Source organism: Paractinoplanes aksuensis, from assembly GCF_024137025.1.
GTDB classification, from domain to species: domain Bacteria; phylum Actinomycetota; class Actinomycetes; order Mycobacteriales; family Micromonosporaceae; genus Actinoplanes; species Actinoplanes aksuensis.
Genome location: NZ_JAMYJR010000011.1, coordinates 1 through 57,671 on the forward strand (window position 1 = coordinate 1; position 57,671 = coordinate 57,671).

Genomic DNA, 57,671 nt, shown 5'->3' on the forward strand with positions numbered 1-57,671 from the left:
TAAGGCTTCGCGTTGTGGGTGGCGGCTGTGGCGTGACGGTCCGTTTCGTTTCGCGAAGCCGCGCTCATCGGCCCGCGTTCATCCGTCCGCGTCCGCGTCCGCCTTCGCCGTATCGCCGCACGCGGCCACACCGTGAGGAGACGATCCGTTTCGTATCGCAACCACCCGCACCTTCGGCGGCGTCTATGGCGAGACGATTCGTCTCGTCTTGTAAATGCCCGCCCGTCTGGGCGCCGTTATGGCGAGACGATCCGTTTCGTCACGCACACGCCGCGCATTGAAGCTCCGGCTCCGCAGAGACGATCCGTTTCGTTTCGCAGAGCGCTGCATCGAGGGCGGGGTCTATGGCGAAACGATCCGTCTCGTCTTGTGAGCGTTGGCCACTGTGCGTGCGGCTTTCACGAGACGAGACGGATCGTTTCGGTTGGCTTACTTGTCGGTGGCGGGTGCCTTTGCGGGGGCGGTCGCGGGCTCGGGGCGGCGGCCCGAGCGGGCGTAGGCCAGCATGGCGACGATCAGGGCGAGCACGCCGGCCACCAGGCCGGCGATGCCGAACGCGTTCGAGCCGCCTTCGTCGTCGCCGACAGCGGACTCGGCAGCGGCAGTAGCGGTGGGAGCCGCAGCGGGGGTGTCGGCGCCCTCGGCGGCCGCGGCGCCGATCTTCAGGACCGGGGCCGGCGACTCGGGCTCGGTGCCGTCGGTGGTCGGCTCGTCGATCCAGCGCACGACGTTGCCGTCGGAGTAGGTCTGCAGCGCCTTGAAGATCATGTCGCCGGACGCGGGGAGCGGGCCCATCGAGACGTCGAACTCCTGGAACTGGCCCGGCTTGACCTCGTTGCCGGCCTTGGCCGTCCAGGTGATCTTCGAGACGGCCTCGGTGATCTGCGCGCCGTGCGCCTCGAGCGGCTTGTCGAGCTTCGAGACCGTGGTGGCCACGTCCCAGCCGTTGACCGGCTTCACCGACACCGACGCGACCGGCTTGTCGGCCGGCAGGTTGACCTCGACCTTGGTCGTCGATTCGCTGTCGGACTCGTTGGGCACCCGGAAGGTGACCTTGGCGTATCCGCCGGCGGCCGCGGTGTCGGGGTTCACCGTGACGTGAGCGGCGGCCGGCGTGGCCAGGGCCAGGGTGAGGCCGGCGACAGCCGCGCCCACCAGTGCCGAGCGCTTGATCAGGGACATCCTTGTCGAACCTTCCGCAGGGGGACTAGCCCAAAGAGCTGGGCATTCGTAGTTGGTCGTTCCCCACCGCAGATTAGTTCCCGGCAATATCCAGAAAGTTTGGCCTGTCGCACATCGGCCCCAGCGGCGCCAGCGGCCCCAGCGGTGTCAGCCCCGGCAACCGGCGCCGGGTTGACCCGCAGCGCGCCCGAGCCGGTTTTGTGGACCTGGTCGGGCCGACGTGCCAGTTCACCGGAGTGCGGGCAGCCGTACGTCGACCCGCAGCCCGGGCCCGGCGTCGCCCAGCCCGACCGTGCCGCCGTGCCTGCGCACGAGTTCCCGGACGATGGCCAGCCCCAGCCCGGACCCGCCCGCGTCCCGCGCCCGCGCGTCGTCGAGCCGGGTGAACCGGTCGAACACGCGCTCGCGGTCGGCCGCCGGAATGCCCGGCCCGTCGTCGGTCACGGTGATCAGCCGATGCGTCCCGTTGGCCGTGACGGCCACCTGCACCTGCGACTTCGCATGCCGTACGGCGTTGTCGAGCAGGTTCGCGACCACCCGGCCCAGCGCGTCCGGCTCGCCGGTGACCTCCATCGGCGCCGACGGCCGCACATAGGTGACCGTCGGGTAGCGGTCGGCCACGTCGCCGACCAGCGTGCCGAGGTCGACCGAGCGGAACGGGGCCGAGATGGCCCGTCCGCCGCCGTCGTCCGCGCGGGCCAGCAGCAACAGGTCGTCGACGAGCCGGCTGAGCCGGTCGACGTCGGTGAGCAGGTCGTTCGACAACGCTTGCCAGTCGTTGTCCGGCAGGCGTTGGGCCACTTCCAATTCCGTACGCATATTGGTCAGTGGACTGCGCAGCTCGTGCGCCGCGTCGGCGACGAAGGCCCGCTGCCGCACCCGGGCCGACTCGAGCCGGTGCAGCATGCCGTTCAGGGTGACCGCCAGGCGATGGATCTCGTCGCGGGACTCCGGCACGGGCAGGCGGCCCTCGCGCGTACCCCCGGTGATCTCTTCGGCCCCGGCCCGCAGCGCGTCGACCGGATGCAGCACGGCCCCCAGCACCCGCCACAGCACGACCGCCAGCAGCGTGATGAGCAGCGGGAACGTCACCAGCAGGGCCAGCCGCAGGATGTGCACACCCTGGCTCAGGTCGTTGGTCGAGCGCGCGACCAGCACCCGCACCGGGTCGGTGGGCGGCCCCGCGGTCACCATGACCACCCGCGCGCCCCCGCCGACCAGCCCGATCCGGCTGCCCGGGATGTCGCGCACCTGGCCGTCGCCGAGGTCGCGCAGCTCGTCCGCGTAGAGCATGGGCGTCAGCCGGTCGGCCCCCGGCGACAGGGCCAGCACGCGGCCTTGAGCGTCGATGACCTGCACCTGCATGGCCGGGTTGGCCTCGATGCGCTCGCTCAGCGACTTCTGGTCGACCAGCTTGGCCACGCCCCGCGCGGTCTCGAGCGCCTCGGTGTTGACCGCGCGCAGGAGGGCGAAGTTGAGCACCCCGACCAGCAGGACGCCGCCCAGGGCGAGCCCCGCGGTCAGCCCGAGCACCGAGACCAGGACGAGCCGGGCCCGCAGACTGATCTCGCTCGGGCGCTTCACGGCATCGTGGCCAGGCGGTAGCCCGCGCCGCGGACAGTCTCCAGCCGTTCCCGGCCGATCTTGCGGCGCACGTAGCCCACGTACACCTCGACGGCGTTGGGCGCGGTCTCGTCGGCCGCGTCCCACACGTGGTCGAGCAGTTCGATCTTGCTGACCACCTGGCCCGGACGCCGCAGCAGGTATTCGAGCAGGGCGAACTCACGGGCCGTGAGTGCGACCTCCTGACCGGCCACGGTGACGCGACGCTCCGCCGGATCGAGCTCGATTTCGCCGTGGCTGAGCACCGTCGGGCGCTCGTGCACGCCGCGGCGGAGCAACGCCCGCAAGCGGGCCAGCAGAACCACGTACGAGAAAGGCTTGGTCAGATAGTCGTCGGCCCCGCAATCGAGGCCGTCGGCCTGGTCGTACTCGCCGTCCTTGGCCGACAACATCAGCACGGGCACCCAGTTCTGCTCGGCCCGCAACTGTCGCACGACGCGATAGCCGCTCAACCTCGGCAGCATCACGTCCAGGATCATGGCGTCGTAACCGCCGTGCCGGGCCATCTCGAGCCCGTCCTGGCCGTCGCCCGACACGTCGACCGCGAAACCCTCGGCCTGCAACCCACGCTGAAGCGCCGCCGCCAGGCGCGCCTCGTCCTCTACTACCAGCAACCGCACTCCTCTACCTTGGCATGTGCGGGGCCACCCCTAGGGGCTCCTCTCAGCCCGGTCACAGCGGCGTTGACGCACTCTTGTGGCAGATCAACGGGAGGTGGACATCGTGTCCGTGTTCAGGTCAAGGCCGGCGCTCCGCTGGCTCGTGCCGTCGGCTGCGGCAGTGGTCGTCATCGGCGGTGGCGCCGCGGCGGGGACGATCGTGGCCAGCGCCGACCCGTCGCTGCCCGAGCGCAGCGCGGCTCAACTGCTCGTCGACCTGCAGAACGCCAAGGTCGACGGGCTCTCCGGCACCATCGTGCAGAGTGCCGATCTGGGTCTGCCCAAGATCCAGGGGATCACCGACGGGGCGTCGGCCGACGCCGGTCTGCTCAGCCTCGTGGCGGGCAGCAACACCGCGCGGGTCTGGTACGCCGGCGAGGACAAGGCGCGGCTCGCCCTGGTCGGCACCTCGGGCGAGACCGACGTCATCCGCAACGGCTCGGACGTGTGGCTCTGGCAGAGCAAGGGCAACACGGCGACGCACCTGAAGGTGCCGGCCGAGGCGGGCAAGAAGCCGCAGGCGCTGCCGACCGGCGTGCCGACGACGCCGCAGGACGCGGCCGACGCGGCGCTGGCGGCGATCGACGACAGCACCAAGGTCACCACGACCGGCGCGGCCAAGGTGGCCGACCGGGACGCCTATGAGCTGGTGCTCAGCCCCAAGGCGACGCAGTCGCTGATCGGGCAGGTGCGCCTGGCCATCGACGCCGAGAAGCACATTCCGCTGCGGGTCGACGTGTATGCCAAGAACGCGACCAGCCCCGCCGTCCGGGTGGCGTTCACGCAGGTCAGCTTTGAGACGCCGGACGCGCAGCAGTTCGCCTTCAACCCGCCGCCCGGGGCGAAGGTGACCGAGTCGAACGTCGGCCAGCTCGAGAAGGACGCCGAGAAGGCGGCCAAGGAGCACGAGAAGGCGCTGCCGCCGGCGGCCCGCGCGGGTAAGCCCGGCGCGGCCGGGGGCGACATGAAGGTGGTCGGGGAGGGCTGGGCGTCGATCCTGACCGCCAAGCTGCCCGCCACCGACGCGTCTTCGAGTGAGGCTCAGGGCGTGCTGGGCATGCTGCCGGAGGCGAGCGGCACCTGGGGCAAGGGCCGGCTGTTCAGCGGATCGCTCTTCAGCGTGCTGCTGACGGACGACGGCCGGGTCTTCGCCGGTGCGGTCGCTCCGGAGTCGCTCTACGAGGCGGCCGGCAAGAAGTGAGGTAGTCACCCCATAGTTCTAGAACTCTCGTCGGCGTTATGCAACACTGCCGAGGAGAGTTCTAGAACTTTTGGAGGCGGCTGCAATGTCCACCCTGATTGATGAGCCGGCCGCCGGTCGCTTCGGCGATTTCGGCGGCCGGTTCGTTCCCGAGTCCCTGGTCCCCGCGTGCGGCGCCCTGGCCGCGGCCTTCCGCGAGGCTTGGGCCGATCCGCTGTTCCGGGCCGAGCTCGACGATCTGCTCGCCGTCTACGCCGGTCGCCCCACTCCGCTCACGCCCGCCCGCCGCCTCTCCGCCGAGCTCGGCATCGAGTTGCTGTTGAAGCGCGAAGACCTGGCCCACACAGGCAGCCACAAAATCAACAACGTGCTCGGCCAAGGCCTGCTGGCGCGCCGCATGGGCAAGCGCCGCATCATCGCCGAGACGGGCGCCGGCCAGCACGGGGTCGCCGCGGCCACCGCGGCCGCGCTGCTCGGCCTCGAGGCCACCGTCTACATGGGTGAGCGCGACATCGAGCGGCAGCAGCTAAACGTTCTGCGCATGACCACGCTGGGCGCGCGCGTCGTCCCGGTCGCCACCGGCAGCCGCACGTTGAAGGACGCGACGAACGAGGCCATGCGAGCCTGGGTGGCCGACGTCGACGAGGCCCACTTCCTGCTCGGCTCCGTCGGCGGCCCCCACCCCTACCCGTGGCTGGTCCGCGAGCTGCAACGCGTGATCGGCGACGAGGCCCGCCGTCAGGTCACCCAGGTGCCCGACGCGGTGGTGGCCTGCGTCGGGGGCGGCTCCAACGCGGCCGGCACGTTCGCCGGTTTCGCCGACACCTCGGCCCGCCTGATCGGCGTCGAGGCCGCCGGCGGGGCCGCGATGTCGGCCGGTGCGCCGGGTGTGGTGCACGGCGCCCGCTCGATGGTCCTGCAAGATGCCGAGGGTCAGGTCGCCGAGGCCGAGTCGATCGCCGCCGGCCTCGATTACCCCGGCATCGGCCCGGAACACGCCCACCTGGGCGCCATCGGCCGTGCCGAGTACCACTCGGTGAAAGACGACGAGGTGATCCTCGCCGTCCAGCGCCTGGCCCGCGCCGAGGGCATCATCTGCGCCCTCGAGTCGGCCCACGCGGTCGCCTGGGTCCTCCGCGAGGCGGGCACCCCGCTGCTGCCCACCGGCTCCCGCGTGGTCCTCACCCTTTCCGGCCGAGGCGACAAAGACATGGTCACCCTGGGGGCAGTCGCATGACCCGCCCCCAGCCGGCCGGCCGCAGCCTCCTGGGCCCGGCCCACCCCGCCCACCACCGCCTGCAGGCCCAGCTCGAAGCGCCAGCTTGCCCCGAGCGTCCGCATGACGAGCCGGGCGCAGTCGCCGTCCAGGCAACATCCGGCTCTCGCGGTGGCCGCGCGGTGGGCGGATTCCAAGGCCGGTCGGCCGAGCCCGAGTTCGACGGCGGCCCAGCGGTAGGCCAGCTGTACGGCCGACCGGCGGCGCAAGCCGACGCGCGCCCTGTTCCCGAGCCACAAGACACCCGCGCGCAACGGCAGCCCGCCGTTCTCGGCGACGACGAACCCAACGCATCGCAGAGCCGACGGCGCCTGGCCGTCTCTGACGGGCGCGGGGAATCGGTGCCGGACGGTTGTGAAGAGCCGGCACCTGATGACGCAGCCGACGGTCGGCCCGCCAGCGCTCCGGCCGAGGGCGGTGGCCGGCGAGCGCGCAAGCTGCTCGTGCCCTATCTGACCGCGGGCGTGACCGAGAACTGGCTCGAATATCTGTTCGCGATGCAAGACGCCGGGGCGGACGCGATCGAGGTCGGGTTCCCGTTCTCCGACCCGATGCTCGACGGGGTCACCGTGCAGCGGAGTTCCGACCAGGCGCTCGCGCGCGGCGTCACGGTGGCGTCGATCCTGCGCGAGCTGCACGACGTGCGCGACCGGGTGCGCGTGCCGCTGATCGCCTTCATCTACTCGAACCTGGTGTTCCGCCCGGGCCCGGCCGCTTTCTGCCGCCAACTGGCCGACACCGGCTTCAGCGGGCTGATCGTGCCCGACCTGCCGCTCGATGAGGCGGGTGGGGTCGAGGCAGCCGCGGCGGCCGCCGGAATCGAGCTCACCCTGCTCGTCGCCCCGGTCACCCCCGACGACCGGCTGGCCGAGATCGTCGCCCGCAGCCGCGGCTACATCTACGCGATCAGCCACATGGGCACCACGGGCGAGCGTGCCTCCCTCGCCTCGTCGGCCGCCACCGTCGCCGCCCGCATCAAAGCAGCCCAGGCGGTTCAGTTTCCGCAGTTCGCAGAAGCATCGCAGCCGGCGACGACGCGGGCCGGCCAGACAAGCCAGGTGGCGCAGGCAGGCCAGGTGGTGCAGGCAGGCCAGGTGGTGCAGGCAGGCCAGGTGGTGCAGGCAGGCCAGGTGGTGCAGGCAGGGCAGGCGGTGCAGATGGTGCCGGCGTCCGAGGCGGTGCAGGCAGGCGAGGCCATCGACCTTGCAGGAGCAGTGCAGGGTTCGGCAGGGCAGATGGCGCGGGCAGAAGTGGCGGGGCGAGCGGCGCGGGCGGGGGAAGATCGGTCCGCCCTCGACCCCCATGGGCTCACCTTCGGGCGGGCTGGTGGTTGGGTGCCGGTGTTGGTGGGGTTCGGGATCTCGGGGGTGGAACAAGTCGCCGCGGCGGGGCGTGCGGGGGATGGTGTTGTGGTGGGGTCGGCTCTGATGCGTAGGGTGCTGGAGGGGGCCACGCCGCTGGAGCTGGGTGCAGAGGTGGCGGTGTTGCGTGGCGCCCTTGATGCCCTGGACGAGGAGGCTTCCGCTGACCGCACCGCGTACGCCGAAGTATCGGGTGATCGCCGATGACCTGAGCAGCAAGATCCGGGGCGGGGAGCTGTCGCCGGGGGTGGCTCTGCCGCCGCAGAAAGAGTTGAGCGCGCGTTACGGCGTCACGCTGGCTACGTTGCGGCAGGCGCTTCAGCAGCTCGAGGACGATGGGCTGCTCTCGCAGCAGCCGGGCCGTGGCACGTTCGTGGCTGAGCCGCGGGCGGCCTATCGGCTCGACTCGCTGCGAGGCTTTGCCGAAGACCTGCGGGCTCAGGGGCACCTGGTCACGACCCAGATTCTTGGGCAGACCGTGGCCCAGCCGCCGGCGTGGGCGGCGGCGCACTTCGGGGATGCCGATCCTGCCGTCCGGCTGGAACGTCTGCGGCTGCTGGCCGGGCACCCGGCCGTGCATCAGGTGTCGTGGATCCATGGGTTGGAACTGGCCGAGACTGACCTCAGCGGGGTCTCGCTCTATGCCGCGCTGGCGGAGCACGGCATTGCCGTTCACCGCGCGGGCGAGGCGTTGCGGCCGGGCGTTCTCGATCAGGCCAGCGCCACCCTGCTGCGGCAGCCGCTGGGCACGCCCGCTTTCCACTCCGAGCGGGTCACCTACGGGCTCGACGATCGGGTGCTCGTGGCGGATCGCGCCACAATTCTCGGCTCCATGATGGAGATCCGGACCGAGCGTGAGGTCAGTGGGCTCTCCATGCAGTGGGTCCAGCTGGGCTGACCCGTCAGCTGGCGTAGCGTTTTTCGGCTCTTGCTCGGGCCTTGGCTGCCTCTTCCTCGCGGTTTTTGGGGGCGGCTGTGGTGACCAGTTCTTCGAGCAGGGTGGCGGTGGCGGCGGCGATCGTGGCCACGGCCTGGTCGAAGGCGGCCTGGTTGGCCTGGGACGGGCGGGTGCTGCCGGCGACCTTGCGCACGTATTGCAGAGCGGCGGCGTGGATCTCGTCGCCCGTGGCGGGGGGCTCGAAGTTGTGCAGCTGGTGGATGTTGCGGCACACGGCGGACGACCTCCGGGGGAGCTGGGGCGGGACTTCTGCCAAGCTACGTCACGGGTGCGACGAAATACGATGGGTTCATGGCGCACTGGTACGAGTCGTCGATCGATCGGCAGCTTCGTGAGGCGGCTGAGCGCGGCGAGTTCGACAATCTGCCCGGGAAGGGCAAACCGCTCCGCGGGCACGGCGGGGAGTACGAGGACGACTGGTGGGTGAAGGACTGGCTGGAGCGCGAGGGCGCTACCGCCGGGGTCATTCCGCCCACCCTGGCCCTGCGGCGGGAGACCGAGGACCTCGACGACAAGGTCGATCGTCTGCGGTCCGAGCTTGAGGTGCGCGACTACGTCGCCGCCCTCAACGAGCGCATCGGCAAAGCCAACATCGGTCTGATGGACGGGCCGCCCGTGATCCTCCCGCCCCTCGACGCCGACCAGGTGGTCGCCGCCTGGCAGGAACGCCGCCCGGCCTGCTGAGCGGCGAAGCGGTGTGACGGTTGCCACCGGGGGGAGCGGGGCGGATTCCAGGTTGCTTTCAGATAACGGTGTTATCGACTTGGGGGTGATGGGGAGAGCTGCTCGCTTGGGCGGGCTGTTGGTGCTGGTGGGGGCCCTGGTCGGGTTGTCGGCGATTCCGGTCGGGGCGGTGCTGCGGTCCGGTGCGCAGTGGAGCCGGCGGCAGCGGGCCGACCTCCCCGCGCAGCTGTTGGAGCCGCCTGCCGCGCAGCTCACCCGGGTTTATGCGAACGACGGGCGGACGCTGATCACCACGTTCTACGACGAGGATCGGCATGACGTCACGCTGGGGCAGATCGCGCCGGTGATGCAGCAGGCCATCGTCGCTGCCGAGGACACTCGGTTTTTCGAGCACGGCGGTGTCGACCTCAAGGGTGTGGCCCGCGCGCTGGCCTCCGACGCGCGCAGCGGGCACGCGGGGCAGGGCGCCTCGACGATCACCATGCAGCTGGTGCGCAACGTGCTCAAGGAAGACCCGGCCGAGCGGGCCGCCGCGACCGCGGACACCCCGGGGCGCAAGCTGCGCGAGATCGAGTACGCCGTGGAGCTCGAGCACCGCCTGACCAAGCAGCAGATCCTGCAGAACTACCTGAACATTGTGTACTTCGGCGACGGCGCCTACGGGGTCGAGGCCGCCGCCCGCCGGATCTTCGGGGTCACCCCGGCCCGGCTCGACCTGGCCCAGGCCGCCCTGATCGCCGGAATCGTCCAGTCGCCCGACGCCGACAACCCGGTCAGCGGCGACAAGACCGCGGCCGAGGTGCGTCAGGGCTACGTGCTCGACGCGATGCTCAAGGCCGGCACGATCACCCGGGCCCAGCACGACCGGGCCGCGGCCGAGAAGCTCACGTACTCGGGCGCCACCCAGCCCAACGGTTGTGTCGACGCCTCGGGGCAGGCCGACGCCTGGGGGTTCTTCTGCGACTATTTCGAGCGCTGGTGGGACGGCCAGGCCCAGTTCGGCGCCACGAAGGCAGCGCGCGAGGATGCGCTGCGCCGGGGCGGCTACAACGTCGTCACCACGCTCGACCCTGACGTGCAGAAGGTCGCGGCCAAGCAGTCCCGCCGCGTCTACGGGCTCGGCAACAAGAAGACCCTGCCCATCGCCGTCGTGCAGCCGGGCACCGGCCAGGTGCTGGCGCTCGCCGTCAACCGCGTCTACGGCACGGCTGAGAAGACCGGCGCGGGTGAGAAGGACGGCACGGGTAAGAAGAGCACCGTGAATCCCCTGGTCAGCGGGGGTAGCGGGATCAACGGCTATCCGTCCGGCTCGACCTTCAAGATGTTCACCATGCTGGCCGCGCTGGAGGCCGGTATGCCGCTGAGCACGGACTACGACGCGCCCGCGAAGCTGGTCACCGAGTGGCCCGACAACGGCCCGGGCAACTGCGACGGCCGGTACTGCCCGGGCAACGACAACCCGGCCTGGATGGACGGCCACCGCACGATGTGGGACGCGTTCGGCCGGTCGGTGAACACGTACTTCGTTCACCTCGAGGAGCAGGTCGGCCCGGCCGCCGTGGTCGCGATGGCGCGGCGGCTCGGCATCAGCTTCAGTTCGCCGTCCGACGCTGAGCTGGCCGCGAGCCCGGACAGTTGGGGCTCGTTCACCCTCGGCGTGGTCGACACCACCCCGCTCGAGCTGGCCTCGGCCTACGCGACGGTGGCGGCCGACGGCATTTACTGCGCGCCGCTGCCCGTGGCCGAGATCGACGGCCGTAAGGTCACCGCGAGCTGCCGGCAGGTGCTCGACCCGCGGATTGCGCGGGCCGCCACCGATGCGGCCCGCTGCCCGGTGGGTCAGCAGAGTGCGTACGGGAAATGCGACGGTGGCACCGCCGAGCAGGTCGCGGGCATGTTCGGCGGGCTCGACGTGGCCGGCAAGACGGGCAGCACCGAGGACAACCGCACCGAGACGTTCGTCGGCTTCACGCCCACGATGGCCGCGGCCGGCATCGCCAACGACCCGGTGGACCCGTCCGACGGGGTGGGCCGCGGGGTCGAGTCGCGCGTGGTCACCGCCGTCGCGCGAACCCTGCGTGCCGCGGTCGGCAATGCGACGTACGCCGGGTTCACCCCGCCGAGCGCCGCCCAGGCGTACGGCGGCTGATTTTGGCCGGAAGCTCAGCGGGAATGCGTTACCTGCCGAACTGAACCCTGTGACCGCCGCCCGCGAGCAGCGACGACTGACCGCCCTGCACGAGTACGAGCTGCTCGACATGCCGGCCGGGGACGAGCTGGAAGCCGTGGTGCGGGTGGCCGCCCAGGTGGCCGGCGTGCCGTTCGGAACGCTCAACCTGATCGACGAGAACCGGCAGTGCCAGCTCACCACCACCGGTTTCGCGGGCAGCGACTCGGCCCGCTCCGACTCGATGTGCGCCGTGCGGTTCGAGACCGGTCAGGTCACGTATCTGCCCGACGCCAGCCTCGACCTGGCCTACGCGTTCAACCCGTGGGTGACCGGTCTGCTGGGCAAGGTGCGGTTCTATTTCTCGGCGCCGCTGGTCACGCCCCAGGGCTACGCGCTGGGCTCGCTCTGCGTGTTCGACGAGAAGCGCCATGAGCTCACCGACCAGCAGATCGATCGGCTGCGCGACCTGGCCCAGGTGTTGCTGGGCCTGTTCGAGTGCCGGCGCCAGGCCCGGCTCAACGCCGAGCTGGCGGCCGAGGTGCGCCAGCAGCACGACGAACTGGAACGGGCGCACGCCGAGCGGGCCGCCACCATCGTCGAGCTGCGCCGGTCCAACCACGAGCTGGAGCAGTTCGCGGGCGTGGTCAGCCACGACCTGGCCGCCCCGCTGACCGTGGTCCACGGCTACCTGGAACTGCTGGAGGAGGGCGTACGGGGAAAGGACGAGCAGTCGGAGCAGTGGATCGGCTCGGCCGTGCGCGCCGTCGGCCGGATGCACCGCCTGATCACGTCGTTGCTGAGTTACGCCCGGGCCGGCCACGCGCCGTTGCGGGCCGAGCGCACCGACCTGGGTGAGATCACCGAACAGGCGCTCACCGACCTGCGGGCCCACCTCGACGGTGCGACCGTGGCCGTCTCCCCGGAGCTGCCCGAGGTCGAGGCCGACCCCACCCTGCTCCGTCAGCTGCTGCAGAACCTGCTGGGCAACGCGCTCAAGTACCGCCGGCCCAACCGGCCGTGCCGGGTCGAGGTCAGCGCCACCCCCGACGGCGACCAGTGGCGGGTCGCCGTGGCCGACAACGGGGTCGGCATCCCCCCGGCCCAGCGCGAGCGCGTCTTCGAGATGTTCGCCCAGGTCGACCCGGCCTCGGGCCAGGGCTACGGGGTGGGCCTGTCGACCTGCGAGCGGATCGTCGACCGGCACGGCGGGCGGATCGCCGCCACCGAGACGCCGGGCGGCGGCACCACTGTCGTCTTCACCCTGCCGGCGCGGAAGTTGTTGCCGAGCCGGCCGTCATGAGGACGTTCACGAAGCTCAAGTACCGCGTCGCGGGCGGCTTCACCGTGCTCCTGCTGCTCTTCCTGACCCTGATCGTGGCCCACTTCGCCGTCACCGAGCGCCAGCGGGTCCGGCAGGAGGGCGTCACCCAGCGCATCGACGTCGCCCGGGACACCAACCGGGCCGTGCTGCAGTACATGACCGACGCCGAGACCGGCATCCGCGGCTTCCAGCTGACCGGCGGGACCACGTTTCTCGAGCCATATATCAGCGGCCGGGCCGGCGCGTTCAGCGCGCTGCAACGGCTGGACGAGGATCCGCTCGACGAGGAGACGGCCCGGCTGGTGCAGCTGGAACGACTGGCCGCCGAGGACTGGCTCTACGGCTACGCGATCCCGATCGTCAACGCCGGGGTGGCCGACGCCGACGACGCCCGGGCGGCCCGCGGCAAGGACCTGTTCGACCGGCTGCGTACGGCTAATGCCGACGTCTTCGCCGCGGTCGAGAGCTACGAGCAGAGCGCCGGCGCCGACGCCCGCGGCAGCTCCCAGCTGGCCGCCCTGTTCTTCGCCGGCCTGGCCACCCTGGTCGTGCTGGCCGGTCTCGGCTTGGCCATGCTGCACCAGCGGCACCTGCTCGTGCCGCTCGAACACATCCGGCTCACGCTGCGCCGGCTGGTCGAGGGCGACCTGTCGGCCCGGGTAGTCCCGTCCGGCCCGGGTGAGCTGCGCGCGGTGGCCGGCACGGTCAACGAGCTGGCGGCCGGGACCGAGCGGCTGATCGGCGCCGACCGGGCCCGGGCCGCCCGCAGCGAACTGCGCCAGGCCGTCACCCACGAACTGCAGGAACCGGGGGAGGCGGCCGACACCGGGCGGCGGATCGCCGAGCTGATCGGCACCACGCTGGCCGCCGCGACCGTGCACAGCCGGATCACCATCCAGGCCGGCCTGCCGGTCGTGGTGGACTGGCCGGCCGGGGCGGCGCCGCTCGACGAATCGGTGATCGAGCAGGCCCGGTCGTGCGCGCCCGGCGGCTCGCTACGCCCGGCCGGACTGCCGGGTGGGATCGTCGTCCCGCTCAGCGGGGACGCGGGCTGCCCGCCCGGCCTGATCTGCGTGGTGCGGCCCGACCGTCCGGAGTGGCGCGAGGAGGACCGTCGTCTGCTCATCGGGCTGGCCCGCGAGATCGACCACGCGGCCCACCAGGAAAGACTGCGGCTGCGGCAGGCGCGGCTGATCAACGAGCTGCGGGTGCTCGACGAGCAGAAGAACGTGTTCGTCGCGACCGTCACGCACGAGCTGCGCACGCCGCTGACCAGCATCCTCGGCTACAGCGAGATGCTGGCCGAGGACGAGGAGCACCGCCAGGGCCTGTCCCCGGCCCAGGCCCGGGGCGTGGGGGCGATCCTGCGCAACGCGCACCGGCTCGAGGCCACCGTGGCCGACCTGCTGCTGCTCGACCGGTCGGTCGAACGCGGCGGGGCGTCGGTGCCGGTCGACCTGGCCCGGCTGGTCCGCGAGGTGCACGCCACGCTGGGCGTGGCGGCGCGAGCCAAGGGGCTGGACTGCACGCTGGCCACCGAGCCGGCCTGGGTCCGGGGCGACGCCGTCCAGCTGGAACGGGCCGTGCGCAATCTGCTCGACAACGCGGTCAAGTTCACCGCGCCCGGTGGGCATCTGGACTGCCGCCTCGACTGCACCGACGAACGGGCCGTGGTCACGGTCACCGACACCGGCATCGGCATTCCGGCCGACGACGTGCCCGGGTTGTTCACGCCCTTCCACCGGGCGGCCAACGCGATGGATCAGGCCGTGCAGGGCAACGGGCTGGGCCTGGCCATCGTCCGCAACATCGTCAGCGACCACGGCGGCACGGTCACCGCGCTGTCCGAATTGGGCCGGGGCAGCACGTTCACGATGTCGCTGCCGCTCATTCTGAACCGTCTCGCAGAGCCGTCCAGATCCGGTCGCGGGTGAACGGCAGATCGGTCAGGCGGACGCCGGTCGCGTCACGCACCGCGTTGGCCAGGGCCGGCGCCACCGGGTTGAACGGGCTCTCGCTCATCGATTTGGCGCCCAGCGGCCCGATCGCGTCGGTGGTCTCGGCGAACAACACCTCGGTCAAAGGCACATCGGCGTACGTCGGCAGGTGGTACTGCCGCAGGCCGGTCGTCGTGACCCGCCCGTCGGCGCCGATGTCGACGTGTTCGGCCAGAGTCGCGCCCAGCGCCTGAGCCACCCCGCCCTCGATCTGCCCCCGGCACTGCAACGGGTTCATCACCGTGCCCGCGTCGGCGCTGTGCACGCTGCGCAGGATCCGCAGCTCACCGGTGTCGGGGTCGACCGCGACCCGGAACCAGTGCGCGTTGAACGCCACCGACCGCGGGCTGCCGGCCCAGTGCCCGTGCGCGCTCAACGGTTCCCCGGCGCGGGCGGCGCCCGACCCGATCATCGTGTGCAGGGCGCGCGCGGCGTCCAGCACCGCCCGGCCCGCCACGACCACGCCGGTCGACGCGAACGCGCCCGTGTCGTGCCGCACGACGTCGGTGTCGGACTGCCGTACGGTGATCCGGTCGGGCGTTGTGCCCAGCGCGTCCGCGGCGATCTGGGCGTGCACGGTCGTGCTGCCGTTGCCGAACTCGGCCGTGCCGACCGCGATCTCGAACCGCCCGTCGGGCAACAGCGTCGCCGTCGCGTCGGCGTGGTGCCCGCCCGGCGGCCCGGCCGCGATCATCGTGATCGCCATGCCCTCGCCCACCCGCCATCCCGCCGGCGCTTCCTCGGCGGGCTCCTTGGCGGCCGTACGCAAATGATCGAGGCACTGATCCAGGCCGTAGGAGGCGATGCTCAGGTCGTCGACGTGGTCGCCCGGCGCGGTCAGATCGTCCCCCGGGCGTACGGCATTGAGAGAACGCAGCTCGACCGGGTCGACGCCGAGCCGGCGGGCCAGCTCGTCCAGCGCCGACTCGACCGCGAACGACACCTGCCCCAGCCCGTAGCCGCGGAACGCCCCCGACGGCACGGTGTTCGTGTAGACGCACCACGCGTCGGTCCGCATGTTCGCGCAGCGGTACAGCGCCACCGACTCGTGGCACGAGTGATACATGACCGCGGGCCCGTGATTCCCGTACGCCCCGGTGTCCGACACGACCCGCAACGCGAGCGCGGTCAGCGTCCCGTCGGCCCGCGCCCCCACCTTGACGGTGACGGTGAACGGGTGCCGGGCGGTGGCCGACGTGAACTGCTCGGCCCGCGTGTACTCGTGCTTGACCGGCCGCCCGAGCCGCAGCACGGCCAGCGCCACCAGATCCTCGACCAGCATCTCCTGCTTGCCGCCGAAGCCCCCGCCGACCCGCGCGGCGATCACCCGCACCTTGTCTTCCGGGAGGTCGAACAGGACGGCCAGCGCGCGCCGGGTCAGGAACGGGGTCTGCGTGCTGGTGCGGACGACCAGGCGGCCGTCGTCGTCGAGCCAGCCCACCGCGCCGTGCGTCTCGAGGCTGGCGTGCTGCACCCGCGGCGTCCGGAACGTCTCTTCGTACACCTTGTCGGCCTGGGCGAATCCGGCCTCGACGTCCCCGAGTTCGGCGTGCCGTTCCGCGACGATGTTGCCGGGCGAGAGTTGGTGCAGCTGGGGCGCGCCCTCGGCCATCGCCTCGGCCGGGGAGAGGACGGCCGGCAGCACCTCGTATTCGACGGCGAGCGCGCGGCAGCCCTCCTCGGCCGCGGCCTCGCTGGTGGCGATCACCGCGGCGACCCGCTGCCCGGCGAAGCGGACGACGTCGTCGAGCACCCGGGTGTCGGCCGGGTCCTCGGTCGCGTGCTCGTGCCGGGCGGTCGAGAACAACGTGGTGGGCGCGTCGGCGTGGGTCAGCACCAGCTCGACGCCGGGCACGGCCAGCGCGGCCTCGGTGCGGACGGCGGTGATGCGCGCGTGGGCGTGCGGCGAGCGCAGCACCTTGAGGTGCAGCACGCCCGGGACGTCCAGGTCGAACGTGTAGCGGGCCCGGCCGGTGACCACGTCGGGGCCGGCCGGGGCGCCCAGGCTCGCGCCGACCGCGGCGCCGGGGGCGGGCTCGGTCACGGTGACCCGGCCCGCCAGGGCGTCGGCGACCGCGCGGTAGCCGGTGCACCGGCACAGGTTGCCCTTCAGGGACCGGGGGAGGTCACCGCGCTGGTCGTCGGTGAGCGCGGCCGTTGTCATGATCATTCCGGCCGTACAGAAACCGCATTGGAAGCCCTGGGCGTCGAGGAACGCCTGTTGGACCGGGTGCAGGTCGTCGCCGGCCAGGCCCTCGATGGTGGTGATGCTGCGGGCGGCCGCGCGGAAGGCGGGGTAGACGCAAGAATGCACCGGGACGCCGTCGACGTGCACGGTGCAGGCGCCGCAGTCGCCGGTGTCGCAGCCCTTCTTGACCCCGAAGCAGCCCTCTTCGCGCAGGTAGGTGCGCAGACATTGGCCGGGCCGGGGTGCGCGGTCGTGCCGGGCGCCGTTGATGATCATGAGGTCAGCTCCGTCCGCACCTGCTCCGCGTAGAGCCGGGTCAGGTGCCGCCGCCAGGCCGGGAGCCCGTGCACGTCGTCGACGTAGGCGTCGTCCGGGATCCGCTCGGCCAGCGCCACCGAGACCAGCTCGGCCCCCGGCCACTCGGGGAAGACCAGCACGTACGGGCGCTTCGTGGCCGCGGTGACGGTGATCATCAGGCCGCCCTCGGCCGTCACCCGCCCGATCACCAGCACGCCCGAGCGGCCGTGGGCGTGCAAAGAGCCTTGCCGGTACGCCGTGCGGGAGCGCAACGACTCGGCCGGGAGCGCCATCGACCGCAGCAGCTCGCCCTCGCGCAGCACGGTCGTGCCCTCGCCGGTCACGAACTCGGCCACCGGCACTGTGCGTTCGCCCTCGGGCCCCTGCAGCAGCACCGTGCCGTCGAGCGCGGCCCCCAGCGCGATCATCGGCCCGGCCGGCAGCGCCGCGCACAGGTTGCCGCCCACGGTGGCCACGTTCCAGATCTTGAAGGAGGCCAGAAAGGCGTGGCAGCACCGCTCGGCGATGTCGTAGCCGCCGGCCGCCAGCTCGGCGATCGTGCAGGTGGCGGCGACCTCGAGACCGTCCTCGCTCAGCGTCAGGGCGGGCCAGCCGGACGCGGTCAGGTCGAGCAGCCGGGTCACATGCGGGCGGGGCTCGCCGAAGAGGGCCGTGCCGCCGCCGAGCCACGCGTCGCCCGGCCGCCACTGGCCCACCTGAGCTGGGCTGATCACTTCGGCCACGGTGTTCAGGTCCACGGTCGTACGCTACGCGCGTCCTGTTTCGGTTACCTGACGATCAATGTCGTTGCTGCGACAGTTGCCGCCCACAGCACGAACAGCGCGGCCGGTCGCCGGGGCGCGTCGATCCAGGGCGGGGGCGGCAGCGGGCTGATCTCCAGGGCCCGGATGCGGGTGTCGCGCAGGGCGGCCACCAGCTGGTCGGCCGTGCGCTGGTGGGAACGCGACGGCCACGGCGCCGGCACCGGCACGGTCAGCACGGCCTCGCCCGCGGTCAGCACCACGGTGCCCTCGTCGTCGTGGACGATCGCGCTGTCGGTGGCCCACGGCTGGCGGGTGCGTTCGCGGAAGCCGACCGAGGCCACCCCGCCCACGTGCCAGCGCAGCCGGGGGCGCAGCTGGGTCCGCCAGGCGTACTCGAAACCGGCCGCGCCGGCCACGGCGGCGACCACGATGACCGCCGTCCGGGGCAGCCCGGCCAACCGGACCACCTCGGCCAGGGCCAGGGCCGCGCCCAGCCCGATGGCGGTCGTGGCCGTCCACGCCCGGCGCGGGGAGATGCGGTGCTCGCGAGGCTGGAAGGCGTTGGCGTCGCGGTCGGCCGGGCGCAGCGAGTCCGGGTCGACCAGCTGCTCCTCGTCGTCCTCGATCTCGCGGGGCAGCCCCTCGACCACGTCGTACGGCACCTCGATGACCGGGCCGACCGGGCCCACGGGCACGTGCAGCCGCTCGCCGACCTCGAGCACGCACCACGCGCCCGGACGCGGGTCGCCGTAGAGCACCGCGGCCTCGGTGTGGATGTCGTCCTCGTCGTGCACCGGTTCCGGCTCGGCCACGTCGAAGGCGAACTCGCGGGCCGTGCGGCCGTCCGCCGACGGGATCAGCACGTGCACGTAGCCCTCCTGCTCGACGGCCCGCACCGAATGCACCGGCTGGGGCTCGTTGAACAGGCGGCGCAGCGTGGCCTGGGCCCGGACGGCCCGGGTCAGCAGCGCGCAGCCCAGCCCGAAGGCGGCGATCGTGACGGCCAGCCAGGGCACGGCGGCGTCGTCGACCGCGACCCAGGCCACCCCGGCCGCGGACAGCACCAGCAGCGCGAAGCCGCCGGCCTCGGCCGGGGCGGCGACGTGGGGCAACGCGTACGGGGGCGGCGGGCGCCGGTGCGGGACGGGCAGCGGAGCCGGGGGAGTGTCGAGCCGGGCCACCAGCACGGCCACCGCCGCATAGGCCCAGACGGCGAGAACCGTGGGGAAACCGGTGGCGAGCGGGGTCCAGAGCACCGCGCCCAGGACGGCGGCCCAGGCCGTCGCGCCCCGCTGGGCGTACACCGTGAGGGCCGGGGTGAGCAGGACGCCCAGCCCGACCCAGCGCGCGGCCGGGGCCGGGTCGGACGGGCCGCCGAACAGCCCGAAGACCAGCAGAAAGGTCACCAGGCCGGCGGCCGGCACCGTCGATTCCACGCGTAACAGGGGACGCATGACTTCATGGTCATCGACGGTGCCGGGCCGTGGGGCGGGTTACGGGAAGCTGACCAGCGGAGCCATGTTGCGCGCACCGTTCACGGTCGGTCCGGTGCTGTTGATGATGTTGACGATCGTGCCGGTGCCGCCGAGCGAGACCGACACCATGTCGCGGAACCGCACGCCCGACTTGACCGGCACCTCGAACGCCCGCTGCGCGACCACCGACGGGTTGACGTTGAAGAAGCAGTAGCTGCCCAGCCCCCACGCCTCGTGCGTGTCGACCGAGTCGGCCACCTTGTACGCGGCCCAGCCCCGGGTCGAGCCGTTCATCCAGGCCGCCTGGTTCGGCGGGTCGTACGGCATCTCGTTCTGATAGAAGTACGTCCGCCCGCCGTTGCCGTTCCAGATCGTCTGGTACTGCTGATAGTGCTCGACGAACAGGCCGTACATCGTCACGTTGTCGCCGTTGACGATCAGGCCGTTGCGGCCCGGGTTCTGGGTCCAGCCCCACGTGCCGTTGTTGCCGTGGTCGGCCCGCCAGATCCAGGCGTGGTCGCCGATCACGTTGTCGCTGTTGACCTCGACGCTGACCGTGGCCTTGCCGGCGATCGAGCCGCCGACCCGCACGAAGACGTCGCTGAGCACGGTCGGGTTGGCCGCATGGTTGGCCGACGACCCGGCCGGGCCGACCTGGAGCAGCACGTTCGAGTTGGTGGTGCCGGCGTCGAAGAGCACCCCGGCCAGGCGTACGCCGTCCACGTCGGCGATGTTCATCGCGTTCACGCCGCCGGTCGGCACGAAGGTGGCCAGGCCCAGACCCAGGATCACGGTATTGGCCCGGGTCACGTTGAGCGGCGCGTTGAGGTTGTAGACGCCGGGGGTGACCAGCAGGTTCTTACCGGACGAGAGGGCGGCGTTGATCGTCGCGGCGGTGTCACCGGCCTTGACGACGTAGAACGTGCTGATCGACAGCGAACTGCCCGCCGGGTTGCCGTTGGCCCAGGTCGTGCCGCTCGTGTTGCTGCGCAGGGCGGGCACGAAGACCTGGTAGGCGCCGGCCGAGTCGACGTACAGGTAGGGCTTCTCGGCCACCAGCGGCGTCTGCCCGATCGTGGTGAACGGCGGGTTGGGGAAGCTCTGGGCCGGGGCGCCGGGCGAGCCGACGAAGACCTGGTTCCAGTTCGAGCCGTTCCAGCTGCCCATCTGCGAGTTGCGGGTGAGGAACTGCTGCTGGCTGCCGGACTGGATCTGGCCGTCGATCTTGGAGTCGGCGATGAAACCACCGGACGACCAACCGCCGTCGGACAGAGCCAGGTTCCCGCGTACGTGCATCCGGCGGTACGGCGCGGCCTGCGACACCGCCCAGCGGTCGAGCCCGTCCGGCGGCGTCACGCTGAGCCCCTCGGCCGAGCGCCAGAAGTTCTGCGTGGCGTTCTGCGACCCGTCGTGCCACCAGTCGGCCTCGACGTGCACGTGCCCGTTGATGTTGACCTGGTCCGGGTTGAGACCGAGCCCGGCGACCTGGGTGAAGAAGCCGACGTTGACGTCGTTGCTGTAGCTGCCCGGCTTGAACAGCAGGGCGTACCGCTGCGTACCGAACTGGTTCTCGACCTGCTGGTTGAAGACCTGGTTGAGCCGGTTCTGGATGGTCGAGGCCGACATCGACGGGTCGAAGATCGACACGTTGGGGCCGAGGTCGGGGTTGTTGGGGTTGGGCGGAACCGTGGTCGGGGGTGGAGTGCTGCCGCCGCTCATCGTCCACTTCTGGTTGGCGCCGCCGCCGCACGTCCACAGCTGCAGCTTGGCCCCGTCGGCCAGGTTGTTGTTGGTGATGTCGAGGCACTTGCCGGCCTTGACGTTGATCAGGTCGCGGGCCGCGTTCAGGGTCCACTGCTGGCTGGTCAGGCCGTTGAAGCAGTCCCACATGTGCACGACCGCGCCGTCGTTGGTGGCGCCGTTGGCCACGTCGAGGCACTTGCCGAGGCCGCGCAGCGAGCCGTCGTCGCCCAGCGTCCAGGTCTGGTTGGCGCCGGGGGAGCAGGTCCACATCTGGGGCTGATTGCCGTTGGCCGTGCTGCCGTTGGTCACGTCCAGGCATTTGCCGTTGGCCGCACTGGTGATCGTTCCGGTCGTCGCCGCCTGGGCCGCGGTCACGCCGACGATCCCCAGCGTCGCGGTGGCCAGGCCGATGACGACGGTAGCCAGGATTCTTCGCTTCATATGTCCTCGCCTCAGGCCGGGTTGTTCGCGTGGGTGAGCGTCTCCCAGGCCACGAACAGGTTGTTCGTGCCCTGCGGGCGGCGCGTCTCGGTGTACGTGCGGCTGTTGCTCATGGCGATGCCGAGCCGGTTGGCCAGCGCGTTGTACGCCACCTCGGTCACCGGGCCGAGCCCCTTGACCACGGACCCGCCGCAGATGTTGCCGGGCACGGCCGTGCCGTTCTCGAACTTGGTGTGGAAGCCCAGCCCGTGCCGCATCCGCTCGGAGAGCGACGGCCACAGGTCGACGCCCTGGATGCGGGTGGTCTCGGCGACGTGGCTGATGGCGCTGAGGCCGTAGCCGGTGTGCACGAAGTCGCGGCAGGTCTCCTGGGACAGGCCGTCGACGAATGTGCTCTGCCCCTGCCAGTAGCTGATCAGCTCGGCCCGGGTGTCGACGCTGCCGACCGGCGGGTACTTCGGCTGGCTGCCGTCGGCCGCGATGTAGACGTACGCCGCCGCGCGGGCCTGGAAGCGGGTGATGGCCCGGTCGTAACTGGTCTTGTCGTCGAGGTGGACGGCGATGCCGACGGCCGCCTCCATCATCGACAGCTCCCAGTTGCCGTTGCTGCTGCTGCCCGCGATGACGACCGGCAGATAGACGTTGCGCAGCATGGTGGCGAACCGGGCCTGGTTGGGCCAGTTGCCGTACGCGTGCTTGATGATCTCGGCCGCGCGGGGCCACACCGAGCCGGCCCAGCCGGTCTGCAGCGGCGCGTTGCTGTTGGTGTGCGACCGGATCGTGGCCGACCACGCGTCCATCAGCGCGATCGACTTCTGGGCGTAGGCCGTGTTACCCGTGAAATACCAGATCAGAGCGTCCGTGTACGCCGCGATGGCGTCCTCCCGCTCGTCCGTGCACCCGTTGTTGGGGTTGGAGTACGAGCCGCATTCGACAGTGGCTCGCGGCGCCGGCGTGCGTGACAGGGACGCGTACCGGCTGGCCAGCATCTGGTTGTAGGCGGCCGTCCACGGCTGCGCCTGCTGCTGCACCTTGGTCTTGACGAAGTCGAGCTGGGCCCGGCTGACCAGGACGCCGGGGTGGGTGAACGTGACGGGGGCCGCGTCCGCGGTGGCCAGGCGAACGCCGAAAGTGGCGGTCGCCGCGGCTAATGCCGTGAACGCGGCCAGGAGTGCGCGTCGGCGCATGGGGATCTCCCGGGGTGGGGTGGGGAACCGGAAAGGTAGTTAACAGATCCCACCCCGGGAGGCGTGCGGTCAAGGAGATATCGACCGACTTAACTTTCTCTTAAGGTTTTTCTTCACGCCTTACTTGAAGTAGTGACCCTGGGCAAGATCATCGATCAGGGTCGGTCCGGACGGGTTCCAGCCCAGCCGTTCGCGGGTGAGAGTGTTCGAGGCCGGGCTGTCGGCGGCGAACATCGGGCCGATCCAGCCGAGCTCCTCCGGCGCGGCCGGGGCGGCGGGTACGCCGAGGCCATACCCGATGGCCTCGGCGATCGCGCGGCCGGTCACCGCCTCCTCGGCCACGGCGTGCAGGATCGTGGGCGCGGCGGTGGCCTGCTCGACGGCCAGCCGGAACAGGGCGGCCGCGTCGTCGCGGTGCACGGCCGTCCAGCGGTTGGCGCCATCGCCGACGTAGCCGGTCGAGCCGCGCTCGCGGGCGACCCGGATCAACTCGGGGACGAAACCGCCGTCGCCCTCGCCGTGCACGGTCGGGGCCAGGCGGACGGAGATCGGCTTCACGTCGCGCTCGGCCAGGGCGAGCAGCGCGGCCGCGTTCTGCTGGCGCGGGTGGGCGGTGGCCGGGTCCGGGATGTCGCGCTCGGTGGCGACCTGGCCCGGGGTCAGCCCGAGCGTGCCCGAGGCGATCGCGAACGGCCGCCCGGTGCCGGCCAGCGTCTCGCCGATCGCGTCGATGGCGGCCCGGTCCTTGCGCAGCGACTCGGCGAAGTTGCCGAAGTCGTGCACGAAGGCCAGGTGGATGACGGCGTCGGTGGTGCGGGCGCCCTGTTGCAGGACGGCGAGCGTGTCGAGGTCACCCCGCAGCACCTGGGCGCCGGTCTCGGCGACGCGCTGGGCCGAGGCGTCGGAGCGGGCCAAGCCGGTGACCTCATGGCCGTGCTTGAGCAGTTCGGGGACGACGGCCGAGCCGATCCAGCCCGAGGCGCCGGTGACGAATACGCGCATGGCAGTTCCTTCTCTCATGTCAGTGACTGTCGTCAGCCTAGCTCGCCATGTCAGTCGCTGTCATCGCTCCGTGAGGTGTGATGTCAGGAACTGCCGTCGGATATCGTTCGGGGCATGGGTCGCTGGGAGCCGAACGCACAGTCCCGCCTGCGTCAGGCGGCGATGGACCTGTACGCCGAGCGCGGCTTCGACCAGACGACGGTGGCCGAGATCGCGGAGCGGGCCGGGCTGACCGAGCGAACCTTCTTCCGCCACTTCGCCGACAAGCGCGAGGTCCTGTTCGCCGGCTCCGAACGTCTCCAGGCCCTCCTCCTCAAGTCGGTGGCCGAGTCACCGCTGCTGTCCGAGGCCGCTGCGGGACCGGCCGCTCTCGCTGCGGTGGCGGCGGCGTTCGAGGTGGCCGCGGCCGACTACTTCCCGCCGGTCGAGTACTCGCGGCAGCGGCAGCGGGTGATCGACGCCAACCCCCCGTTGCAGGAACGCGAGGTGGCCAAGATGGACCGCATCTCGGCCGCGCTGGCCGGCATTCTGCGCGAGCGTGGCGTCGGTGACCTGGCCGCCGCGCTGGCCGCCGAAGCCGGAACGGGCGCCTTCAAGGTGGCGTTCACCCGCTGGGTGGCCGATCCCGCCGACGGCTCTCTGCTCGGTCATGTGCGAGAGGCCATCGCCGAGTTGCGCACACTCCTCCCGGCTACTGCCTAGCTGGCCGCGCCGCGCGAAAGCTGAAACTTCCTCGGGATTTCCGGTACATTGCCGGGCCATGGACGCAGACGTCATCGTTGTCGGGGCCGGACTGGCCGGGCTCGCCGCCGCCCACGAGCTCACCCGGGCCGGCAAGCAGGTGATCCTGGTCGACCAGGAGAACGAGGCCAACCTGGGCGGGCAGGCGTTCTGGTCCTTCGGCGGCCTGTTCCTGGTCGACACGCCCGAGCAGCGGCGCATGCGCGTCGCCGACTCGTTCGACCTGGCCTGGAACGACTGGCAGGGCAGCGCCGGCTTCGACCGCCTCGACGACCAGGACTCCTGGGGGTCGCGCTGGGCCCGGGCCTACGTCGAGTTCGCCGCGGGCGAGAAGCGGGCCTGGCTGTCCTCGCTGGGCATGTCGTGGCTGCCCACCGTGGGCTGGGCCGAACGCGGCAGCCTGCGCGCCGACGGGCACGGCAACACGGTGCCGCGTTTCCACGTCACCTGGGGCACCGGCACCGGGGTGGTCGCGCCGTTCGTCCGGTCGATCCAGGACGCCGGGGCCCGGGGACTGGTGACGTTCCGCTACCGCCACCGTGTGGATGAGCTCGTGGTCGAGAACGGCACGGTCACCGGCGTACGCGGGAAGGTGCTGGCGCCTTCGGCCGGTGCACGGGGTGAGCCGTCCAGCCGCGAGACCGTCGGGGAATTCACGTTGACGGCGCAGGCGGTGGTCGTGAGCTCCGGCGGCATCGGGGGCAACCACGATCTCGTACGAAAATTTTGGCCTGAGAATTTGGGCCGTCCCCCGCAGCGCATGATCACCGGCGTCCCCGAGTACGTCGACGGCCGCCTGCTGCAGATCTCGGCCGACGCCGGCGCGCGCCTGGTCAACCGCGACCGCATGTGGCACTACACCGAGGGCATCCAGAACTGGAACCCGATCTGGCCCGCCCACGGCATCCGCATCCTGCCCGCCCCCTCGTCGATGTGGTTCGACGCGCTGGGCCGGCGGCTGCCCGCGCCGTGCTTCCCCGGCTACGACACGATGAGCACGCTGCGCCACCTGCGCACGACGCCGGACATCGCGCAGTACGACCACTCCTGGTTCATCCTCACCCAGAAGATCATCGAGAAGGAGTTCGCGCTCTCCGGCTCCGAGCAGAACCCCGACATCACGGCCGGCGACAAGCGGGCCTTCCTGCGCGAACGCATCCTGGGCAAGGGCGCGCCGGCGCCCGTCGAGGCGTTCAAGCGCAAGGGCGCCGACTTCGTGGTCGCGTCGACGCTGGACGACCTGGTCGCCGGCATGAACAAGCTGACCGAGGAACCGCTGCTGGACGCGGCCCGCCTGCGCACCCAGATCGAGTCCCGGGACCGCCAGATCGGCCACCCGTACGCCAAGGACGCCCAGATCCAGGGCATCCACAACTCCCGGCGCTACCTGGGCGACCGCATCGGCCGCACGGCTGCGCCGCACCGCCTGCTCGACCCGGCGGCGGGCCCGCTGATCGGCATCAAGCTGCACATCCTGACCCGCAAAACCCTGGGCGGCATCCAGACCGATTTGGAATCACGCGCCCTGTCGTCCGACGGCACCCCCATCCCCGGCCTGTACGCGGCGGGCGAGGTAGCCGGATTCGGCGGCGGCGGCGTCCACGGCTACAACGCCCTGGAAGGCACCTTCCTCGGCGGCTGCCTCTTCAGCGGCCGCGCCGCCGGCCGCCACCTGGCCAAAACCCTCTGACAACCCCGCCCGCTTCGGCGCCGCCTGCCGCCACCTGGCCAGAGTCTTTGACCGCCAACCCACATCCGCGGCAGCGGCCGGTGCTGGCTGTCTTGTGAGCGTCCGTCCAACCGTTGACCCCGCCCCGTGACCGTGCATCACGGTCTGCCCGGCTGCCTGCGAGTGCTCGCCCGAGCCCTTTGGCCAGCCAACCCATGACCATGCCCGCCCCATGCTGCGTCGCGAGCGCTCGAAGCCGCCTGGCCGGCCACCCGCGCCCGTGGCCTCCTCAGTCGGGTCGGTGCTCTGTCTGCAGCGCTCGTGTGCATCGGTGAGTGCTCGCTCTACCGGAGTTCGCACTCCGGAGCCTGGGGCGGGGTCAGGGGAGGGACCAGCGCTGGCCGGCGGAGCCGGTGCAGGACGCGACGGTGACGCCGGTGCCGGAGCGGCGGCCGGCCGACGGGTCGGTCAGGCACGTGTTGGTGGCGGCGTTGATCAGGCGCTGGTTGGACACGCGCCACTGGGCCGGGGTGCGGCCGTCGCAGCTGACGATCTCGACGCGGTTGTCGCCGACGGCCAGCGCGCATTTGCCCTGTACGCGCAGCGTGCCGTCGGTGGCCAGGGTCCAGCTCTGGGCGATCGAGTTGTTGCAGTCGTAGACCTGCACGTGGTTGCCGTCGACGGCGATCGCGCCGTTCAGGTCGAGGCACAGGCCGTTCTGACCGCGGATCACGCCGGTGCGGTCGCTGGCCGGAGGAACCGGCGCGACACCCTGCGGCGCCTTGGGCGGGGCGGTGGTCTGGCCGCCGCCGGTCGGGGACGGGGTCAGCGAGATCGGCTGACCGGCCGACGGGCTGCTGGTGGGCGCGCTCGTGGCGCTGGTGGCGGACGTCGAGGTCGTGCCGCTGGGCGTGGTCGTGGCTCCGGTCGCGTTGCCGGCCGGGGCGCCGGTGCCGGGGCGACCGCCCGTGGGGCTCGACCCGCCGGGCGCGGGGGAGGTGGCGGCGCTCGTCGAGGCCGGGGCTGTCGCCGCGGGCAGCGGGCCGCCGGGCAGACCGGTCGTCACCGAGGGCCGGACGTCATCGCGCAGCGCCGCGAAACCGGCGGCCGCGGCGCCGAGCACGACCACCGCGGCCGTGCCGGCCAGGACGAGCACCCGCCGGCGGTGGCTGCCGCGGGCCGGGCTCGTAGCCACGGCGGCGTGCTTGCGGCGGAACGGCAGGTGCAGGATCGCCGTGGCGGTGTTGTCGGCGGCCGGCTGATCAGTCGGTGTCTCCGCCGGCCAGGTCTGGGGCGAGTCGTCGTCGGGCGCGCCGGAATCGCGCAGCACGAACGGCCGGACCAGCAGGGGATCCCGCTCGTCGCCGTGTTCGCCGTTCGCCGTCACGCTTCACCCGCCGCCATCGAGCTGCCAAGAGACGATCGGCGGTCCAAGCTACCCGCGGAGATCACGATCTGCCGCCCCCTGAACATCCGACTTTCCGCCCGTTGCGGCCGATCGGGTAGGGAACGACCAGCTTCAGTCGGCTTGGCGACAGCAACCTTCATGCTCCAAAACGGAGAACCGAATTGATCTCGCGTGAACCTACCTTCTTGATCATCCAGGCGCGACCCAGCCGCCGGCGACCATCGAGGTATCCCCATGCCGTTCCCCTCCCCACCACCCGGCGACGGTCCACCCCCAGACCCCACCCGGACGCCGCCTTCCTCCCCGCCACCCGGCGATGGTCCGTCCCCTGAGCTCGCCCGGACACCGTCCCCTCCGCGTCCCGGCGTCAGCGCCGGATCGCCGACCGCCCGGATGCGGCTCGCCCCGACGTCACTGCCCAATGCCGGATCACGCCCGAAGGCGGCTCGTATCCGCCTGCTCGCGGCCGGAGCCACCGGCTTGATGCTGGCGGGGGCGCTCGTCGTGCCCAGCCCCGCCGCCGCCGTGTCGCCGACGGACAAAACGACCGCCGGAACCGCCATCGGCGCCGCCACCACCAGCATTGACGCCGCCGGAACCGCCGACGCCGCCGCCGCCGGGGCGTATGCGCGCACCAGCTGGGTCGAGCGCCGCCGCGTCGACTCGGTCGCGACGCCCAAGTTGCGCTGGTACTCGTGCTACTCGTGGGCGCAGTGCGCGACCGCCCAGGTGCCCCTCGACTACGACCGCCCGAACGGCGCCAAGACCACGCTCGCCCTGCTGCGGGTGAAGGCGCGTGACCAGAAGAACAAGATCGGCAGCCTGTTCCTGAACCCGGGCGGCCCCGGCGGTTCCGGTGTGGCCATCGCGCTCGCCGCCCCCTACTTCCTGAGCGATCCGCTGCTCGAGCGCTTCGACATCGTGGGCATGGACCCGCGCGGCGTCGGCTTCAGCGACCCCGTCGCGTGCTTCACCGACGCCGGCCGCCAGCAGCCCGTGCTATCCAAGATCAACACCGGTTTCCCGTACGGGAAGAAGGAAGAAAAGGCCTTCATCAAGGCCTCGGCCGCGCAGGGCAGGGCGTGTTCGACCACCGGCCGCATGCTGGCCGGCTCGATGTCGACCGCCGAGGTCGCCCGCGACATGGACGTCATACGCCGCGCCGTCGGCGACCGGAAGCTCTCGTACCTGGGCTTCAGCTACGGCACCGCGCTCGGCCAGTACTACGCCAACATGTTCCCCGACCGCTTCCGCGCGATCGCCGTCGACGGCGTGATCAACCCGGTGGCCTGGGTCGGCGCGAAGAGCAACGCCGTCCAGGACGACCGCCTGCGCTCGGCCGACGGCGCCTGGCGCGCCCTGCACGAGATCCTCGACCGCTGCAACACCGCCGGCGCCACCAAGTGCGAGTTCTCGGGCCAGGCGATCCGCCGCTTCCGCGTGCTCACCGACCGCCTCAAGGCCAAGCCCCTGTCGGTCGACGGCCAGAAGATCACCTACTCGATGTTCGTCAGCATGGTGCTCAGCGCCCTCTACGACGTCCACGCCGGCGCCGAGGTGACCGCGCTGGCCGCCGCCGTGTGGCGCCTGACCACCCCCGGCGCTTCGCGAGGCGAGTCGGTCGCGGCCCAGGCGACGGTGACCCGTTTCGCGAGCCGCGCGTTCCCGTACGACAACTCGTTCGACGCCTACACCGCCGTCATGTGCACCGACGGCCGCCACCCCGCCAACAGCGCCGCCTGGGTCAAGGCCGGCGCGAAGGCCGACAAACGAGCCCCGTACTTCGGCCGGGCCTGGGCCTGGTCGAGCGTCAGCTGCGCCCGCAACACCTGGACCGTCCGCGACGAGGACGCCTACACCGGCCCGTTCAACCGCAAGACCAAGAACCCGGTCCTGTTCGTAGGCAACTACTGGGACCCCGCCACGAACTACGCCGACGCGGTCTCCTCGTCCAAGCTCCTGCCGAACAGCCGCCTGCTCTCCAGCACCAACTGGGGCCACACCGCGTACGGAACCTCCCCCTGCGTAACCACGGCGATGGACCGCTACCTGCTCTCCCGCACCCTCCCCACCAAGGGCACAACGTGCGTAGGAACAGCCCAACCCTTCCGAACCGTCCTGAGCGACGACCCCGACGAACTGGCCAAGGACACGTTCGACCTGAACACAGCCACCCTCGTCGAGATCGCCGCCCACGGCCTCCCCGCCGAGAACACCCCGAAGCACCTGCCACCCGTCCGCTGACCCCAGCCCCGCTCACCGCCCACGCGGTGAGCGGGGCCCCACGCCCCCACCCTTGCCGGCGGCAGAGCAGAACCAGGTTGCCCGAGCGGCTTTGTCGCCGCCGGCCCCAGGGGTGACGTGGTGGGCGTCAGGGGAGTCGTAGCCGCCGTCGCGCAGGCTCGGGGCCGGCGCGACGGCGGCAATGGCGAGGCGTGCAGGCGCCAGGGGGTGCCGGGCCAGTGCTGGGCAGGGTCAAATCGTGTGGATCGTGATGAGGTCTTCAAGGCCTGCGAGATCGTCGGCGTTACGGGTGTAGATAGCGGCGTCGTGAGCGTGCGCGGTAGCGGCGATGAGCAGATCCATGACTCTTGCTCGTGGCTGGCGGCCGGTCTCGACGACGCGTGCGGCCAGTCGTGCGTAGCTGTCGGCGATGGCTTCGTCGATGGGGAGCGGGTCGAATCGACGTTGAATGGCGCTGAGTCGGGCCAGGCGCAGCGCTCTCGCCTCGGCGGTTTTCGCGACCAGGACTCCGAACTGGAGTTCGGCGAGACTCGCGACGCTGATGGCCAGTTCGCCGGGGATCGGGGTCACATCGGTGGCGATGAGGATGCTGGTGTCGAGGATGCCTCGGCTCACCGTTCAGCCCACGGGTCGGCGACGGTGTCATCGAGGAGGTCGCGGTCGTCGGCCCATTGAGGGTCGGTGGGCTGATCGAAGACTCCGGCGAGGTCGTCCCACTCGCGCCAAGTGCGAGGACTGACCGGGCCGAGCACAGCCGCTGGCCGGCCGGCGACGGTGATCGTTACTCGTTCACCTGCTTGCGCCCGGCGCACCAGGTCGCTGGCGTTCTGCCGCATTTCCCGCAGTCCGACTTCATGCACAGTGGGAGCGTAGCACATGTGCTACCGGGCTTAAATGCTCCAATTAGTGAGACCTGGGGTTGTCCAAGCTGGTCGGGGCCGCCGTCGGTCTAGGGCATGACCTGGCGGGCGCCTATCCAGCGAGGCTGGACCGGTCATACTGAGGGAAAGCGCAGCTACCGTCGCGCAAGCTCAGGGCTCGGCGCAGCAGCCCAGCAACAGCAGGCGATCGTCGCAGAAGGGGGCACCGGCCAGCGGACTTCGCTCCTGCGCAAACTCAGCGGCAGACCGTGCACCAAACAGCGTTGCGGCAGCGTGCTCTGGACTTATTGCGAGGCGATCGTTCTGGTACTGGTCAAACGGTCTGTCAGGCTCGGGCGTACGACCCAGGTGACCGGCCCGGTGCTCGGCACAGCGGTGTGCTTTCTCCAGCGCCGACGGTTACCACCGGCTCCGTCAGGGAACTTCAAGAACATGAGTACCTATCCCGATCCGGCCTGGCATGGCGACGTCTACCCCTCTGAAGAGGAGATCGATCCGTTCGGTACCGACGGCCCGGTCGGGGCGTACGACAGGAGGCCCGGCCCACTACCGGGCTCCGCGCCTGGATCGCCGTCCAGCCCCGGACCGGCAAGCCGGGGCGCCACCACCGCCAATTCGATTGTCAGCCGGCGCTCGGACGGATCGATCGAGGTGGTCACCGACCTCGACGGTGACGGCATCGCCGACATGGTGCAGATCGACCTCGACGGTGACGGGGTGCCCGAGCTCACCTACCTCGACACAGACCGCGACGGGAAGCTCGACACCGTGCTCCGCACCCCGAACCACTGACAGCACGGTGTTGCGCCGGGTCCTTGACCCCCGACCCCTTTCCGTACCGCACACGCTGCCGCAGCTCATTGCGTCCGAACCGGTGACGGCCCGGACTGCCGCAGCGAGCTCAGCGCGGCTGAGCGCGGAACAAGTGCTGATCTCGTCAGCATCGAGGTGCTCGTGCACGGATCCCGCTGCGAAAACCGACGGGCAACGTGCCACCAACACGCGACTACCCTCCGCGTTTGTCTGCGGCAGTTTAGTGAGCCGACTTTCAGGTTCCCCGTTCACGCCGACCGCCCAACTGCGGAGCTACCGTGGCTCGGCCATGAGCGGGTGCCGGGGGAGCGAGATCGGACGTCCGCTTTCACCGGAACCTCCTCGGCGACGGTGTCGTCGAGGAGGTTCCGGTCGTCGGCCGGTTGGGGCTGTGACGCGGCGACCGTGCGGGTAAGGAACAGGCTGGACCACTGCGCGGCGCGGTCAAGGCGCTGTTTCCTGTTGGAGGACGCTGAGCTGGCGCTGCTTGTGAGCCCGGCGGAGGAGCACTGCTCCGTACAGCCCCGGCAACGAGCTCAACCCGATACAGACTGGGCTCATCAGCATCACCAGGCCGGCACCGATGTTGGCGCCGATACCGCCGGCGGTCCACACCCGCCAGCTGAAGCCGAGGAAGAAGCCGATGGCCAGTGTCGACCCGGCAACCCCCAGCCAGGCCCTGGCGATCGTCCGGCGGGCCGCGCCGTACGCCAACAGGGCGAGGCAGGCCACGACTACGGCGCACGCTGCGACGCCGATCACGGTGTTGGCCACCGGCCCGAAACTCACCGGCTCGATTCCGTAGTCCAGCTTTACGCCCTGCGCGGCAAGTCGCCTGGACACGTCGTCAGTCTGGTCGGGAATCAGCCAGATCGCCGCGACGGGAGTCGCCACTGCAAGCAGGAGCGTGGTGAATGGCGGGGAACGACGGTCCACTGGTCAGTCCTTCCGTTCGGTGAGACCTGGGATTGCTCGGACTGGACTCTCCACCGGCTGTCCAGGCAGGCGCGTGGTGGGCGTAATCGGGGTCAGGGAGTCAGCGCTGCCGTCAGGTCGGCCGGGTTGTCGACCCAGGGGAAGTGGCCGCTGCCGGGGATGGTCACCAAGGTCGCTGACGGGAACAGCTTCGCCGCCTCGGCGGCGGCGGCCGGGGTCGGAGAGACGTCGAGTTCGCCCGCGACCACGAGCACCGGTGCGGTCAGGGCGGACAGCTTGGTCGTGATCGCGTCCCGGTCGGGGGTGTAGCCCGGGAAGAAACCGTCGCGGGCGGCCGGCGCGAACTGGTCCAGGCCCGCCGTGGCGTGTGCCTCGGTCGCGGCGTTCCACCGGCCGTACGAGAACGGCGCACCGGCCAACCGGAGCGGGCGCGTGTCCTCCTCGCTCGCGTCCTCGGGCAGTTCGTCCCACGCGGTCCACGCTGCGACCGCGTCGGCGTACCAGGGCTCGGCCGAGCGGGCTGCGTACGCCTCTTCCATCCCGATCGGGGTGAGCCCGGCCGCGCGGACCAGACCGGTGAGCAGGATCAGGCGCTCGACCCGCTCCGGGTGGTCGGCGGCATAGAGAGTGACCACATTGGCGCCGGCCGAGTGCCCCAGCAGCGCCATCGTCTCCAGCCCAAGATGAACACGCAGCGCTTCCAGGTCGGGCACCAGCGCATCCATCCGGTAGGTGGCCGGATCCGACGGTGTCGCGGAATCGCCGGTACCTCGGCTGTCCAGCCGAATCACCGTGTAGTCCCGCGTCAGCCCACCGAGGTCGCCGAGATAGACACTGGCCCGACCGGGCCCACCGGGCTGACAGACGAGCACGGGCCCGGAGCCCTCGACGTGGTAGGCCAGCAAGGTTCCGTCATACGAGCTGAAGGTCGGCACGGCGGCATCGTGCCACGATCCGGCCCCGCGCGCGGCCCCGCCCGAGCCGGCCCAAGCCCCGTTCGAATCGAGCGACCCAGGGACGAGTCAGCGAGCCGGGACGAGTTGAGCGACCCCGGGACGAGCAGGGCGGTGCCCGGGCCGGGCCGGGCGACGTCCCCGCCGGGCCGGGCGTACCCGGGACGATTCGAGGAACGTCTGGTTCGAATCGAGCGACATCCCACCCGAGCCGAGCGCACTGGGCCGAGTCCAGCGACGCCTCAGCCCGGCCGCCGACCGCACACCTGACGCGCCTGGCGGAGGGGCTTGTTGCGGGAGGGGTGCCGCTGGGGCCGTGGCGCGGCACGCGCCACGGCCCGTGGGGGTCACCGTTTCCAGAAAGATTTGCGTTCGGGGGACGGCGAAGGGACGGGCGGCTCGGCGGTGGTGGTTGCGGCGGGCGTGGTGGTGCCGGCGAAGGTGGTCAGGGCGGTGATCGCTGCCGACCACTTCTCCGAGGTGGGGGCCTCGGAGCGGAGCTTGGTAACCAGTTCTTGCAGGGGAGCGTAGGCGGGGTCGGTCTGGACGCCGATCAGGACGTCCAGGCGGCTGGCCAGGTCGTCCAGGAGTTCGCGCTTTTCCCAGTCGGGCTGGGTGGTGGTGGCTTGCAGGCGCTCGGCCTCGGTGGCGGCGAGGGCGCGGACGTCGTCGAGCGACAGCGTGTTCGGGGCGGCTCCGGCTTTGCCCGCGCGCAGCATGGCGGGAGAGGCCGCGATGTTGGCCAGGCGGGATCGGGCGACGCCGGCGCGAGGGGCGGGCGAAGGGGCGCCGGCGAAGCCGCCGGCACCGCCCGCGGCCATGACGTCGTCGGCCATGGTGGGGGCGAAGCTGGGCGGGCCGCTCGGGACCGGCGGCGGGGCCGGAGCCGCGGCGGCGGACAAGCGCATCATGGCCGGGGCGACGGCGCCGGGAGCCTCCCAGCCGTCGGGGAGTTCGACGGGCTGGGTCACCCGGCGGACCTCGCCGCCCTCGTTGACGACCCGGCTGTCGACAGCGACGTAGGCGGTGAATCGGCACAGCACGCCGTAGCGCAGCGACAGGGCCACGATGCGGTCCTCAAGGCTGCGGTCGCCGGCGGCGTAAGCGTCTTCGAGGTCGCGGAGGCGGGCCCGGGCCCACTGCGCGGTGACGGCGGACTCGTCGCGTTGCTGGACGGCGACGGACGTGCGGAACTCCTGGTCGTCACGGGTGCGGCCGGTGACGACGAGCTCGCCCGAGGGGGCGCCGGTGTAGCGACCGCTGACCACCAGCGGGACGCCGGGGTAGAGGCCGGGCAGACGGGCCGGGGTGCGGTCGTCGTCGACGAGCTGGACGCCCGTCGCGGTGACCCGCAGGTCGGTGACGAGCGGCGCGCCGATGCGCCGGTGGATGTGTTCCATCGCCGCGTCGAGACGGTCCTCGCTCTCGACCAGTTCGGCGCGGCCGGCGCCCAGAGCGGCCAGCCGCCCCAGGAAGCCGGCGTTGACCGCGCGGTCGATGCCGATCGTGTGGATGCGGGTGGTGCCGATCAGCGGGGTGACGTCGTGGACGATCTGATCCTCGTTGCCGACCTGACCGTCGGTGACCAGCACCAGCACCCGGTCGCGGCCCTCGCTCGCGCGCAGCAGCCCGAGCCCCTCGGACAGCGGGGCCAGCAGCTCGGTGCCGCCGCGGGCGGTGGCCTTCGCCAGGTGCTCGACCGCGCGGAAGCGATGCCGGTCGGTCGCCTCGGCCAGCCCGGCGGGCAGGTCGTCGGGGCGGTCGACCTGGTGGTCGAAGGTGAGCACGGCGAAGCGGTCGGCCGCGGTCAGCGTGTCGACGACGCGGGCCGCGGCCCGGCGGGCGGCCACCATCTTCCAGCCACCCATGCTGCCCGAGCGGTCGAGCAGCAGGACGACGTCTTTCGGGCGCGGGGCGGTGGCGCCGGCCGGCGGCAGCACGACCAGTTGGTAGACGCCCTCGGGCTGCTCGGCGGACTCGTCGGGCACGGCGAGCGCGGTCTGGCCACCACCGGCGTAGGGGAGCCGGAGGATGAAGTCGCGGTTGGCCCGCTCGTCGGGGCCGATCGTCAGCACGCCGTCGTGGTCGACCACCGTGTGCAGGCTGGAGCGCACCTGGCCCAGTTCGAGACCGGCCGGGTCGATCTCGACCGAGAGGCCGAGCCGCAGCGGGTTGGGGAAGCCGGGCAGGAGCACCGGCGGGGTGATGCGCGACGCGTCGGGCACAGCGTCGGTGTCGGGGGCCCAGCCGTCGCCGACCGCCGCGCCGGGCAGGGGCGTGCCGGGGATGTAGCGCGGCGCCACGACCAGCGGGAACCGGAAGGTGGCCTCGCCGTCCTCGAAGGGCAGGGGGCCGACCAGGGTCAGCTCGATGACCACCCGCTCGCCGGGCCGGATGTTGCCGACCCGCATGGTGAAGACGTCGGGCCTTTCCTCCTCGGCGATGGAGGCGCGCTGACCGGCCTGGATCGCCTGGTCGTAGGCCTCCCGGGCCTGGCCGCGTTCCTGCAGCTCGGCGGTGATCGTGCGTTCGTCGGCCGTCATCGTCATGCCGGTGACGGCGGCCCGGTCGGGCAGCGGGAAGACATAGGTCGCCTCGAGGGCGACGTCGTGCACGTTGACGAACTCGGTCTGCAGCACGGTGCGCGCGATCAGGCCGCTGATGCGGGCGCGCACGTCGAGGCGGTCGAGCGGCAGCGCCCCACGGTCGGTGCGCAGCATGCCGAAGCCGGCGTCGGGCAGGATCTTGATGCGGCTGAGTTCCCCGGGATCCATCGAGGTGACGGAGAGGGTCATGACGGACTCCCATCGATCGAGCCTTCGGCGACGGTCAGGCCTCGGGCGGCTAGTAGTGCGATCAGGGGTGCGGCGGCCTCGGCGACAGCGTCGCGGTCGCTCTCGGTCAGGGCGTGGGGAACGAGCAGCAGGGCACCACCGCCGAGCGACAGGCCGGTGAACGGTTGCGCCGCGGGTGGGGGTGGCGGGGGAGCGGCCGGGGCCGGGGCCGGCGGGGACGTCCAGAAACGAGGGCGTGGGGCGTGCGGGGCGGGGGCCTCGTCGTCGGCCATGACCATCAGGCCGGGCGGGACGTGGGCGATGTCGGTGAGGGCGGACGGGGACAGGCCGGTGAGCTCGGCCTGGATCTGGGCCAGGGTGAGCCCCTCGGCCTGGCGGCGTTTGATGGCGACGAGCTGTTCGAGGTGGCGGGGGCCGTAGAGCGCGGACCGGCCGCGCATGCCGAGCGGCCGGTCGACCAGCCCGATCGTCGAATACCAGCGGATGGCGCGGCGATCGGGCAGATCGCGGACGCGTCCGTTCGGTGCGCCGGGGTATTCGGCCTCGAGGGCCTCGCGCACCCGTTCCACCAACTCGTCGAGCGTCCACATGCCGACTACTTTGACACTGTCACCGTGACACTGTCAATGAGCTAGAGTGCAGCGATGGGACTGATCAGCCTTTCCCACGTGAACGACCCGGCGACCGCCGCGGTCTACCCCGGCGACCCGCCGTTCGAGCTCGAGACGGTGGCCACGATCGAGCGCGACGGCTACTACCTGCGTCTCGTCCGCCAGGGCGAGCACACCGGCACCCACTGGGGCGCGCCCGGCCATTTCAACGCCGGCGAGCCCCTGGCCGACGAGTTGGACCTGGAAGACCTGCATCTGGGGGCGGTGAAGATCGACGTACGGGAGCAGTGCGCCCGCGATCCGGATTACGCCGTCACGATCGCCGACGTCGAGCGGTGGGAGCAGGCCCACGGCCGGATCCCCGACGAGTCCATGGTGGTCATCTGGACCGGGTGGGACGCCAAGTGGGGCACGGCCGGGTTCGCTGATGCGGACGCCGACGGCACGCTGCGCCATCCCGGTTTCGCGGTCGACACGGTCCGATGGCTCATCGACACGGGCCGCATCGGCCGGCGCGGCGGCACCGGCACCGACGCCTTCAGCCCCGACGTCGGCCGCGATACCACCTACGCGGTCTCGCGCCTGGTCTATCGCCGCCATCGGATCAGCCTCGAGGTGCTGGCCAATCTCGAGGCGCTACCGCCCACGGGCGCCCGGATCCTGTGCGGCGGTCAGATCAACCGCGCCGGCTCCGGCTCCCCAGCGCTGATCTACGGCGTGCTGCCGTGAGACGGGGCAGAGCCGCCGCCGGGCTGCAGCACGCCGTTGGCAACCAGGCGATAGGGCGCGCCGCGGGTCTCGGTCTCGGCCGGGGCATCGTGCGAGACCACGGCGACCACCTGGGAATAAGAGCTGAGGCGGGCGAAGTCGTCCACGGTCACCACCTCGGCGTGGCGGTCGCGCAGGCCGACCAGCCGGACGTGCCAGTTGTGCACCGGCGTCGGCACGATCTCGGTCGGCGACCTCCAGCCGGTCATCGTGGACCCGTCGCTCAGCGTGCTCCCGGCCAGGGTCATGGCGCCGATCCGCCAGCCACCCTTCGAGACGGCCCCGTCCGTGACGTACCGCAGCCCCAGCAGCACGTCCTTCCCGGCGTACGGGGTGAGGTCGTATTTGACCGTGACGACGCCGTTGCTGGCCCCGGTCAGACCCGGCCCGAGCGGCCCCGGAACCGTCCGGTCCCCGGTGACCGAGTGATAGGTGCGGCCGCCGTTGAGCGAGATGGTCACGTATCCGAAGTCGTTACGCTCCTCGGTGGCGTACGACGTCTCCAGCGTCAGTTCGGGCCGCCCGGCCGGAATCGTGACCGGCCGCACGGCGTACGAGTCGAGGTCGTTGCGATTCCCCGAATAGAGCGTCTTCTCGGCAATCGTCCACCCGAGCGGCAGCGGGTCGAGATCCGACGCCCCCTCGAACGACAGCGAGGTCAGAGGCGTCGGCAGTGGAACGTAGTCCGCGCCGTTGGGCGCCGCGCCCGGGCCGGCGAAGGCCGACGGGTTGGCCAGGTTGATCGACGACCGCAGCCCGGCCGCCGTCACGGAAGCGAGCGGCACTCCCGTGATCGAACCGCCCGGCTCACCCACCGCCCCGTCGACCAGCGTCATCAGCTGGAAGTCGTGCAGCACGTCATAGAGCGTCACTCCGGTCGGCAGAGCCGCCTGCACCGCCGCCAACCCCTGGCGCAGTTTGTCCCGGTGCAGCATCGACACGATCTCCAGGCCGAAGCGATCGCGCAGATAGAGCACGAACTGATACGCGTGGCCGTAATCGGCGAGCACCTCGCTCGGCGTGCCCTCGTCCCACAGGTTCAGCGAGTTCTGGGGCCCGCCGCAGTCGCGCGGATTGGCGTTGTACTTGGTCTTCCGCGGCCCCCAGCCCTGGTAACACATCAGGTGGGTGTCGTTGCCGGGCTGGTCGATCCCGGCCCGCGCGTCCGCGTAACCGGTCAGCGTCGACGCGAAGTCGGCGAGCCCTTCGTCGAGCCAGGTCGTCTCGGCCGGGTCGGCGTAATACCCGAGCAGGTGCTGCCATTCGTGGGCAAAGGTCGCCTCGTACATGCGGGGCCGCGCGGGCCGGCTGGTGCACAGGTCGTCGGTCGGCTCGTCGGCCGGTGCCGCGCCGAGGCGGTGCTTCCAGTCGTAGGCGTCGATCGTCAGCACGTTGCGGTCGAGCAACTCGTTGACCTGCTGCGAGAAGAAGCCCGCGACATAGGTGACCGCGGCCGGGAACGTGTAGTAGTTGGCGTCGCGGATGTTGTCGACCAGCGTCACCGTCTTGTCGCCGTCCCCGGTGAAGTCGCCCTCGGTCGTCGCCTTGGTGCCGTCGCGGTCGGGCGGCGTGCTGAAGACCGCCGTCTCCTTCGGATGGATGGTGCGATCGAACTCGTCGACCAGCGCCGCGACGTTGGCGTCGGTGACCTCGATCGCGTTCTTGCGGCAGTCGGTCGCCGGGAAAGCCAGGTCTTGCGCCACCCACACCTCGACGTGCCGGCCGGTCGCCTTCAACGTGTAGTTCTTGCGATAGAGCTTGCCCGTCGTGTCGTCGAGCCCGACCCACTCGCGCACCGTCCCGACCGGCGGCGTCGGCCCGGCGGCCTTCCGGCCTTGCGGCCGCTTGCTGCGGGGCTCGTCCAGCGTGAGATGGGTGCGGGTGAGTTCCCGTACGTCCGAGGGGGTCGCAGCCACGTCCGCGTGCGCCGGAACCGGGGCGCCGGCGACAAGCACGACCGCCAGAAGGGCTGCGATTCTCATGCAACCGGACGCTACTACCCAAAAACGGCAGGTATAGGGCTATTCGAAGAGCGAGTGGTCACGTCCACCATCGGCGCGACGGCGGGCCCGGCGCCGCAGCTGCACCACCACAGCGTCGACCACGGCGACCGCGGCCCACGCGACCAGCAACCAGCCGGGCACCGTCCAGCCGGCCCGGAAGAGCAGGACGGCCAGGACGGTGCAGACGACAAATCCGAAGAGGGCCAGGATCAGCCGCAGGTTCAGCGGGCTGTACGGCTCTTCGACCGTGCCGCGGCGGCCGGGTGGCTGGGCGCCGATGGGCATGAACCCGACATTACTCCGGGCGTCCCGAGGCTAGGAAACCTCGCGCCGCAGCACCCGCCAGATGCCGAGCGCCAGCGGCACCAGCACCCAGATCGCGGCCGAGACGCCGACCCGGGCCCACTCGTCCCCGGTCATGTTCGCCTCGCCCATCGCCGTGGTGGTCGTGTTGATGTCGATCCAGCCCGTGGCTGTCCTCAGAGCCTTGATCGTCTCGCCCAGGATCGTCCAGACCGTCGGCAGCGCGAAGAACGCCACGATGGCCAGCGGCGAGTTCAGCAGCAGCGCGCCGAAGCCCAGGCCCATCAGCACGTACAAGACCTGCATGGCCAGGCCCTGCCAGATCAGCGAGCCGGCGATGTCCCAGCCGCCGTCGCCGCCCAGCGCCCCGGCGAGCAGGTTGGCCACCGCGGCCAGGGCCAGGGTGGCGACCGTGGAGGCGATCGCGATGATGACGCCGGCCGCCAGCTTGGCGACGATCACCCGTTCCCGGGCCGGCACCAGCGTGAAGGTGGTGAGCGCGGTGCGCTGCGACCATTCGGCGGTCATCGACAGGATGCCCAGCACGGGCAGCAGCACCGCCGAGGGCAGCATCCCGAAGCCGAAGAGGCCCTCGAAGGTCTGCTCGGCGTCGGTCGCCCAGCCCAGCATGATGGCCGAGGTGCCGACCGTGGCCAGCCCGATCACGATCAGCAGCCACAGACCGGCGCGGGTGTCGGCCAGCTTGCGCAGCTCGACCACGGTCAACCGGCCCAGCGGCACCGGGCGGCCGCTCTCCGACCGTACGGAAGGGGTCTGGGTCTCGAGAACGGCGGTCATCGGACGGCCTCCTTGACGGAATCGCCGGCGGTCAGGGTGAGGAACATCTGCTCGAGGCCACCGGAACCGGCCGGTCGCAGCTCGAGCAGGACGAGCCCGGCGTCGGCGGCGGCCCGCCCGATCACCTCGGAACCGGTCGGCACCACGACGCCCCCGTCGGTCGTCCTGGTGCCGGTCAGGCCCGCGCGTTCGAGCATCAGGGCCAGCGCGGCCGGGTCGGCCGCCCGCACCAGCGTGCCGGTCTGGGCCAGCAGCTCCGCCTTGTCACCCTGGGCGACGACCTTGCCGGCGCCGATCACGACCAGCCGGTCGGCCACCGCCTCGACCTCGCGCAGCAGGTGGGACGAGAGCAGCACGGTGCCGCCGCGGTCGGCGAAGTCACGCAGGAGGCCGCGCATCCAATAGATGCCCTCCGGGTCGAGCCCGTTGGCCGGCTCGTCCAGGATCAGCACGGCCGGGTCGCCGAGCAGGGCCAGGGCCAGGCCGAGCCGCTGGCGCATGCCGAGCGAGTACGCCTTGACCCGGCGCTTGCCCGCGACCGCGTTCAGCCCGACGCGGTCGAGCGCCTTGGGCACCTCGCGCGTGTCGATGCCCATGGTGATGGCGGCCAAAGAGAGAACTTCCCGTCCCGTACGCCCGGAGTGCTGGGCCGACGCGTCGAGCAGCACGCCGACGTGGCGGCCAGGGTTGCCGAGCCGGCGGTAGGGGGTGCCGCCGACGGTCGCCGAGCCGGTCGTGGGCGGGGTGAGCCCGCAGATCATGCGCATCGTGGTGGACTTGCCGGCGCCGTTGGGGCCGAGGAATCCGGTCACCGTGCCGGGCTCGCAGGTGAAGGACACGTCGTCGACCGCGGGGTGGCCGCCGTACCTTTTCGTGAGTCGTTCGACCGTGATCATGCTTCTCAGCGTGCCGGGAGCGACCGGTGGGGCGCGTCGGCCGGAGGTCGGCCCGACCGAACCTTGGTCGGGGCCGACCACCGACTTTGGTAGGTATCCGGCCTCGCCGACCGGCCGTAGAGTCGGCCTCGTGGGAAAGCTCAGGCCCGAATACCGCTGGTTGCTGCCGTCCGCCCTCGAGACGCCGGTGCCCACCCGGCGGTCGACGCGCGACTGGGTGATCGACACCCTGTGCTTCCTCATCGGCTACGGCTTCTGCGTGCTCGCCACCTACGACCTGCTGAGTGCCGACTTCACCTTCGTGCCCGAGTGGCGCCTCACCCCGCCCTGGCTGGCCTGGCTCGACTTCGCTGTCGGCACCGTCATCGGGATCGGGCTGTGGTGGCGCCGGGGCCGCCTGCTGATCCCGCTCGCCGTTTTCTGCGCCCTGGTCTCGATTTTCACCGTTGCCGCCGGACCGGCCAGCATGATCGTGCTGTTCACGGTCGCGGTGCACCGCCGGTTCGGCGTACTGGCCGTCTTCGCGGTGACCGCGCTCGCGACCAACGCGATCTTCCCGCTGCTGCGCCCGGAGGACGGTCGGCCCTACGGGCAGACGATGGGCTGGGGCTCGGCCTTCATCATCATCTCGTGCCTGTGGGGCATGGTGATCCGCTCGCGGCGGCAGCTGGTGCTCTCGCTGCGCGACCGGGCCGTGCGGGCCGAGTCCGAGCAGCAGCTGCGGGTCGCGCAGGCCCGCACGGTCGAGCGCACCCGCATCGCCCGCGAGATGCACGACGTGCTCGCCCACCGCATCTCCCTGCTGAGCCTGCACGCGGGCGCGCTCGAGATCAAACCCGACGCCACCCCCGACGAGGTCGCCCGGGCCGCCGGCGTCATCCGGGCCAGCGCGCACCAGGCCCTGCAAGACCTGCGCGAGGTGATCGGGGTGCTGCGCACCGACCGGTCCGACGGCGAGCCTGAGCCGCCGCAGCCCACGCTCGGCGCGCTGCCCGCACTGGCCCAGGAATCGCGCTCGGCCGGCGTCAAGGTCAACCTCGACGTCCGCCTCGAGCCGGCCTCGGTGCCCGACGGCACGGGCCGCACGGCCTACCGCATCGTGCAAGAGGGGCTGACCAACGCCCGCAAGCACGCGCCCGGAACAGCGGTTCGAGTCGACGTGGCTGGGTCGCCGGCCGACGGCCTGGCCATCAACGTTCGCAACCCGTGGCCGATCGGCGGCCCGTCCGGGGCGATCCCCGGCACCGGCACCGGGCTGATCGGGCTGACCGAGCGGACGCTGCTGGCCGGTGGCCGGCTCAGCCACGGCCGCACCCCGCAGAACGAGTTCGTCCTGACCGCCTGGCTTCCCTGGCCGCACGAGTCGAAGTCGCCCGAACCGGCCGAGGCGGCGGTGTGAGCGGGAACGGAGGTGGCGAGCCGGGCGCGGAAGAGCGGGGAGCGCCCGTCCGGGTGCTGCTCGTCGACGACGATGCTCTGGTTCGGGCCGGCCTGAGCATGATCTTGTCGGCCGCGGCTGACGTCGCGGTGGTGGGCGAGGCGGCCGACGGCGCCGAGGTGCCGGGCGCGGTGTCGCAGCACAAACCCGACGTCGTGCTGATGGACATCCGCATGCCGCGTGTCGACGGGCTCGCCGCCACCGAGACGCTGCGCAGCCGCCCCGGCGCGCCCGAGGTGATCGTGCTGACCACCTTCGACGCCGACGAGTACGTGTTGCGGGCGCTGCGGGCCGGGGCCAGCGGCTTCCTGCTCAAGGACACGCCACCGGCCGAGATCCTGCGGGCCGTGCGCCGGGTCGCGGCGGGCGAGGCGATGCTGTCGCCCACCGTGACCCGTCAGCTCATCGCCCACGTGGCCGCCCCGGCCCCGCCCTCGCGCAGCCGGGCCGCCGAGCGCCTCGACCAGCTCAGCGAGCGCGAACGCGACGTGGCACTCGCCCTGGCCCAGGGCAGCTCCAACGCCGAGATCGCGGCCGAGCTGCACATGTCCATCGCCACCGTGAAAGCCCACGTCTCCCGCCTGTTGATCAAGCTGGAGCTGAACAACCGCGTCCAGGTCGCGATCCTGGTCCATGACGCCGGTCTCGCTTGAACCGCTTTCCACAGTTGCGGGTTGTCCACAGGCCTTCTACGTGATCAAGCTCTGTCTCGCGATAATGGCGAACGGGGGCCTCCCCCTGGGAGCGGTGGGCTCGGTGGGGGCGACGATCTTGGGCAGCGGCTGGGCGAGCGAGTGACAACGGTCAGCGCGGCTCCTCGGCCAGCGGCTCAGCGGGCGGGTGCCAGCGGCCAGAGCGGCTCTTCGGCCAGCCGCTCCGACTCGCGCAGGACTCGCAGCATGTTGCCGTTGGCCAGCTTGGCGAGGTCGTCGTCGGACCAGCCTCGGCCTGACAATTCGGTCATCAGTAGCGGGTAGCCGGATACGTCGCCCATGCCTTCGGGCAGGTCGGTGGTGCCGTCGTAGTCGCCGCCCAGGCCGATGTGGTCGAGGCTGGCCACGTCGCGGGCGTGTTCCACGTGGTCGGCTACCTGCGTGACCGTCACCGGTGGCCTTGGGTTGGCGGCCAGCCAGGATGCGTACTCCGGTTCCACCACGCGGTCCGGGCCGGGCCAGTCGGGCATCGTCGTCAGGTCCTCGCCCGGGCGGGGTGCGCGCGGCCAGTCGGAGGGGCGTGGGGGTGGGCCGAGGCGCTGCCACTCCGCGTCGGCGGCGGCCATCCAGGCGCGGTAGTCGGCTGACAGGAACGGGGCGACGAACGTCAGCTGGATGACGCCGCCGTTGTCGCGTAGCCGGACCAGGACATCGTCGGGCACGTTGCGGGGGTGGTCGTGCAACGCCCGTACGCCGGAATGACTGAAGATGACGGGGGCGAACGCTGTGTCGAGAGCGGCGTGCATCGTCACCGGCGCCACGTGGGACAGGTCGACCAGCACGCCGATGCGCTGCATCTCGCGTACTACCGCCCGTCCCTCGTCGTTGAGACCGCCGACCTGTGACTCGCGGGCGGCGGAGTCGGCCCACGACAGGTTCTCGTTGTGGGTCAGCGTGACGTAGCGGACGCCGAGCCGGCCGAAGGACCGCAGCACGCCGAGCGAGGTGGCCAGGCTGTGCCCGCCCTCGATGCCGATCAGCGAGGCGATCCTGCCGGCGGCGAAGGCTCGTTCGACGTCGTCGGCGCTGTACGCGACCGTGAAGTCGCCGGGGTAGGCGGCGACCATCCGGTAGACCGCGTCGACCTGCTCCATCGTCGCCACGACGGCCTCGGGCTCGCTGAGGTCGCCCGGCACGTAGACCGACCAGAACTGCGCGCCGACGCCGCCTGCCCGCAGCCGCGGCAGATCGGTCTGCAGCTCGGGGCGGGGCTCGTCGAGCCCGTCCACGCGGTATCCGTAGCGCCCACGCAGTTGCATGGGCAGGTCGTTGTGCCCGTCGATGATCAGTTCCATCCTGTCTGGCTACCCCGTGAACGCACCGGAAAGCAAGACTTGAGGAAAACGAGCGCCGCAACCTGACCGCACCGGATCGGGCACTGGACGCGCACCGAACGACCCGCAATCTCTTCTCATGCCTGGCCGACAACGGCCGGACAGAGCGGGGGAGTGAAGACGTGCGTCGTTCCAAGCTGAAGAAGTACTCGGTCCTGACCGCCGTGCTGGCGGGGGCCGCCGGCGTCACCGCCGCGAGCCCGGCCGACGCCGCGGCCGCGACGACGTTGAAGATCGCCGCGGGCGACGACGCGTACGTCTCGAGCGCCCGCACCGGCGTCGTCTTCGGCGCCGAGACCAAGCTGGTCGCCGGCGTCTCCGGCAAGGAGAACAAGACCGCGTTCCTCAAGTTCGCCGTTCCGGCCGGCACGAAGGTGGCCGGCGCCCGGCTCACCCTGACCACGCAGGCCTCGACGCCCAGCACGGTCGCCGTCCGCCAGGTCGCCAGTACCACCTGGACCGAGGGCAAGCTGACCGCCGCCAACGCCCCGGCCCTGGGCTCGGTGCTGCTGTCGGCCGTCCCCGGCGCGACCCTGAGCGTCGACCTCGGCAAGGTCGTCAAGGGCCCTGGCACGTACGCGTTCGCCCTGTCCTCGACCGGTGCTGCCGTGCGCTTCCACTCGGCCGAGGCCAAGAGCGGCGCCCCGGTCCTCGAGGTCACCACCGACACCGACGTGTCGCCGCCCGTGCCCTCGAAGCCGGTGAACAACGGCAACTGTGTGACCGACGCGAAGCTCGTTCCGTCCTGTGGCGTGCTCTGGGGCGCCGCCGCCGGTGGCTTCACCGACACCCCGCGCGACCAGGCGCTGCGCGACTGGGAGAAGCTCAGCGGCCGCACCTCGACGATCTTCCACACGTACCACAAGGGTGACGAGGTCTTCCCGACCAAGTCCGAGATCGCGATGACCTCCGAGACCGCCAACCCCCGGGTGCTGCTGACCAACTGGAAGATCGCGTACGGCTCGTCGTGGGCCAAGGTCGCCCAGGGCCAGCAGGACAAGCGCATCGACGCCTTCGCCGCGCGGGCCAAGGCGTACGGCAAGAAGTTCTTCCTGGTTCTCAACCACGAGCCCGAGAACGACGTCGTGGCCAAGGCCGGCTCCGGCTTCGAGGCCAAGGACTTCGCCGCGATGTACCGCCACACGATCCTGCGCCTGAAGGCTCAGGGCGTCACGAACGTCGTCAACGTCATGGCGTACATGGGTAACGAGAAGTGGATGGCGCAGAGCTGGTGGAAGGACCTGTACCCCGGTGACGACGTCGTCGACTGGATGGGTCTCGACTCGTACGTGAGCGCCGAGCCCGGCTACTACCACTACGGCAAGTTCAACGACCTGCTCGACCGCGCGCCCACCGGTGGCGGCACCAACTGGTACGACTGGGCCACCACCAAGCACGCCAGCAAGCCGATCATGGTTGCCGAGTGGGGCGCCTACCACCGTGTCGGCAAGATCGCCGACAAGGCTCCGGTCTACAACAGCGTGCTGCCCGAGCTGGCCAAGCGTAAGGCCATCAAGGCGATCGTGTACTTCGACACCAAGAAGGACGACGAGGGCGACCGCGACATCAGCATCAACAGCACCGCCACCGCGCTGACCGCGTTCAAGAAGCTCGCGGCCGACCCGATCTTCAAGGTCAAGCTGGGCTGAACTGGAGTGACAAGCGTTTCCCACGACGGTGTTCGTGGTTCGTGACACATCTTGTTCATCTGCGTTGGGCTTCCGGACCGGTGGAATTTCCCTATCGTTAACGCGTGGCGCCGACCTGGGCGCCTATGACGTTGATGGGAGGTCCACCATGGCGAAGAAGTCCAAGAAGGACAAGAAAAAGGACAAGAAGAACAAGAAGAAGAAGTGATCTGACTTCTTGTCGCTGCGGCGGTTCTCCTGCGGGAGGGCCGCCGCAGTCATTTTCTCAGGTGGCCGCGCCTGATTCCGATTCTGCTGGCATGCATGACGGGAAGGGGGACCTGATGACGTCCGGCGCCGCACTCCCGGCCGTCATCCTGCTGTCCGCCGTCGTGCTGGGTGTCACGGCGCCGGCTGCGGTGATCGGGGTGCTCACGATCCTGGTCACGACCGCGCTCGCCGTGGCCTGCGTCGTCGTCGCGCGGCGCCGCACCGGCGCGGTCCGGATGGCCTGGGTCGCCCTGGCCGTGGGCATCATGGCCAGCCTGACCGGGACCGGACGGCTGGCGCTGGTCGGCCTGACCGCCCTGTGCCTGTTCGCCATCCCGTCGCCCCGGGGGACCAGCCGCCTGACCCGGCTCCGTACCGCGATCGACATTCTGCTCATCGGCTTCTCGCTGTTCGTGATGTCGTACAACGTCGTGATCCAGCCGGCCCTGGCCGCCGGCCGGGACGACGCGTTCGTGCGTCCGGTGGCCGATGTGCTGCTGGCCACGGTCGCGCTGGCCGCCCTCGCCCGATGGACCGCGCACTACCCGGGCTCGCGGGCGCTCGCGCCGGTCTGCCTGGGTCTGGTCACGATGGCGGTCGCCGACAGCGCGGCCGTCCGGGCCGCCACCGGTGGAATCGGGGCGTCGCCGGCCGACGCCGGGTGGTGCGCCGGGCTCGGGCTGATCCTGCTGGCCACCGTGCGCGCGTTGCGTAGTCCGCTCGCCACTTACACGCCGCACGACCAGGCGCGCACGGTCCGCTGGTCGGTGGGCGTCGTTCTGCCGTACGCGGTGGTGGTTCTCAGTCTCGTCGTGGGCGCCCTCTGGATGTCCCAGGGTGGCCGCCCGACGCCCGTCGGCACCTGGTGCCGTTTCATCTGCATCCTGCTGATCGTGCTGCGCGGCGTTCTGCTCTCGCACGACAACAAGCAGCTCGCCCGGCGGCTCGAGGACCGGGTCACCGCTCGTACGGCCGAGTTGACCACCCGCGAACAGCACTTCCGCGCGCTCGTCGAGCAGAGTTCCGAGTCGCTCGCGATCCTCGAGGCCGACTCGACCGTCCGCTATCAGAGCTCGTCGGTCGAGCGGATCTTCGGCTTCCCCCTGTCGACGCTCGTCGGTCACCGGCTGGTCGACGTCGTCGGGCGCAAGGCGGCGCCGCAGATCCAGGCCGCGATCGACGAGGTCATGGGCCGGCCCGGCGGGACGACGACGATCGAGGTACGGCTGCCGCACGAGGACGGCAGCCGCCGCCTGTCCGAGATGATCATTACGAACAAGCTCGACGACCCGTACATCCGTGGCCTGGTCTTCAACACCAAGGACGTGAGCGAGGCCCGGCAGCTGCAGGACCAGCTGCGCCACGACGCCTACCACGACGCGCTGACCGGGCTCGAGAACCGTGCCCTGTTCCGCGAGCGGCTGGCGACAGCAGTCGACGAGCAGGACATCGCCGAACACGTGTCGGTGCTCTTCCTCGACCTGGACGGCTTCAAAGAGGTAAACGACAGCCTCGGTCACGCGGCCGGCGACCAGTTGCTGGTGCAGGTCGCGGCCCGGCTGCTGCACGCGGTGCCGGCGCCGCACACGGTGGCCCGCCTCGGCGGCGACGAGTTCGCCGTGATCGTGGCCTCGCCTGACGCCCGGACCGACGCCGAGGCGCTGGCCATCCGCATCCTCGAACACCTCGACGAGCCGTTCCTGGTCGACGGCCGCGAACTGCACGTGGGGGCGGGCATCGGCATCGCCTCGGCCGCCGACGCCAGCGACATCCAGCAGCTGCAGCGCAACGCCGACCTGGCCATGTACAAGGCCAAGGACGCGGGCGGCGGCGTGTACGCGGCCTACCACCCGAACATGCACGACGCGCTCATGCAACGGCTGTCGCTCGCCGACGACCTGCGGCTGGCCCTCGAACGCGACGAGCTCGTGCTGCATTACCAACCGACTGTCGACTTGTCCGACAATACGATCGTCGGCTTCGAGGCCCTGGTCCGCTGGAACCACCCGACCCGCGGCCTGGTGCCCCCGCTCGAGTTCATCGGCGTGGCCGAGTCGACCGGGCTGATCGTGCCGCTCGGCCGCTGGGTGCTGGCCGAGGCGTGCCACCAGGCGGTGGCCTGGGGCCGCCCGTTGAAGATGGCCGTCAACGTGTCGGTGCGCCAGTTCGAGGCAGGCGACCTGGCGGCGACAGTGGCCGAGGTGCTGACCGAGACCGGCATGCCGGCCGACCAGCTGTGCCTCGAGATGACCGAAAGTGTGCTGCTCACCGACACCGACGAGAACCTCGCCCGCATCGTCAGCCTGAAGGCGCTCGGCGTCATGCTGGCCATGGACGATTTCGGTACGGGATACTCGTCGCTGGCCTACCTGCGGCGCTTCCCCATGGACGTCCTGAAGATCGACCGCTCGTTCGTGGACCGCCTGGGCAGCGGCGACGCCGAGGACGAAACACTGGTGCACACGATCGTCCGCCTGGGCCAGCGCTTCGGCATGCGAACGGTCGCCGAGGGCATCGAGAACGCGTCCCAGGTAGCAATCCTGCGCGAAATGTCGTGCGACCACGGCCAGGGCTACTTCCTCTCCCGCCCTGTGCCGGCGGCCGAGGCCGGCCGCCTGCTCGAAACCGGCCTGCCCACCCTGGCTGCCACGAACTGACTTTTTCTGTACGAGCCATCGCGCCCACGGCGCAGGCAGTGCGAACAGAAATCAGCAACGGGCGAATCCACCCGGCTCCACCCGCCCCGCCAACCGATGGATTGGGGGTGCGCGGCTTTGGCGGGCCCCCGCCGTCCCGCGGTTTAATTGTTCGGCTTGGAAGCGAAGTTTCCGAGTGCCCGTTGGTGGGGCCGTGCGGCTTTGGCGGGCCTCCATCGACCTGTCGGTGTGATTGTTCGGCTGGGAGGCGACGTTTCCGCGGGCCTGGTTGGTGGGGCTGCTCGGCTTCACTCTTTTTGGCGGTGTGGTCGTTGGCTGCGGCGGATCTCTCTCCAGCCGATAGCGGCAGTGGGGTCAGAGGCCTTCTACCGGTCGTCGGTGTGATCGTCTGCGAGCCGCAGCATTGGCGCGGAACTTCGCAGTCGAACCGCTCGGCGCGTTCGGGCGTCGCTCGATCGGGCGGCCTGGGTGGGTTCGGTGTTTCGTGACCCGGCCTTCGGGGATGCGCGACAAATCCCCGCGTCCTGGCGGGACGCGGGGACCGTTGCGGCGGTGCGGCGGTGCGGCGGTGCGGCGGTGCGGCGGTGGCGGCGGTGGCGGCGGTGCGGTGCGTGCGGTGGGGTGTTTCGGGGCGGGGGGGGGGGGGGGGGGGGTGGGGGGGGGGGGCCCCCCCCCCGGGGGGGGGGGGGGGCGGCCCCCGGGGGGCCCCCCCCCCCGCCCCCAAACCTCGGGTCGCTTGCGATGTGAGTTCCCCCCGGTTTCCGGGAGCTTCTCAGACATGATCGACTGATCATGGGAGGAAGCATCTGTGGCCGCACCGAAGAAGTACCCCGACGAGCTGCGAGCACGTGCTGTGCGCTTGTATCGCGAGTCGGAGCCGAAGCCGACGATCCGGCGGCTGGCCGAGCAGCTGAACGTGCATCACGAAGCGCTCAGGAACTGGATTCGCCAGGCCGAGGCCGACGCCGGTGAACGCCATGACCGGCCGAGCACCGATCTGCTGGAGGAGAACCGCCGGCTGGCCAGGGAGAACGCCGAACTGCGCCGGGCCAACGAGATCCTCAAGGCCGCGAGCGCGTATTTCGCGGCGGAGCTCGACCCGACCCGGCGACGGTCATGACGTTCATCGACGAACACCGTGATCGCTTCGCGGTCGCGCTCCTGCTACGGGTCCTCAACATCGCCGAATCGACCTACTACGCCTGGCGCAAGCAGGCCGAACAGCCCTGTGACCGCGACCTGGTAGACCTCGGCCTGCTCACCGGCATCCACGAGATCTGGGAGGCCTCCGGCCACACCTACGGCGCCGACCGGGTGCACCGGCAGCTACGCCGCGACGGCATCCGGGTCGGCCGCAAACGCGTCGAGCGGCTGATGGCATCCCAGCCCCGGCGCGTTCCTGCGCCGGGGCTGGCGCGGCGGCTCAACGAGACAGGACCCGCGGCACACGCCGGCGCCGGATCTGGTCAACCGCCAGTTCACCGCGGACCGGCCGAACCGGCTCTGGGTCGCCGACGCCACCCGCATCCCCACCGGTGAGGGGGTGTTCTGGCTGGCCGCCGTCCGTGACGTGTTCTCCCGCCGCATCGTCGGGTGGAAGACTTCGAACCGGTGTGACACCGATCTGATTCTGGCCGCCCTCGAATACGGCATCTGGTCACGTGATGTCCGTGACGGCGACCTGATCCACCACTCGGACAGAGGCTCGAACTACACGAGCTTTCGTCTCTCGGAACGCCTACGGGACAACGGAATCCTGCCCTCGATGGGCTCGGTCGGCGACTCCTACGACAACGCGCTGATGGAGAACTTCTGGTCCACCCTGAAGATCGAACTCGTCTACCGGACAAGCTGGCGGACACGCGACGAAGCCGAGAACGCGATCTTCGAATACATCGACGGCTGGTACAACACCCGCCGCATCCAACGCGAACTCGGCTACCTCAGCCCGGACGAATACGAGACCGCCTGGCACGCTCAGACCGAGCCAGATAACCTCACGCCTGCCCCGACCGGAGCCAGGTAACCCCCGCTCCCGGAATCCGGGGGAAGCTCATCGTCATGGCGGCAACGTTCGGCCGCGCCCCTACGGCCGGTCTGTGGCCCGGCTGTGCGCGCTCTATGAGACCAGTCGCTCGGCGGCGGACCACAGTTCGTCCTCGCGGGCCTCGTCGTAGGACTCGTCGGACGAGCGCGTGACCGTGGAACGGTCGATGTAGCTGCCGGCGGGCGCGGAGAGCGGTCCCGTAGCGGCGGCGGCCAGCTGCGCTCCGGCCCGTTCAGCCGTGTTGACCCCGGGGATCAGTGGGAACACCCGCCGGAAGAGCACGTTGCCGATCCGGTCGGCCCGGACGAGTCCGGTGCCCGGGGTGAAGGAAGGGTTCCATGTGTACGCATCGACGCCGCGCCGGGCCAGCGCGTGCACGAGATACAGCACCCCCAGCTTGCTGTCCGCGTAGGCGCCCCGCCCGCTGCGTCCCGGGTTGGGCCGGGCCAGCTGGTCGGGCGAGGTCCAGCGGGGCGCCGGCACCAGCCCGAGGTTGTGCCGGAAGTCGCCGAAGTGGGCGTCGCTGCCGGTGATCACGACTCGGGCCCGGTCGGTCAGCGGCACGAGCCGCAGCAGCAGGTGGTGGGCGAGCACGTTGACCGCGAACGTCGTCTCGTAGCCGTCCGTGGTCGTGGTCGTCGTGTTGGTGAGCTGGATGCCGGCGTTGCCCACGTAGCCGTCGACCGGCTCGCTGATCTGCGCGGCCGCCTTCCGGAGGCTGTCGAGCGAGGTCAGGTCGGCCCGCAGCACGGTCGTGCGGGGCAGGTCGGGCTGCTCGCCGCGGGCCAGGACGATCAGCCGCAGCGTCGGGTCGGCGTCGAGCATGTGCCGGGCGGCGTGCAGGCCGATGCCGCGGCTGGCGCCGTTCATGAGGATCGTGGGCATGATGCCTCCTAGCGAATTGGTACTCGGTTCGAACTGGTACTCAGTACCGTAACGGACTCGGTACCACTCCGCTAGAGTGAGAGGCATGACCCTGCGCGAACGCAAGCAACAGCAGGCCCGCGAGCAGATCGTCGAGGCGGCGTTCGCCCTGTTCGCCGAGCGCGGGTTCGCTCAGGTCTCGGTCACCGACATCGCCGGCCGGGCCCAGGTCGGGCGCACGACGTTCTTCCGCTACTTCGGCGACAAGCAAGAGGTGCTGTTCGCCGACGAGCAACGCCTGATCGACGAGTTCTCGTCGGCGTCCGCGAGCGACGCCCCCGCCCCCCGTGACCTGGCCGGCGCGCTGCTGCAGCTGTGGGGCCTGGCGTACGAGAAGCGCGAGGTCGTGATCGGTGATCGCGCTAGTTTTTCCGTACGCCAGCAATTGATCTCTTCGGTGCCGGAGCTGCAGGACAGAGCGGCCCGCAAGATGCAACGCATCGCCGAGGCCCTCGAACGGGTTCTTCTCGCGCGTGGGGCCGACCCGGACACAGCCCTGCTCGCCTCGCAAGTCGGGATCGCGTGTTTCCGTGTGGCGCTGCAGACAGCAGGGCAGGATCCGGAGAAGGTGATGCCCGTCATGGAACGCGTCGTTCGCCAAGTGATCTCCACGGCGTCGCCGGTGCCCTGACACGATTCGTGCCAGGATTAGGCCGAGAGTCCGGGTTCGAGGAAGAGACTGGAAAAATGAGCGATCACGTTTCCGACAGCACCGAGTGGCAGACGCTGCAGGGCCACGCCGAGAAATTCGCGGCCGTCCACCTGCGCGACCTCTTCGGCAGCGACCCGAACCGGGGTGAGCGCCTCACCGCGCAGCTGGCCGACCTCACCGTCGACTACAGCAAGAACCTGGTGACCGACGAGGTGCTGACCGCGCTGCTGGCGCTGGCCGAGCGGGCCAAACTGCGCGAGCGCACGGCCGCGATGTTCGCCGGCGAGCACATCAACGTCACCGAGGACCGCGCCGTGCTGCACACCGCGCTGCGCCTGCCCCGCGACGCCCAGCTCGTCGTCGACGGCCAGAATGTGGTGGCCGAGGTGCACGAGGTGCTCGACCGGATGGGCGCGTTCAGTGACAAGGTGCGGTCCGGCGAGTGGGTCGGGCACACCGGTCAGCGCATCAAGACCGTGGTCAACATCGGGATCGGCGGCTCCGACCTGGGGCCCGTCATGGCGTACGAGGCTCTGAAGGCCTTCAAGACGCCCGACATCGAGTGCCGCTTCATCTCGAACATCGACCCCACCGACCTGTACGAGAAGACGCACGACCTCGACCCGGCGTCCACGCTGTTCGTCATCGTGTCGAAGACGTTCGGCACGCAGGAGACGCTGACCAACGCCACCGAGGCGCGCAACTGGCTGCTCGAAGGCCTCGGCGGCGACCAGTCGGCGGTGGCCAAGCACTTCGTGGCGGTCAGCACGAACGCGCAGCGGGTGTCCGACTTCGGCATCGACACCGCCAACATGTTCGGCTTCTGGGACTGGGTGGGCGGCCGCTACTCACTGCCCAGCGCGGTCGGTCTGTCGGTCATGATCGCGATCGGTAAGGAGCAGTTCGCCGACATGCTCGCCGGCTACCACACGGTCGACGAGCACTTCCGCACCCAGCCGCTCGAGTCCAACGTGCCGGCGCTGCTGGGCCTGCTCAACGTCTGGTACGACACGTTCCTGGGCGCGCAGTCGCATGCCGTTCTGCCGTACTCGCAATACCTGCACCGCTTCGCGGCCTACCTGCAGCAGCTCACGATGGAGAGCAACGGCAAGTCGGTCCGCCTCGACGGTTCGCCGGCCACGTTCCAGACCGGCGAGGTCTTCTGGGGCGAGCCCGGCACCAACGGCCAGCACGCGTTCTACCAGCTGATCCACCAGGGCACCAAGATGATCCCGGCCGACTTCATCGGGTTCAGCCGGCCGAACCACGACATCGGTGAGATGCACGACCTGTTCATGTCGAACTTCTTCGCGCAGACGGGTGCGCTCGCTTTCGGCCGTACGCTCGAGCAGGTGCTGGCCGAGGGCACCGCGCCCGAGATCGCGCCGCACCGGGTGATGCAGGGCAACCACCCGACCACGACGATCATCGCCGAGTCGCTGACGCCGTCGGTGCTCGGTCAGCTGATCGCCCTGTACGAGCACATCACGTTCACCCAGGGCACGATCTGGCAGATCAACTCGTTCGACCAGTGGGGGGTCGAGCTCGGCAAGGTCATGGCCAACCAGCTCGCGCCGAAGCTGACCGCCTCGTCCGCGCCCGAGACCGACGACGACTCGTCGACCAACAACCTGATCAAGCTGTACCGGTCGCAGCGCGGCCGCTGATTCTGCCGGTTTTTGTCAGACCCTCGCCCTAGGGTCGTCGTCATGGATGAGGCGACGGCCCTGGGCCTGCGGATGACCAGCTTGCTGCTGCGCGGTAACGCCCCGGCCGACGTCGCGGGCGTTGTCGAGTGGTTCGGCGCGATGCAGGCTCAGGATGTCAACAGCGCCCTGTGGTCACTGGGGTGCCGTCTGCCCGGCGTGACTCTCGCTCAGATCAACGCGGCCATCGAGGACAAATCCGTCCTGCGCACGTGGCCCATGCGGGGCACTGTCCATTTCGTCCCGGCGGTCGACGCCCACTGGATGCTCGATCTGATGGGCGTACGCGCCCTGGCCGGCGCCAACAAGCGCCGTGAGACGCTGGGGCTCGACGAGGCGACGGTCGATCGCGCGGTCGACGTGCTCGGCGCGGCGCTGAAGGGCGGCGGCCGCCTCACCCGCACCGAGTGCATGACCGCGATGGTCGACGGTGGCATCGAGGTCACCGGTCAGCGCGGTTACCACCTTCTTTGGTACGCGTCTCAGCGCGGCGTCACAGCCATTGCTCCGCACGTCGGCAAGGAACAGACGTTCGTGCTGCTCGACGAGTGGGTGCCCGCGCCCCGCCGCCCGGCCCGCGACGAGGCGCTCGGCCTCATCGCGCTCCGCTACTTCCGCAGCCACGGGCCGGCCACCCGCAAGGACTTCGTCGGCTGGACCGGCCTCACGATGACCGACTGCCGCACCGGCATCGCCGTCGCGGGCGACGCGCTGACGACGGTCGACGTCGACGGGGCCGAGATGGTCCTGGCGGCCGACGCGCCCGACCTCGGGCCGGGGGAGTGGCTGGCGTTGCCCGGCTTCGACGAATACATGCTGGGCTACAAAGACCGCTCGCTCATGACCGACAACGTCGACGCGATCGTCCCGGGCGGCAACGGCGTCTTCCGCTCGACGCTCGTGCAGCGCGGCCGGGTGCGTGCCACCTGGACCCGCACGCTCACCCGCAAGGGCGTCACCGTGACGGTCGAGCCATTGACGCCCCTCTCCGCGCGTGATCGCGACGCGGCCGCGAAAGCCCTGGAACCGTACGCCGCCTATCTGGAGTTGCCGCTGACTGTTAAGAACCCTTGATATTTATAGATGTGAACTTCATGATGTGCGTAACCGAGCTCACAACGCGCGTCAGGGGAGTCGCCATGGGTGTTCGTCGTCGATTGTTGGCGCTGGCCGCAGCGCTGGGAGTGGCCGCGGGCGGGTTCGCCGTCGCGGTGGCCGGTGGGGGTGTCGCCTCGGCCGCGGTGGCCTGCTCGGGCACCGTGTGGAGTGAGGGCCCGACCTACACCACGGGCCAGCAGGTCACCTACAACGCCCACCTCTACCAGGCGCTGGTCACCCACACCGCGTGGGCCGGCACGGGCTGGAACCCGGCCGCCACCCCGACCCTGTGGCGCGACCTCGGCGCCTGCACCGGAGGCCCGACCACTCCGCCGCCGACGACCCGGCCCCCGACAACTCCGCCGCCGACCACCCCGCCCCCGACGACCCCGCCGCCCACCACCACGCCGCCTCCGGTCGGGTGCGCCGTTCGCGGTAAGCCCGCGGGCAAGGTGCTCCAGGGCTACTGGGAGAACTGGGACGGCGCGTCCAACGGCGTGCACCCCGGCCTGGGCTGGATCCCGATCAACGACAGCCGGATCACCCAGCACGGCTACAACGTGCTGATGGCGGCGTTCCCGGTGATCCGCTCCGACGGCACGGTGCTGTGGGAGAACGGCATGGACTCGGGCGTCAAGGTGCCCACCGCGGCCGAGATCTGCGCGGCCAAGGCCCAAGGCGCGACCGTCCTGATGTCGATCGGCGGCGCGACCGCCGGCGTCGACCTGAGCTCGTCCGCCGTGGCCGACCGTTTCGTGTCGACGATCGTGCCGATCCTGCGCCAGTACAACTTCGACGGCATCGACATCGACATCGAGACCGGCCTGACCGGCAGCGGCAACATCAACCAGCTGTCGACCTCGCAGGCCAACCTGATCCGCATCATCGACGGCGTGCTGGCCGCCATGCCGTCCAACTTCGGCCTGACCATGGCCCCCGAGACGGCCTACGTCACCGGCGGCAGCGTCACGTACGGCTCGATCTGGGGCTCGTACCTGCCGATCATCAAGAAATACTTGGACAACGGCCGCCTGTGGTGGCTGAACATGCAGTACTACAACGGCTCGATGTACGGCTGCAACGGCGACTCGTACGGCGCGGGCACGGTCCAGGGCTTCACCGTCCAGACCCAGTGCCTCAACAACGGCCTGACCATCCAGGGCGTCACGATCCGCATCCCGTACGACAAGCAGGTCCCCGGCCTCCCGGCCCAGGTCGGCGCGGGCGGCGGCTACATGACCCCGGCCCTGGTCACCCAGGCCGTCAACAGCGTCCCCAACATCAAGGGCCTGATGACCTGGTCCATCAACTGGGACGGCTCCAAGTCCTGGACCTTCGGCGACAACGTGAAGCGCCTCCAGGGCCGCTGACAGACAAGCGTCCGGGCCGATGCAAAGCCATCGGCCCGGAGGTGCCTGCTCAGGACGCAGGCGTCAGCAACCCGGCCTTCTCGCGAATGACGGCGACGATTTTGGCTACCTCATCCGCGCATCCCCACGAGAGGCTGACGCCGGAGCCGCCGTGGCCGTAATTGTGCACGATGTGACGGTCCCCGAAGTCCTCATGATCCAATCGGACAGTCGGACGATGCGGCCGGATGCCGATTCTCCGCAACTCTTCAATCGGCTTGAGGCCGGCCAGCGCCGGGAAGGCGTCGCGGCACCGACTCAGGATGGCCCGTTCGACGTCGTGATCCCATGTGAGATCGGAGGTCCCCAGCTCAGCGCTGCCCCCGAGCAGGAGCACGTCGTCATGCGGCAGAACGTAGGTGGTGTCGCCGATGTACGGGTCGGGCACATGCTCCACAAAGAACTCGTGAATTCCAGGATTGGGGACAGCGACCAGCTGGCCGCGAA

At 70.7% G+C, this 57,671-nt stretch carries 48 protein-coding genes (1 of these 48 running past the window's edge); 24 read left to right on the plus strand and 24 right to left on the minus strand.

Annotated elements, in window-relative coordinates:
• Window positions 1–429 precede the first annotated feature (429 nt).
• From M1L60_RS11790 to M1L60_RS11800, 3 genes are all read right to left on the minus strand, one after another.
• Window positions 430–1,182: a YcnI family protein gene (locus tag M1L60_RS11790; protein WP_253237409.1), complete on the minus strand. Its 753-nt coding sequence runs from the start codon at window positions 1,180–1,182 to the stop codon at window positions 430–432.
• 228 nt (window positions 1,183–1,410) lie between these two features.
• Window positions 1,411–2,766 (minus strand): sensor histidine kinase, encoded by a 1,356-nt coding sequence (locus M1L60_RS11795; RefSeq protein WP_253237410.1) that lies wholly within the window; start codon window positions 2,764–2,766, stop codon window positions 1,411–1,413.
• Window positions 2,763–3,425: a response regulator transcription factor gene (locus M1L60_RS11800; RefSeq protein WP_253237411.1), complete on the minus strand. Its 663-nt coding sequence runs from the start codon at window positions 3,423–3,425 to the stop codon at window positions 2,763–2,765. Before M1L60_RS11800 ends, M1L60_RS11795 begins: the two co-directional genes overlap by 4 nt.
• Window positions 3,426–3,528: 103 nt before the next feature.
• Here M1L60_RS11800 and M1L60_RS11805 point away from each other — a divergent pair, with 103 nt between their 5' ends.
• The 4 genes from M1L60_RS11805 (at window position 3,529) to M1L60_RS11825 (ending at window position 8,200) form a co-directional block, all read left to right on the plus strand.
• On the plus strand, window positions 3,529–4,665 hold the full coding sequence (locus M1L60_RS11805) for a LolA family protein (RefSeq protein ID WP_253237412.1): 1,137 nt from the start codon (window positions 3,529–3,531) through the stop codon (window positions 4,663–4,665).
• Window positions 4,666–4,750: 85 nt separating this feature from the next.
• Window positions 4,751–5,902 carry a tryptophan synthase subunit beta gene (gene trpB, locus M1L60_RS11810; RefSeq protein WP_253237413.1) on the plus strand — a complete coding sequence of 384 codons (1,152 nt, stop codon included), beginning with the start codon at window positions 4,751–4,753 and terminating at the stop codon, window positions 5,900–5,902.
• Entirely contained in the window at window positions 5,899–7,509 is a 1,611-nt protein-coding gene (trpA, locus tag M1L60_RS47550; protein WP_274622874.1) for a tryptophan synthase subunit alpha, read from the plus strand. Before trpB ends, trpA begins: the two co-directional genes overlap by 4 nt.
• Window positions 7,496–8,200, plus strand: coding sequence for a GntR family transcriptional regulator (locus M1L60_RS11825; RefSeq protein WP_253237414.1), 705 nt, complete (start codon window positions 7,496–7,498; stop codon window positions 8,198–8,200). Before trpA ends, M1L60_RS11825 begins: the two co-directional genes overlap by 14 nt.
• A gap of 4 nt (window positions 8,201–8,204) precedes the next feature.
• Here the strand turns inward: M1L60_RS11825 and M1L60_RS11830 are convergent, their stop codons facing one another.
• On the minus strand, window positions 8,205–8,474 hold the full coding sequence (locus tag M1L60_RS11830) for a DUF2277 domain-containing protein (RefSeq protein ID WP_253237415.1): 270 nt from the start codon (window positions 8,472–8,474) through the stop codon (window positions 8,205–8,207).
• 77 nt (window positions 8,475–8,551) lie between these two features.
• Between M1L60_RS11830 and M1L60_RS11835 the strand changes: the two genes are divergently transcribed.
• From M1L60_RS11835 to M1L60_RS11850, 4 genes are all read left to right on the plus strand, one after another.
• Window positions 8,552–8,944, plus strand: a complete 393-nt coding sequence (locus tag M1L60_RS11835) for a DnaJ family domain-containing protein (RefSeq protein ID WP_253237416.1) — start codon at window positions 8,552–8,554, stop codon at window positions 8,942–8,944.
• A 106-nt stretch (window positions 8,945–9,050) separates the two neighbouring features.
• Entirely contained in the window at window positions 9,051–11,093 is a 2,043-nt protein-coding gene (locus tag M1L60_RS11840) for a transglycosylase domain-containing protein (protein ID WP_308208452.1), read from the plus strand.
• A 49-nt stretch (window positions 11,094–11,142) separates the two neighbouring features.
• On the plus strand, window positions 11,143–12,414 hold the full coding sequence (locus M1L60_RS11845) for a sensor histidine kinase (RefSeq protein WP_253237418.1): 1,272 nt from the start codon (window positions 11,143–11,145) through the stop codon (window positions 12,412–12,414).
• Window positions 12,411–14,369 carry an ATP-binding protein gene (locus M1L60_RS11850; RefSeq protein ID WP_253237419.1) on the plus strand — a complete coding sequence of 653 codons (1,959 nt, stop codon included), beginning with the start codon at window positions 12,411–12,413 and terminating at the stop codon, window positions 14,367–14,369. The genes M1L60_RS11845 and M1L60_RS11850 overlap by 4 nt, the downstream gene beginning before the upstream one ends.
• Here M1L60_RS11850 and M1L60_RS11855 read toward each other — a convergent pair.
• The 6 genes from M1L60_RS11855 to M1L60_RS11880 form a co-directional block, all read right to left on the minus strand.
• A complete protein-coding gene (locus M1L60_RS11855; protein ID WP_253237420.1) occupies window positions 14,323–16,896 on the minus strand; it encodes a molybdopterin-dependent oxidoreductase in 2,574 nt (857 codons plus the stop codon). The two genes, M1L60_RS11850 and M1L60_RS11855, sit on opposite strands and share 47 nt — an antisense overlap.
• Window positions 16,893–17,675, minus strand: coding sequence for an FAD binding domain-containing protein (locus M1L60_RS11860; RefSeq protein ID WP_253237421.1), 783 nt, complete (start codon window positions 17,673–17,675; stop codon window positions 16,893–16,895). Before M1L60_RS11860 ends, M1L60_RS11855 begins: the two co-directional genes overlap by 4 nt.
• A gap of 29 nt (window positions 17,676–17,704) precedes the next feature.
• The gene (locus M1L60_RS11865; RefSeq protein WP_253237422.1) at window positions 17,705–19,135 is read right to left on the minus strand and encodes a hypothetical protein; all 1,431 of its coding nucleotides are present in this window, start codon (window positions 19,133–19,135) and stop codon (window positions 17,705–17,707) included.
• 39 nt (window positions 19,136–19,174) lie between these two features.
• Window positions 19,175–21,340, minus strand: coding sequence for an RICIN domain-containing protein (locus M1L60_RS11870; RefSeq protein WP_253237423.1), 2,166 nt, complete (start codon window positions 21,338–21,340; stop codon window positions 19,175–19,177).
• Between the two features lie 11 nt (window positions 21,341–21,351).
• Window positions 21,352–22,527, minus strand: coding sequence for an alginate lyase family protein (locus M1L60_RS11875; RefSeq protein ID WP_253237424.1), 1,176 nt, complete (start codon window positions 22,525–22,527; stop codon window positions 21,352–21,354).
• A 120-nt stretch (window positions 22,528–22,647) separates the two neighbouring features.
• Entirely contained in the window at window positions 22,648–23,547 is a 900-nt protein-coding gene (locus M1L60_RS11880; protein ID WP_253237425.1) for an SDR family oxidoreductase, read from the minus strand.
• Window positions 23,548–23,643: 96 nt separating this feature from the next.
• On the opposite strand from M1L60_RS11880, the gene M1L60_RS11885 reads away from it, so the two are divergent.
• Together M1L60_RS11885 and M1L60_RS11890 are read left to right on the plus strand one after the other, a co-directional pair.
• Window positions 23,644–24,231 carry a TetR family transcriptional regulator gene (locus tag M1L60_RS11885; protein WP_253237426.1) on the plus strand — a complete coding sequence of 196 codons (588 nt, stop codon included), beginning with the start codon at window positions 23,644–23,646 and terminating at the stop codon, window positions 24,229–24,231.
• A 58-nt stretch (window positions 24,232–24,289) separates the two neighbouring features.
• A complete protein-coding gene (locus tag M1L60_RS11890; protein WP_253237427.1) occupies window positions 24,290–25,960 on the plus strand; it encodes an FAD-binding dehydrogenase in 1,671 nt (556 codons plus the stop codon).
• 358 nt (window positions 25,961–26,318) lie between these two features.
• On the opposite strand, the gene M1L60_RS47760 is transcribed toward M1L60_RS11890, so the two are convergent.
• The gene (locus tag M1L60_RS47760; RefSeq protein ID WP_253237428.1) at window positions 26,319–27,326 is read right to left on the minus strand and encodes a ricin-type beta-trefoil lectin domain protein; all 1,008 of its coding nucleotides are present in this window, start codon (window positions 27,324–27,326) and stop codon (window positions 26,319–26,321) included.
• Between the two features lie 414 nt (window positions 27,327–27,740).
• On the opposite strand from M1L60_RS47760, the gene M1L60_RS11900 reads away from it, so the two are divergent.
• The gene (locus M1L60_RS11900; RefSeq protein ID WP_253237429.1) at window positions 27,741–29,591 is read left to right on the plus strand and encodes an alpha/beta hydrolase; all 1,851 of its coding nucleotides are present in this window, start codon (window positions 27,741–27,743) and stop codon (window positions 29,589–29,591) included.
• A 231-nt stretch (window positions 29,592–29,822) separates the two neighbouring features.
• Here M1L60_RS11900 and M1L60_RS11905 read toward each other — a convergent pair whose 3' ends face one another.
• Together M1L60_RS11905 and M1L60_RS11910 are read right to left on the minus strand one after the other, a co-directional pair.
• On the minus strand, window positions 29,823–30,206 hold the full coding sequence (locus M1L60_RS11905; RefSeq protein ID WP_253237430.1) for a PIN domain-containing protein: 384 nt from the start codon (window positions 30,204–30,206) through the stop codon (window positions 29,823–29,825).
• Complete coding sequence (locus M1L60_RS11910) at window positions 30,203–30,451, minus strand: type II toxin-antitoxin system Phd/YefM family antitoxin (RefSeq protein WP_253237431.1); 249 nt, start codon at window positions 30,449–30,451, stop codon at window positions 30,203–30,205. Before M1L60_RS11910 ends, M1L60_RS11905 begins: the two co-directional genes overlap by 4 nt.
• A 96-nt stretch (window positions 30,452–30,547) precedes the next feature.
• Here M1L60_RS11910 and M1L60_RS11915 point away from each other — a divergent pair, with 96 nt between their 5' ends.
• Window positions 30,548–31,264 (plus strand): thrombospondin type 3 repeat-containing protein, encoded by a 717-nt coding sequence (locus M1L60_RS11915; RefSeq protein ID WP_253237432.1) that lies wholly within the window; start codon window positions 30,548–30,550, stop codon window positions 31,262–31,264.
• A gap of 465 nt (window positions 31,265–31,729) precedes the next feature.
• Here M1L60_RS11915 and M1L60_RS11920 read toward each other — a convergent pair whose 3' ends face one another.
• From M1L60_RS11920 to M1L60_RS11935, 4 genes are all read right to left on the minus strand, one after another.
• Complete coding sequence (locus M1L60_RS11920; RefSeq protein WP_253237433.1) at window positions 31,730–32,221, minus strand: hypothetical protein; 492 nt, start codon at window positions 32,219–32,221, stop codon at window positions 31,730–31,732.
• A gap of 92 nt (window positions 32,222–32,313) precedes the next feature.
• Window positions 32,314–33,156 (minus strand): alpha/beta fold hydrolase, encoded by an 843-nt coding sequence (locus tag M1L60_RS11925; RefSeq protein WP_253237434.1) that lies wholly within the window; start codon window positions 33,154–33,156, stop codon window positions 32,314–32,316.
• A gap of 365 nt (window positions 33,157–33,521) precedes the next feature.
• Window positions 33,522–35,969 carry a VIT domain-containing protein gene (locus M1L60_RS11930; RefSeq protein WP_253237435.1) on the minus strand — a complete coding sequence of 816 codons (2,448 nt, stop codon included), beginning with the start codon at window positions 35,967–35,969 and terminating at the stop codon, window positions 33,522–33,524.
• Window positions 35,966–36,559, minus strand: a complete 594-nt coding sequence (locus M1L60_RS11935; protein ID WP_253237436.1) for a MerR family transcriptional regulator — start codon at window positions 36,557–36,559, stop codon at window positions 35,966–35,968. Before M1L60_RS11935 ends, M1L60_RS11930 begins: the two co-directional genes overlap by 4 nt.
• Before the next feature lie 54 nt (window positions 36,560–36,613).
• Between M1L60_RS11935 and M1L60_RS11940 the strand changes: the two genes are divergently transcribed.
• A complete protein-coding gene (locus tag M1L60_RS11940) occupies window positions 36,614–37,309 on the plus strand; it encodes a cyclase family protein (protein ID WP_253237437.1) in 696 nt (231 codons plus the stop codon).
• Here the strand turns inward: M1L60_RS11940 and M1L60_RS11945 are convergent.
• From M1L60_RS11945 to M1L60_RS11960, 4 genes are read right to left on the minus strand one after another with little or no spacing between them, the layout of a single operon-like run.
• Entirely contained in the window at window positions 37,291–39,330 is a 2,040-nt protein-coding gene (locus M1L60_RS11945; protein ID WP_253237438.1) for an immune inhibitor A domain-containing protein, read from the minus strand. The genes M1L60_RS11940 and M1L60_RS11945 overlap by 19 nt on opposite strands.
• Window positions 39,331–39,369: 39 nt before the next feature.
• A complete protein-coding gene (locus M1L60_RS11950) occupies window positions 39,370–39,636 on the minus strand; it encodes a hypothetical protein (protein ID WP_253237439.1) in 267 nt (88 codons plus the stop codon).
• 30 nt (window positions 39,637–39,666) lie between these two features.
• Window positions 39,667–40,452 (minus strand): ABC transporter permease, encoded by a 786-nt coding sequence (locus M1L60_RS11955; protein WP_253237440.1) that lies wholly within the window; start codon window positions 40,450–40,452, stop codon window positions 39,667–39,669.
• The gene (locus M1L60_RS11960) at window positions 40,449–41,348 is read right to left on the minus strand and encodes an ABC transporter ATP-binding protein (RefSeq protein WP_253237441.1); all 900 of its coding nucleotides are present in this window, start codon (window positions 41,346–41,348) and stop codon (window positions 40,449–40,451) included. The genes M1L60_RS11955 and M1L60_RS11960 overlap by 4 nt, the downstream gene beginning before the upstream one ends.
• 130 nt (window positions 41,349–41,478) lie before the next feature.
• Here M1L60_RS11960 and M1L60_RS11965 point away from each other — a divergent pair, with 130 nt between their 5' ends.
• Both M1L60_RS11965 and M1L60_RS11970 read left to right on the plus strand, forming a co-directional pair.
• On the plus strand, window positions 41,479–42,747 hold the full coding sequence (locus M1L60_RS11965; protein WP_253237442.1) for a sensor histidine kinase: 1,269 nt from the start codon (window positions 41,479–41,481) through the stop codon (window positions 42,745–42,747).
• Window positions 42,744–43,439, plus strand: coding sequence for a response regulator (locus M1L60_RS11970; protein WP_308208453.1), 696 nt, complete (start codon window positions 42,744–42,746; stop codon window positions 43,437–43,439). The genes M1L60_RS11965 and M1L60_RS11970 overlap by 4 nt, the downstream gene beginning before the upstream one ends.
• Before the next feature lie 176 nt (window positions 43,440–43,615).
• Here the strand turns inward: M1L60_RS11970 and M1L60_RS11975 are convergent, their stop codons facing one another.
• Window positions 43,616–44,794, minus strand: a complete 1,179-nt coding sequence (locus tag M1L60_RS11975; RefSeq protein WP_253237443.1) for a dipeptidase — start codon at window positions 44,792–44,794, stop codon at window positions 43,616–43,618.
• A 161-nt stretch (window positions 44,795–44,955) separates the two neighbouring features.
• On the opposite strand from M1L60_RS11975, the gene M1L60_RS11980 reads away from it, so the two are divergent.
• From M1L60_RS11980 to M1L60_RS12000, 5 genes are all read left to right on the plus strand, one after another.
• The gene (locus M1L60_RS11980; protein WP_253237444.1) at window positions 44,956–46,482 is read left to right on the plus strand and encodes a CBM96 family carbohydrate-binding protein; all 1,527 of its coding nucleotides are present in this window, start codon (window positions 44,956–44,958) and stop codon (window positions 46,480–46,482) included.
• A gap of 299 nt (window positions 46,483–46,781) precedes the next feature.
• The gene (locus M1L60_RS11985; RefSeq protein ID WP_253237445.1) at window positions 46,782–49,388 is read left to right on the plus strand and encodes a putative bifunctional diguanylate cyclase/phosphodiesterase; all 2,607 of its coding nucleotides are present in this window, start codon (window positions 46,782–46,784) and stop codon (window positions 49,386–49,388) included.
• Window positions 49,389–50,196: 808 nt separating this feature from the next.
• Entirely contained in the window at window positions 50,197–50,508 is a 312-nt protein-coding gene (locus M1L60_RS11990) for a transposase (protein ID WP_253237446.1), read from the plus strand.
• Complete coding sequence (locus tag M1L60_RS11995; protein WP_253237447.1) at window positions 50,505–50,927, plus strand: IS3 family transposase; 423 nt, start codon at window positions 50,505–50,507, stop codon at window positions 50,925–50,927. The genes M1L60_RS11990 and M1L60_RS11995 overlap by 4 nt, the downstream gene beginning before the upstream one ends.
• The gene (locus M1L60_RS12000; RefSeq protein WP_253237462.1) at window positions 50,851–51,414 is read left to right on the plus strand and encodes an IS3 family transposase; all 564 of its coding nucleotides are present in this window, start codon (window positions 50,851–50,853) and stop codon (window positions 51,412–51,414) included. Before M1L60_RS11995 ends, M1L60_RS12000 begins: the two co-directional genes overlap by 77 nt.
• Before the next feature lie 93 nt (window positions 51,415–51,507).
• Here the strand turns inward: M1L60_RS12000 and M1L60_RS12005 are convergent, their stop codons facing one another.
• A complete protein-coding gene (locus M1L60_RS12005; protein WP_253237448.1) occupies window positions 51,508–52,320 on the minus strand; it encodes an SDR family NAD(P)-dependent oxidoreductase in 813 nt (270 codons plus the stop codon).
• An 85-nt stretch (window positions 52,321–52,405) separates the two neighbouring features.
• Here M1L60_RS12005 and M1L60_RS12010 point away from each other — a divergent pair, with 85 nt between their 5' ends.
• The 4 genes from M1L60_RS12010 (at window position 52,406) to M1L60_RS12025 (ending at window position 57,185) form a co-directional block, all read left to right on the plus strand.
• Window positions 52,406–52,990: a TetR/AcrR family transcriptional regulator gene (locus M1L60_RS12010; RefSeq protein WP_253237449.1), complete on the plus strand. Its 585-nt coding sequence runs from the start codon at window positions 52,406–52,408 to the stop codon at window positions 52,988–52,990.
• A 56-nt stretch (window positions 52,991–53,046) separates the two neighbouring features.
• Window positions 53,047–54,678, plus strand: coding sequence for a glucose-6-phosphate isomerase (gene pgi / locus M1L60_RS12015; protein WP_253237450.1), 1,632 nt, complete (start codon window positions 53,047–53,049; stop codon window positions 54,676–54,678).
• A gap of 42 nt (window positions 54,679–54,720) precedes the next feature.
• A complete protein-coding gene (locus M1L60_RS12020; protein ID WP_253237451.1) occupies window positions 54,721–55,791 on the plus strand; it encodes a winged helix DNA-binding domain-containing protein in 1,071 nt (356 codons plus the stop codon).
• 65 nt (window positions 55,792–55,856) lie between these two features.
• Window positions 55,857–57,185 carry a glycosyl hydrolase family 18 protein gene (locus M1L60_RS12025; RefSeq protein ID WP_253237452.1) on the plus strand — a complete coding sequence of 443 codons (1,329 nt, stop codon included), beginning with the start codon at window positions 55,857–55,859 and terminating at the stop codon, window positions 57,183–57,185.
• 49 nt (window positions 57,186–57,234) lie between these two features.
• On the opposite strand, the gene M1L60_RS12030 is transcribed toward M1L60_RS12025, so the two are convergent.
• Window positions 57,235–57,671, minus strand: partial view of an FAD-dependent oxidoreductase gene (locus M1L60_RS12030; protein WP_253237453.1) — the 3' end only. 574 nt of this gene lie beyond the right edge of the window; only the last 437 of its 1,011 coding nucleotides appear in the window; its start codon lies off the right edge, out of view; it ends in the stop codon at window positions 57,235–57,237.

Excerpts from the sequence above, each read along its gene's own strand:
- M1L60_RS11790 (WP_253237409.1), bottom strand. The coding sequence starts at position 1,182 with ATGTCCCTGATCAAGCGCTCGGCACTGGTGGGCGCGGCTGTCGCCGGC.
- trpB (WP_253237413.1), top strand. The coding sequence starts at position 4,751 with ATGTCCACCCTGATTGATGAGCCGGCCGCCGGTCGCTTCGGCGATTTC.
- trpA (WP_274622874.1), top strand. The coding sequence starts at position 5,899 with ATGACCCGCCCCCAGCCGGCCGGCCGCAGCCTCCTGGGCCCGGCCCAC.
- M1L60_RS11835 (WP_253237416.1), top strand. The coding sequence starts at position 8,552 with ATGGCGCACTGGTACGAGTCGTCGATCGATCGGCAGCTTCGTGAGGCG.
- M1L60_RS11850 (WP_253237419.1), top strand. The coding sequence starts at position 12,411 with ATGAGGACGTTCACGAAGCTCAAGTACCGCGTCGCGGGCGGCTTCACC.
- M1L60_RS11855 (WP_253237420.1), bottom strand. The coding sequence starts at position 16,896 with ATGATCATCAACGGCGCCCGGCACGACCGCGCACCCCGGCCCGGCCAA.
- M1L60_RS11865 (WP_253237422.1), bottom strand. The coding sequence starts at position 19,135 with ATGCGTCCCCTGTTACGCGTGGAATCGACGGTGCCGGCCGCCGGCCTG.
- M1L60_RS11870 (WP_253237423.1), bottom strand. The coding sequence starts at position 21,340 with ATGAAGCGAAGAATCCTGGCTACCGTCGTCATCGGCCTGGCCACCGCG.
- M1L60_RS11875 (WP_253237424.1), bottom strand. The coding sequence starts at position 22,527 with ATGCGCCGACGCGCACTCCTGGCCGCGTTCACGGCATTAGCCGCGGCG.
- M1L60_RS11880 (WP_253237425.1), bottom strand. The coding sequence starts at position 23,547 with ATGAGAGAAGGAACTGCCATGCGCGTATTCGTCACCGGCGCCTCGGGC.
- M1L60_RS11885 (WP_253237426.1), top strand. The coding sequence starts at position 23,644 with ATGGGTCGCTGGGAGCCGAACGCACAGTCCCGCCTGCGTCAGGCGGCG.
- M1L60_RS11890 (WP_253237427.1), top strand. The coding sequence starts at position 24,290 with ATGGACGCAGACGTCATCGTTGTCGGGGCCGGACTGGCCGGGCTCGCC.
- M1L60_RS11900 (WP_253237429.1), top strand. The coding sequence starts at position 27,741 with ATGCGGCTCGCCCCGACGTCACTGCCCAATGCCGGATCACGCCCGAAG.
- M1L60_RS11915 (WP_253237432.1), top strand. The coding sequence starts at position 30,548 with ATGACCTGGCGGGCGCCTATCCAGCGAGGCTGGACCGGTCATACTGAG.
- M1L60_RS11930 (WP_253237435.1), bottom strand. The coding sequence starts at position 35,969 with ATGACCCTCTCCGTCACCTCGATGGATCCCGGGGAACTCAGCCGCATC.
- M1L60_RS11935 (WP_253237436.1), bottom strand. The coding sequence starts at position 36,559 with ATGTGGACGCTCGACGAGTTGGTGGAACGGGTGCGCGAGGCCCTCGAG.
- M1L60_RS11940 (WP_253237437.1), top strand. The coding sequence starts at position 36,614 with ATGGGACTGATCAGCCTTTCCCACGTGAACGACCCGGCGACCGCCGCG.
- M1L60_RS11945 (WP_253237438.1), bottom strand. The coding sequence starts at position 39,330 with ATGAGAATCGCAGCCCTTCTGGCGGTCGTGCTTGTCGCCGGCGCCCCG.
- M1L60_RS11950 (WP_253237439.1), bottom strand. The coding sequence starts at position 39,636 with ATGCCCATCGGCGCCCAGCCACCCGGCCGCCGCGGCACGGTCGAAGAG.
- M1L60_RS11955 (WP_253237440.1), bottom strand. The coding sequence starts at position 40,452 with ATGACCGCCGTTCTCGAGACCCAGACCCCTTCCGTACGGTCGGAGAGC.
- M1L60_RS11960 (WP_253237441.1), bottom strand. The coding sequence starts at position 41,348 with ATGATCACGGTCGAACGACTCACGAAAAGGTACGGCGGCCACCCCGCG.
- M1L60_RS11975 (WP_253237443.1), bottom strand. The coding sequence starts at position 44,794 with ATGGAACTGATCATCGACGGGCACAACGACCTGCCCATGCAACTGCGT.
- M1L60_RS11985 (WP_253237445.1), top strand. The coding sequence starts at position 46,782 with ATGCATGACGGGAAGGGGGACCTGATGACGTCCGGCGCCGCACTCCCG.
- M1L60_RS11995 (WP_253237447.1), top strand. The coding sequence starts at position 50,505 with ATGACGTTCATCGACGAACACCGTGATCGCTTCGCGGTCGCGCTCCTG.
- M1L60_RS12005 (WP_253237448.1), bottom strand. The coding sequence starts at position 52,320 with ATGCCCACGATCCTCATGAACGGCGCCAGCCGCGGCATCGGCCTGCAC.
- M1L60_RS12010 (WP_253237449.1), top strand. The coding sequence starts at position 52,406 with ATGACCCTGCGCGAACGCAAGCAACAGCAGGCCCGCGAGCAGATCGTC.
- pgi (WP_253237450.1), top strand. The coding sequence starts at position 53,047 with ATGAGCGATCACGTTTCCGACAGCACCGAGTGGCAGACGCTGCAGGGC.
- M1L60_RS12020 (WP_253237451.1), top strand. The coding sequence starts at position 54,721 with ATGGATGAGGCGACGGCCCTGGGCCTGCGGATGACCAGCTTGCTGCTG.
- M1L60_RS12025 (WP_253237452.1), top strand. The coding sequence starts at position 55,857 with ATGGGTGTTCGTCGTCGATTGTTGGCGCTGGCCGCAGCGCTGGGAGTG.